General features: G+C 64.2%; 42 protein-coding genes and 1 riboswitch (2 of these 43 only partly in view). Of the genes, 16 read left to right on the forward strand and 26 right to left on the reverse strand.

Features of this window, described 5'->3' with window-relative positions:
* Together GO707_RS03085 and GO707_RS03090 are read right to left on the reverse strand one after the other, a co-directional pair.
* A protein-coding gene (locus GO707_RS03085; protein ID WP_114539582.1) for a glycoside hydrolase family 2 protein crosses the window boundary here: on the reverse strand, nt 1-1,906 show its 5' portion. 164 nt of this gene lie to the left of the window's left edge; the window shows 1,906 of its 2,070 coding nt (coding positions 1-1,906); it begins with the start codon at nt 1,904-1,906; the stop codon falls past the left edge of the window.
* A gap of 224 nt (nt 1,907-2,130) precedes the next feature.
* A complete protein-coding gene (locus GO707_RS03090) occupies nt 2,131-2,769 on the reverse strand; it encodes a TetR/AcrR family transcriptional regulator (protein WP_114539581.1) in 639 nt (212 codons plus the stop codon).
* 320 nt (nt 2,770-3,089) lie between these two features.
* Between GO707_RS03090 and GO707_RS03095 the strand changes: the two genes are divergently transcribed.
* Nucleotides 3,090-4,193, forward strand: coding sequence for an endonuclease/exonuclease/phosphatase family protein (locus GO707_RS03095; protein ID WP_114539580.1), 1,104 nt, complete (start codon nt 3,090-3,092; stop codon nt 4,191-4,193).
* A 48-nt stretch (nt 4,194-4,241) separates the two neighbouring features.
* Nucleotides 4,242-5,861 (forward strand): response regulator transcription factor, encoded by a 1,620-nt coding sequence (locus tag GO707_RS12690; protein ID WP_114539579.1) that lies wholly within the window; start codon nt 4,242-4,244, stop codon nt 5,859-5,861.
* Nucleotides 5,862-5,960: 99 nt separating this feature from the next.
* Here the strand turns inward: GO707_RS12690 and GO707_RS03105 are convergent, their stop codons facing one another.
* From GO707_RS03105 to GO707_RS03110, 3 genes are all read right to left on the reverse strand, one after another.
* A complete protein-coding gene (locus tag GO707_RS03105) occupies nt 5,961-7,508 on the reverse strand; it encodes an FAD-dependent oxidoreductase (RefSeq protein WP_232325540.1) in 1,548 nt (515 codons plus the stop codon).
* Nucleotides 7,480-7,677: a twin-arginine translocation signal domain-containing protein gene (locus tag GO707_RS12215; protein ID WP_232325542.1), complete on the reverse strand. Its 198-nt coding sequence runs from the start codon at nt 7,675-7,677 to the stop codon at nt 7,480-7,482. Before GO707_RS12215 ends, GO707_RS03105 begins: the two co-directional genes overlap by 29 nt.
* A 292-nt stretch (nt 7,678-7,969) precedes the next feature.
* Nucleotides 7,970-8,524: a DJ-1 family glyoxalase III gene (locus GO707_RS03110; RefSeq protein WP_173112133.1), complete on the reverse strand. Its 555-nt coding sequence runs from the start codon at nt 8,522-8,524 to the stop codon at nt 7,970-7,972.
* Nucleotides 8,525-8,736: 212 nt separating this feature from the next.
* On the opposite strand from GO707_RS03110, the gene GO707_RS03115 reads away from it, so the two are divergent.
* Both GO707_RS03115 and GO707_RS03120 read left to right on the forward strand, forming a co-directional pair.
* A complete protein-coding gene (locus GO707_RS03115; protein WP_114539576.1) occupies nt 8,737-8,973 on the forward strand; it encodes a hypothetical protein in 237 nt (78 codons plus the stop codon).
* 154 nt (nt 8,974-9,127) lie between these two features.
* Complete coding sequence (locus GO707_RS03120) at nt 9,128-10,429, forward strand: ATP-binding protein (RefSeq protein WP_157012021.1); 1,302 nt, start codon at nt 9,128-9,130, stop codon at nt 10,427-10,429.
* A 15-nt stretch (nt 10,430-10,444) separates the two neighbouring features.
* Here GO707_RS03120 and GO707_RS03125 read toward each other — a convergent pair whose 3' ends face one another.
* The 3 genes from GO707_RS03125 to GO707_RS03135 are packed head-to-tail and all read right to left on the reverse strand — an operon-like array spanning nt 10,445 to nt 14,842.
* Entirely contained in the window at nt 10,445-11,308 is an 864-nt protein-coding gene (locus GO707_RS03125; RefSeq protein ID WP_157012023.1) for a TorD/DmsD family molecular chaperone, read from the reverse strand.
* 60 nt (nt 11,309-11,368) lie between these two features.
* Complete coding sequence (locus GO707_RS03130; protein ID WP_022740505.1) at nt 11,369-11,944, reverse strand: 4Fe-4S dicluster domain-containing protein; 576 nt, start codon at nt 11,942-11,944, stop codon at nt 11,369-11,371.
* Nucleotides 11,945-11,947: 3 nt separating this feature from the next.
* Nucleotides 11,948-14,842, reverse strand: a complete 2,895-nt coding sequence (locus GO707_RS03135) for a molybdopterin-containing oxidoreductase family protein (RefSeq protein WP_157012025.1) — start codon at nt 14,840-14,842, stop codon at nt 11,948-11,950.
* 196 nt (nt 14,843-15,038) lie between these two features.
* Between GO707_RS03135 and GO707_RS03140 the strand changes: the two genes are divergently transcribed.
* Complete coding sequence (locus GO707_RS03140) at nt 15,039-15,950, forward strand: LysR family transcriptional regulator (RefSeq protein ID WP_114539572.1); 912 nt, start codon at nt 15,039-15,041, stop codon at nt 15,948-15,950.
* Nucleotides 15,951-16,114: 164 nt separating this feature from the next.
* Here the strand turns inward: GO707_RS03140 and GO707_RS03145 are convergent, their stop codons facing one another.
* Nucleotides 16,115-17,260, reverse strand: a complete 1,146-nt coding sequence (locus GO707_RS03145) for an aldo/keto reductase (protein ID WP_157012027.1) — start codon at nt 17,258-17,260, stop codon at nt 16,115-16,117.
* Between the two features lie 202 nt (nt 17,261-17,462).
* On the opposite strand from GO707_RS03145, the gene GO707_RS12220 reads away from it, so the two are divergent.
* Together GO707_RS12220 and GO707_RS03150 are read left to right on the forward strand one after the other, a co-directional pair.
* The gene (locus GO707_RS12220) at nt 17,463-17,753 is read left to right on the forward strand and encodes a hypothetical protein (protein WP_232325544.1); all 291 of its coding nucleotides are present in this window, start codon (nt 17,463-17,465) and stop codon (nt 17,751-17,753) included.
* Nucleotides 17,750-19,279: an adenine deaminase gene (locus GO707_RS03150; RefSeq protein ID WP_232325545.1), complete on the forward strand. Its 1,530-nt coding sequence runs from the start codon at nt 17,750-17,752 to the stop codon at nt 19,277-19,279. Before GO707_RS12220 ends, GO707_RS03150 begins: the two co-directional genes overlap by 4 nt.
* A 77-nt stretch (nt 19,280-19,356) precedes the next feature.
* On the opposite strand, the gene dtd is transcribed toward GO707_RS03150, so the two are convergent.
* Nucleotides 19,357-19,803, reverse strand: coding sequence for a D-aminoacyl-tRNA deacylase (gene dtd, locus GO707_RS03155; RefSeq protein WP_157012030.1), 447 nt, complete (start codon nt 19,801-19,803; stop codon nt 19,357-19,359).
* Nucleotides 19,804-19,989: 186 nt separating this feature from the next.
* Here dtd and GO707_RS03160 point away from each other — a divergent pair, with 186 nt between their 5' ends.
* Nucleotides 19,990-20,943 carry a gamma-glutamyl-gamma-aminobutyrate hydrolase family protein gene (locus GO707_RS03160; protein ID WP_198160994.1) on the forward strand — a complete coding sequence of 318 codons (954 nt, stop codon included), beginning with the start codon at nt 19,990-19,992 and terminating at the stop codon, nt 20,941-20,943.
* A 260-nt stretch (nt 20,944-21,203) separates the two neighbouring features.
* A complete protein-coding gene (locus GO707_RS03165; RefSeq protein WP_157012034.1) occupies nt 21,204-21,965 on the forward strand; it encodes a DNA/RNA nuclease SfsA in 762 nt (253 codons plus the stop codon).
* Nucleotides 21,966-22,089: 124 nt separating this feature from the next.
* On the opposite strand, the gene GO707_RS03170 is transcribed toward GO707_RS03165, so the two are convergent.
* Complete coding sequence (locus GO707_RS03170) at nt 22,090-23,454, reverse strand: Na+/H+ antiporter NhaC family protein (RefSeq protein ID WP_302011708.1); 1,365 nt, start codon at nt 23,452-23,454, stop codon at nt 22,090-22,092.
* Between the two features lie 229 nt (nt 23,455-23,683).
* On the opposite strand from GO707_RS03170, the gene GO707_RS03175 reads away from it, so the two are divergent.
* Nucleotides 23,684-26,371: a DEAD/DEAH box helicase gene (locus tag GO707_RS03175; protein ID WP_114539565.1), complete on the forward strand. Its 2,688-nt coding sequence runs from the start codon at nt 23,684-23,686 to the stop codon at nt 26,369-26,371.
* Between the two features lie 105 nt (nt 26,372-26,476).
* On the opposite strand, the gene GO707_RS03180 is transcribed toward GO707_RS03175, so the two are convergent.
* The 3 genes from GO707_RS03180 to GO707_RS03190 form a co-directional block, all read right to left on the reverse strand.
* Nucleotides 26,477-28,228, reverse strand: a complete 1,752-nt coding sequence (locus GO707_RS03180; protein ID WP_181869688.1) for an FAD-binding protein — start codon at nt 28,226-28,228, stop codon at nt 26,477-26,479.
* A gap of 171 nt (nt 28,229-28,399) precedes the next feature.
* Nucleotides 28,400-29,821 (reverse strand): helix-turn-helix transcriptional regulator, encoded by a 1,422-nt coding sequence (locus GO707_RS03185; protein ID WP_114539563.1) that lies wholly within the window; start codon nt 29,819-29,821, stop codon nt 28,400-28,402.
* 144 nt (nt 29,822-29,965) lie between these two features.
* Nucleotides 29,966-31,642 (reverse strand): FAD-dependent oxidoreductase, encoded by a 1,677-nt coding sequence (locus GO707_RS03190; protein ID WP_181869687.1) that lies wholly within the window; start codon nt 31,640-31,642, stop codon nt 29,966-29,968.
* Between the two features lie 141 nt (nt 31,643-31,783).
* Here GO707_RS03190 and GO707_RS03195 point away from each other — a divergent pair, with 141 nt between their 5' ends.
* On the forward strand, nt 31,784-33,394 hold the full coding sequence (locus GO707_RS03195; protein WP_114539561.1) for a helix-turn-helix transcriptional regulator: 1,611 nt from the start codon (nt 31,784-31,786) through the stop codon (nt 33,392-33,394).
* Between the two features lie 79 nt (nt 33,395-33,473).
* On the opposite strand, the gene GO707_RS03200 is transcribed toward GO707_RS03195, so the two are convergent.
* From GO707_RS03200 to GO707_RS12225, 4 genes are all read right to left on the reverse strand, one after another.
* Nucleotides 33,474-34,574 (reverse strand): AAA family ATPase, encoded by a 1,101-nt coding sequence (locus GO707_RS03200; protein WP_173112107.1) that lies wholly within the window; start codon nt 34,572-34,574, stop codon nt 33,474-33,476.
* 190 nt (nt 34,575-34,764) lie between these two features.
* Nucleotides 34,765-35,436 (reverse strand): SanA/YdcF family protein, encoded by a 672-nt coding sequence (locus GO707_RS03205; protein ID WP_114539559.1) that lies wholly within the window; start codon nt 35,434-35,436, stop codon nt 34,765-34,767.
* Nucleotides 35,437-35,837: 401 nt separating this feature from the next.
* Entirely contained in the window at nt 35,838-35,999 is a 162-nt protein-coding gene (locus tag GO707_RS12835) for a response regulator transcription factor (protein WP_418655104.1), read from the reverse strand.
* Nucleotides 35,923-37,170, reverse strand: coding sequence for a hypothetical protein (locus tag GO707_RS12225; protein WP_232325547.1), 1,248 nt, complete (start codon nt 37,168-37,170; stop codon nt 35,923-35,925). Before GO707_RS12225 ends, GO707_RS12835 begins: the two co-directional genes overlap by 77 nt.
* 297 nt (nt 37,171-37,467) lie before the next feature.
* On the opposite strand from GO707_RS12225, the gene GO707_RS03220 reads away from it, so the two are divergent.
* Entirely contained in the window at nt 37,468-39,030 is a 1,563-nt protein-coding gene (locus GO707_RS03220) for an FAD-dependent oxidoreductase (RefSeq protein ID WP_114539557.1), read from the forward strand.
* Nucleotides 39,031-39,145: 115 nt separating this feature from the next.
* Here the strand turns inward: GO707_RS03220 and GO707_RS03225 are convergent, their stop codons facing one another.
* Entirely contained in the window at nt 39,146-39,355 is a 210-nt protein-coding gene (locus GO707_RS03225) for a hypothetical protein (protein ID WP_114539556.1), read from the reverse strand.
* A gap of 312 nt (nt 39,356-39,667) precedes the next feature.
* A riboswitch (glycine riboswitch) is annotated at nt 39,668-39,777 on the forward strand.
* A 63-nt stretch (nt 39,778-39,840) separates the two neighbouring features.
* Between GO707_RS03225 and GO707_RS03230 the strand changes: the two genes are divergently transcribed.
* Entirely contained in the window at nt 39,841-41,316 is a 1,476-nt protein-coding gene (locus GO707_RS03230; RefSeq protein ID WP_227070702.1) for an alanine/glycine:cation symporter family protein, read from the forward strand.
* 287 nt (nt 41,317-41,603) lie between these two features.
* On the opposite strand, the gene GO707_RS03235 is transcribed toward GO707_RS03230, so the two are convergent.
* Nucleotides 41,604-42,584 (reverse strand): hypothetical protein, encoded by a 981-nt coding sequence (locus tag GO707_RS03235; protein WP_114539554.1) that lies wholly within the window; start codon nt 42,582-42,584, stop codon nt 41,604-41,606.
* Between the two features lie 452 nt (nt 42,585-43,036).
* The gene (locus GO707_RS03240) at nt 43,037-46,375 is read right to left on the reverse strand and encodes a DEAD/DEAH box helicase (RefSeq protein WP_114539552.1); all 3,339 of its coding nucleotides are present in this window, start codon (nt 46,373-46,375) and stop codon (nt 43,037-43,039) included.
* A gap of 382 nt (nt 46,376-46,757) precedes the next feature.
* On the opposite strand from GO707_RS03240, the gene GO707_RS03245 reads away from it, so the two are divergent.
* Nucleotides 46,758-47,234 carry a hypothetical protein gene (locus GO707_RS03245; RefSeq protein ID WP_114539551.1) on the forward strand — a complete coding sequence of 159 codons (477 nt, stop codon included), beginning with the start codon at nt 46,758-46,760 and terminating at the stop codon, nt 47,232-47,234.
* A gap of 105 nt (nt 47,235-47,339) precedes the next feature.
* Here GO707_RS03245 and GO707_RS03250 read toward each other — a convergent pair whose 3' ends face one another.
* Genes GO707_RS03250 through GO707_RS03260 form a run of 3 tightly spaced genes read right to left on the reverse strand, consistent with a single transcriptional unit; the run spans nt 47,340 to nt 51,722 of the window.
* A complete protein-coding gene (locus tag GO707_RS03250) occupies nt 47,340-49,124 on the reverse strand; it encodes an ABC transporter ATP-binding protein (protein WP_157012042.1) in 1,785 nt (594 codons plus the stop codon).
* A 2-nt stretch (nt 49,125-49,126) separates the two neighbouring features.
* Nucleotides 49,127-51,310, reverse strand: coding sequence for a HelD family protein (locus tag GO707_RS03255; RefSeq protein WP_114539549.1), 2,184 nt, complete (start codon nt 51,308-51,310; stop codon nt 49,127-49,129).
* A complete protein-coding gene (locus GO707_RS03260) occupies nt 51,303-51,722 on the reverse strand; it encodes a peptide deformylase (protein WP_114539548.1) in 420 nt (139 codons plus the stop codon). The genes GO707_RS03255 and GO707_RS03260 overlap by 8 nt, the downstream gene beginning before the upstream one ends.
* 241 nt (nt 51,723-51,963) lie before the next feature.
* Here GO707_RS03260 and GO707_RS03265 point away from each other — a divergent pair, with 241 nt between their 5' ends.
* A complete protein-coding gene (locus GO707_RS03265) occupies nt 51,964-52,956 on the forward strand; it encodes a hypothetical protein (RefSeq protein WP_114539547.1) in 993 nt (330 codons plus the stop codon).
* 5 nt (nt 52,957-52,961) lie between these two features.
* Here the strand turns inward: GO707_RS03265 and GO707_RS03270 are convergent, their stop codons facing one another.
* Nucleotides 52,962-53,771, reverse strand: a complete 810-nt coding sequence (locus GO707_RS03270; RefSeq protein ID WP_114539546.1) for an MBL fold metallo-hydrolase — start codon at nt 53,769-53,771, stop codon at nt 52,962-52,964.
* Between the two features lie 354 nt (nt 53,772-54,125).
* On the opposite strand from GO707_RS03270, the gene GO707_RS03275 reads away from it, so the two are divergent.
* A complete protein-coding gene (locus GO707_RS03275) occupies nt 54,126-55,388 on the forward strand; it encodes a RidA family protein (protein ID WP_114539545.1) in 1,263 nt (420 codons plus the stop codon).
* 67 nt (nt 55,389-55,455) lie between these two features.
* Here the strand turns inward: GO707_RS03275 and GO707_RS03280 are convergent, their stop codons facing one another.
* Nucleotides 55,456-57,671 carry the 3' portion of an ATP-binding response regulator gene (locus tag GO707_RS03280; protein WP_157012046.1) on the reverse strand. Its footprint extends 100 nt past the window's final position, so the window shows 2,216 of its 2,316 coding nt (coding positions 101-2,316); its start codon lies off the right edge, out of view; the stop codon is at nt 55,456-55,458.

Raw genomic sequence — 57,671 nt, forward strand, 5'->3', positions numbered from 1 at the left:
GGCGCACCTCCGCGCGCCATTCGGCCGGCGTGTCGGTGGCCCCGTAGCCGTAGGTGCCCGCGAAGGCGCTGTGACCCGCCACGGCGTGCACTACCCCGCCGAATTCCGAGATCGCAAAGGCGCGGCCGCCGGCCAGCCGCGCGTAACCCGCCAGGTCGCGCCGGTCGCGGTAGACCGCAAGCGGACGGAAATAGTTGTGCACGCTCTGGAAGTCGCCCGCGCCCTGGTCGTACCAGCCGCTCACGGCGTCGATGGGCCGCGTCGGATCCAGCAGATGGATCTCCTCGGCGCAGGCCAGCGTGTCGAATTGCCCCCAGCCCTCGTTGAACAGCACCCAGGTGACCACCGAGGGGTGCGCGCGCAAATGGGCCACCGTGCCGCGGCACTCCCGCATCCACTGGCGCTGATAGGCGACATCATCGGCGCCGAGCCTCCGCTGATGGGACGCCGAAGTATCGCTGTAATCGCCCCAGCTCCCGCGCCACAGCGTCGGCTTGTAGCTGGTTTCCCAACCGTCGTAGGTGCCCCCGCCCGACACCATGTCCTGCCACACCAGCATGCCAAGCCGATCGCAATGGTAGTACCAGCGGTCGGCCTCCACCTTCAGGTGCTTGCGCACCATGTTGAAACCGGCGTCCCTCATGGCCTGAATGTCGAAGGCAAGCGCAGCATCGGAGGGCGCCGTCATAAGGCCGTCGGACCAGTAGCCCTGGTCGAGCACCCCGCGCAAAAGCAGCGGCTCGCCGTTCAGGAAGAAGCGGAAGCGTCCCGCCCCATCTGGCGCCACCTTCACCGTGCGGAAGGCGGTGTAGCTGCGCACGACATCGGTGCCGAAGCGCACGGTGATGTCGTAAAGACACGGGTCGTCGGGGCTCCAGCGGCGCACCTCGCCGAGATCGAGCCGCAGGCGTACGCGGCGGGCCGGCCCCGCCTGTTCAGAAGACGCCTCGCCCACCGGCACCGAGCCCTCTTCGGCGAAAGCGGCGCCGGCGGCCACCTGGCGGCCCGTCGGGTCGCACACGTAGATGCGCACCAGACCCGCGTCCCCGCTCACATCGACATCCGCCGTCAGAGTGCCGGCATCGGCGTCGGGATGCAACGCCAGGGCCAGCACGCGACGAGCGGGAACGACCTCCATCCACACCGGCTGCCAAATGCCACTTTGGGCCGTGTACCAGATGCCGCCCGACTTGAGCCGCTGCTTGCCCCGCGGCTGGGTACCCGCATCGCTCGGATCGCGAACGCACAGGGCGACCACGAACTCCCGCGGCGGCGCCGGAGCCAGGTCGGCCGCCTCTTCGAGATCGTCCTTTCCCTCCCCACAGGCTCCGCCTTTCGCGTCTCCGATACCTTCAACCGCCACGTCCTCAATCGCTGCTTCCGCGCCCTGGAAACGCGCTTCCGTACTCCCCTCGCCGGCTGCCTTCTCTGCCCGCAGCGCCTCGGTGATGTCGAAGGAAAACGGCAGATACCCTCCCTCGTGAGTGCCCACGACCTGGCCGTTCACGCAGCAGGCGCAGGCGAAATCCACGGCCTCGAAATGCAGCAGGCAGCGCTCGCCCTCGCCCAGGGCGGGAACGGGCACGCGGCGCACGTACCACAGAAGCTCGTCGGGCTGAAGCTGGCGCCCCACCCCCGACAGCAGGGACTCGGGCGAGAAGGGCACGAGGATGCGCCCATCGAACGCATCGGGCGGCCGTACGGTACGATGAGCTCCCATGGGAACGAAAGCGTAGTCCCACCAACCGTTGAGGGATATAAAGCGGTCGCGGGCGAACTGCGGGCGCGGATGCTCGCTGCGCACGGAGTCGGGATCGAGCGCCTCGCCCCAGCGCGTGAGCAGCGGACGGGCAGCGCCCGGGTCGTGGTCGCGAGGCGCGCTCGCCAGCACTCGTTTGATGTCCATGGCCCCTCCTTCCCGCAATCGCGCACGGGCCCGCCGCTTGCGCGGGCGGGCCCGTTGACTTACGAGTAAGATGATAGCCGATAGGCGGCGCGGCGCGCAGATCGTAACCGATTCGCCATACCGCCGCGCAACGCCGGCGCGACGCAGAATCCGGCCGCGGAGAGCGCCAGAGCAGCTCGGCAAGATCGCCGACCTTCCAACCAGAAGCAGTGCGGAGCCCCGAATTAAGCGAGCTCGCGGGCCTCCTCGGCCTGCTGGATGTTGAGCATGCGGGTGACCACATCGATGAGCACCTCGTCCTCCACATCCGGGTGCGAGCGCAGATAGCTCACCAGTCCCACGATGAGCACGTAGAACGTCTCGTACAGATGGTCGGACTGCTCGCCGTACTTCGTCTGCTCCACCATGGGGTGCGTCACCATGAACTCGGCGCCCTGGGCGGCGAAGCGGTTGAGGAAATCCAGGTACAGCGCCGCATTCTCCTGGGTGGAAAGGGCCATGCGGAAGGTGTTCTTCTCGAACAGCACCATGCGCATGATCTTCACCATGGAGTGCAGCGACTCATCGGTGGCCAGCGCCGTCTGGCTCTCGTGCCAGTGCTGCATGGCCTCCAGAAAATCGGTGATGTACTGGTCGAGCACGGCGCTCGTCACTTCTTCCTTGTTCTGGAAGTAGTGGTAGAACAGCGAGCGCGTCACGCCCACGTGGTTGGTGATGTCCTGGATGGAGGTGCGGGCCAGGCCCTTCTCCTCGTACAGCTCGCGCGCGGCGACAACGATCTCCGCCGAGCGCTTGGCCGTGTCGTTGCTGCGGAGTACCTCGCGCGTCGCTACACCTCGAGTGCTCTTCTTGTTCGACTGCATGAGGGACCTCCTGTCTCTTAAGCGCACCCGGGCGACAAACCCGCAAGAATGGGTGCCATAGGGGAATGCTTGCTGCCTGTGCAATCCGATGGAGCGTACCTTATAGCTTCCTCTAGCTTGTCGCTGTCGCGTCAGGTCTCTGTTACCTCCCTGTCATTATCTGGATACAGAGTGTTCAGATTCAAATCCAATGGTGAGTTTTTAGTCATCTAATGCGACTGCCTAACGATAGGGTTAAGCTACGGTATTTCACAATGGCCCGTGTATCGCCGTGAAGTACAATGATCCAGATGGATTTCTCTCTCGTCGAAGGAGCCTTTGTGGCCAAACGCATAATTACGATTCTGCTCGCGTTGCTCGGCGCGCTTCTGGCTGCGGCCCTCGCCTACGTCGCCTACGTCATGATCACCTACGAGCGACTCCCCGACAATCTGGCGCTCGCCGTGGACGCTCCTTTGGCCGCCGACGAGGCTGCGCCGGTCGTTTCCGCTGATGAGGAGTTCACCGTGGTGACGGCCAACCTCGGCTTCGGCGCCTACAACCGCGACTTCGACTTCTTCATGGACGGCGGAGGCGGATCGGTGGCCGAAAGCCCCGAGGTGGTGCGCGAGGACATTCTCGGCTCGGCCGAGGCCCTGCGCGCACTCTCGCCGGATTTCGTCCTCTTCCAAGAAGTGGATATAGACGGCACCCGCAGCCACCACATCGACGAGTACGAGCTTCTGCGCACCCAGTTTCCGAGCGACTGGTCGGTGTTCTGCCAGAACTACGACTCGGCCTTCCTCGCCTGGCCCCTCTACGCACCTCACGGCGCCAACCGCGCGGGTCTGGCCACGTTCTCGCGCCTGCCCGTGAGCGACCCGGTGCGCAAGAGCCTCCCCATTTCAGACAGTTTTAGCAAGTTCCTCGACCTGGATCGCTGCTACTCCATCGTGCGGGTGCCGGCAGGCGACGCGGAGCTGGTGCTCTTCAACGTGCATCTGTCCGCCTACGGAGCCGATGCCTCTATCATGGCGGCCCAGCGCGAGAAGCTCTACGAGGACATGACGGCCGAGCGGGCGGCGGGCAACTACGTCATCGCCGGCGGCGACTACAACCACGACATGATCGGCGTCTCCGGCGAGGTGTACGGCAATGCAACCCAGGTTGTGGAAAGCTGGGCGAAGCCCTACGACTTCGCTGGCGTGCCAGAGGGCTTCACGGTGGCCGCCAAGGCGAAGCTCGATGAGACGGGCACCGCCGCCTTCCCCGACGCCGCCACCTGCCGCGACGCCGGGCGCCCCTACGACGGCACCAACGACCGCTGGGTCATGGACACGTTCATCTACTCCGACAACGTGGAATGCCTCGACTGCTCCACCGTGGATCTGGACTTCGCCTACTCCGACCACAACCCCGTCGCCATGACCTTCAAGCTGCGATAGCCTTCGCGTCATTCGCGTTACAATGAGGAGGATTGGAAAGGGAGGGCCGTGAAGGAACGCTTCGCGATATGGCTGGCGCCGCAGAACGGCGAGCGCCGAGAGGTCGCGCCGCTGCGGCAGTTGGGGTGGGCGTTTCTGCTCGCCTGGGTGTTCTGCGTGTTCTACACCAACGCCGCCGGCGTGCTGAGCGGGGATGCGATCCCGGATGCGGGCGAAGCTGCAGCTGGCGCGTCCTCCGGAGCCTCCTCGATGGGCGCCGCGCTCTTCTACGCCGTGCTCCCCTTGGCCGCATCCGTGGCGACGCTGGCGGCCATCGTGCTCGCCGAGCCGCGCATCGGCTCGCCCACAAGCCATCGCCCCCTCTTCGTCGTCGCCCCCGCCCTTACGGCCGCGAGCACTCCTTTCATGTTCGTCTCCGTCGCCGATCCGGGGCTTAACGCTGCGCTCTTCGGCATCGGCGCCGTGGCCACGGGCATCGGAAGCGCACTTCTGTGGGCGATGTGGGGCGAGTACTACGCCGTCATCCCCCGAGATCGAGCGGAATGGCTCGCGCCGGTTTCCGCGGTATCCGCCGCCGTCATCGTGCTTCTGGTATCCGCCATGGACGGTTGGGTGCCCGTTGCCGTCGCCGCGGCGCTGCCGCTTTTGTCCGGCCTCTGTTTCCATCTCGCGTGGACGCCAGAAGCCGCCCGCACCGAAGAGGCGCTCGCAACCGCCCATCGCTTCGCAACCGAGCAGCGCTCCCCCTTGGCGGGGCTCGGGCGCACGGGGTTCGGCATCCTCGTCGTGTTCTCCATCGTGAGCATCGCGGGCATGATGAGCGCCGAGCGGGTGGAGGGCATCCCCCTTCAAGCCATCCTGCTGTTCAGCGCGCTCATGATGGCCGTGGTGGCGGCCATGGCCATTTCGGGACCGCGCCGCATATCCCTGTTCTTCCTCTACCGCTGGATGTGCCCCACCCTGGTCATCGGATTTGCGGCCGTCATCCTGCTCGGGCAGGCCGGCGCCCTTGTTGCCGTGGCCGCATCGCTCGGAGGCCGTTTCACCTTCTGCCTGATCGCCCAGATCTACTTCGCCAACTACGCCGCCGCCGGCCGCGCGACCCCCGCCCAGGCCTCAAGCTTGGGATGGCTGTTCGTGCATGCGGGCGACCTTCTCGGCCTCGTTTTGTGGATCGTTCTCGAACCGCTGATGTTGGCGCAGCCGACGGGGCTCACCGCGGTGAGCGTGGGGTGCATCGTCGTTCTCGTGACGGTCACTATGGCCGTTATGGGCGAGACCTCCACATTCCTGCGCATCCCCGAGACCGCAAAGGATCAGCCCCACGCGCATGGGAAGGGCCTCGTGACCGAATCGCCGGATGCCCACGATGCCATGGACCAGCCCGGTGAGCCTCAGCCGGATGCACCGGCGCCCACTACCGCACCAACCGCCGACGCATCTGGCGAGGTGCACGGCGCGGCGCGCATCGACGAGCTCGCCCGCGTCGGCGGCCTCACGCCGCGCGAGACCGAGGTGCTCGCGTTGCTCGCCCAGGGCCGTTCCATCCCCTACATCCGCGACGAGCTCATCATCAGCCGCGAGACGGCGGCCACCCACGCCAAGCATATCTACGCAAAACTGGGCGTCCACTCCCGCCAAGAGCTCATCGACCTCGTGCGACAGTGATTTTGGCCAAAACGCAAAAATGGGCTCCCTCGAAGGGGAGCCCTGAAAAACGCCTGCTGAAGGGAGGGTTGGCAGGCTCGGGAAAAGCGAGCGGTCGCCCTATTCCACGCCCAAGGCGTGCTTGGCGGCGATGCGGGCGAAGGTGGCCGTGCGGCCGGCGTTGATGCCCGTGAAGTTGCTCGGGTAGTTGTGCGGATAGAAGCCGCCCTGGTCGTTGCCGCAGACGTACAGGCCCTCGATGGGCGTGCCGTCGTTCTTGAGCGGCTGGGAGTTCACGTCCGTGATGACGCCGTGAATGGTCACCAGAAGCTCGCCGCCGATGCGCGCCGCAAAGAAGGGCGCGGTCTCCACGTCGGAGAGGCGATAGGCCGGCTTGCCGAAGTCGGTGTCCTCGCCTGCGGCCACCAGGCCGTTGTAGCGCTCCACCGTGGCCAGGAACGTGGCCTTCTGGTCGGCGTCGAACTCCATCATGTCGGCGAGCGCCTCTAAGGTGTCGGCCTTCTTCAGCGTGCCGGCCTCCAGGCGCGGATTCAGCCAGAACTCGTCCAGGTGCTCCTTGGACATGGCCTCGCAGTCGTACACATCAGCGTTGAAGGCGGTGCCGGAGGGCGCCGGGTACAAGCGAGAGCAGCCGCAGGTGTCGAACTGGGCGATGTCGTCCCAGTAGTTGCCGTCCCAGACGATCCAGCTGTAGTGCTTCGGCTGGTTCGCGCCGGCGGCGTAGCTCATGGGATAGCACTGATCCTCGTTCATGAAGCGCTCGCCGTTCACGTTCACGTGCAGGAAGGGCTGGCTGCCGGGCAGGAAGATGTCGCCGCCCATGCGGTCCTCGTTGAACTCGAAGCCGTCGGGCAGAATGGCGCGGTTCCAGATCATGCAGGCGCCGCCGGCCTCAAGCTCGGCGCCGGCCCACAGCGCCATGCGGATGCCGTCGCCGGTCTCGGTCACCGAATCGCGCAGGGCGCACCAGGCCGAGTTGCCGGGAGCCAGATCGGCCAGCATCTCGTTGTTGGCGCCGTAGCCGCCGGTGCAGATGATGACGCCCTTGGCGGCGTTCACCTGGACAAAGCCCTCCTTGCCCTCGGCCACCACGCCGGTCACGCGGCCGGCCTCGTCGATGAGGAGCTGCTGTGCGGGCGTTTCGAAGCGGATCTCGCCGCCGAGATCGGTGGTGAACACATCGGCCATGACTTCGAGGTGCGTGTAGGAAGTGTAGTTCGGGCCGTCCGGATTGTACTCATCGAGGCAGGGGTTGTAGCACATGGCCGGATAGTAGGCATGCGGGTCGTCGGGGCAGTGCCACTCGAAGGGGAAGAGCATGCCCTTGGGGCCCAGCGTGTCGGCCATCCACTCGATCATCTCACCGGACTTCTCGGCCCAGGTCTTGTACATGAGCATGTTCGCGTCGCCGGCCTGGGTCTGGTTGGCGTGGTTCAAAAGCGTCGGCACGTCTTCCTGATGGTCGGGGGCCAGTTTGGAATTCAGAGCGCCGATGGCCTCGCGGGCGGCGGCGATGGCGCCGGCCTTCTCCAGCACGACCACCTTCGCGCCGTTCTGGGCGGCGGTGGTGGCGGCCACAAGGCCCCCGTTGCCCGCGCCCACAACCACGATGTCGGCGTCAACGGTTTCCACGAATTCCGTGGGCATCTCCGGCTTGTCGCGCCAGCTTGTCGCGGCCGCAGCACCGGTGTCGGCGGTCTTCGTGCCGCCCTCGGCCGCGGGGGGTCGGCGCGCAGCCCGCAAGGCCCATGGCGGCCAGGGCACCGGCCGCGGCGGCACCGGTCAGAAATCCACGACGGGAAAGATTGGTTTCCATTGCATCCTCCTAAAGACGGTTCGCGCCCGGCCCTCCCTTACGTGAACCGGTACGCATCCGGCCCTCCCATAAGCGAACCGAACGGGACGTATCTTAAACAGGATGCAGCAGGCCGCACATCGCCCGCATTCGGGTATTCACCCACTGACTACCTGGGAAAATGCGAAATATACCCGAGAATGGGTGAGAAGGTTTCGACTCGAAACGCACGACGGGCGAAGGGGTTGCGCTTCCTGCGCCGCCCCTTCGCCCGTTGCTACGCGACCCTCGTCGCGCAATGGCAATGCGATGGTTATTTCAGCAGCATCCCCGAAGCCACTTCATCGGCAACCTTGTCGCCTTCAAGCGAACGCAAAATTTGGATGCCGAAGGACAGCGCCGTGCCGGGGCCCGTGGCAGTGATAAGGTTTCCATCGACGAAGACGTCCTTGCCCGCCTGGTAGATGTCGGCCGGCCAGCCTTCCTCGCAGCCCGGGTAGCACACGGCCTTGCGCCCGGTGAGCAGCCCCGCGTTGGCGAGCACCATGGGCCCGGCGCAGATGGCGGCCACGTACTCGCCGGCTTCCATGCGGCGCGTGAGCTCGGCCACGACACGTTGGCTCTTGCCCAGGTTGTCAACGCCCACCGAGCCGCCGGGCACGATGGCAATATCGAACTGCGTCAGATCGAGGGTGGAAAGCGGCGCATCGGCCTGAAGCGTCACCGCTTGGGCCGCCCGCACGGTCAGATCGTCGGACACGGCAGCGAGCACCACGTCCACCCCGCCGCGCCGAAGCGCGTCCACCGGGGCCACCACCTCCACGGGCTCGCACCCGTTCGCCACAAACACCACTGCCGATTTCGCCATAATTTGTCCTTTCAAGAGAGCCTTCCAGCACCCCGCAATGAGCGCCTCTGTCCAGCGCCCCATTGTAGTTCAACCCGCAAGCCCTCGACAACATCGAGACCTACCTTACCGCAAAAGGGTATTCGCTATGCTAGCTTTGAAAGACGATCTCACCCTCTACCACGGCAGTTACGCTTCCATCGAATGCCTTACGTTCGAGGGGAGCGAGCCCTATGGGATTTGACGAAGAGGCCGTGACCGACGAGCAGCGCGAAGCGTGCGCCGTTGTGGTGATGCGAACCATGCTGGAAGACTGGTGCGACGACACCGGCGTTCCCTTCGATGATGCACTGGACGCCTTCGCCTCATCGCGCACCTATGAGCTGCTCTTCGACTTCTCCTCCCGCCAATGGGCAGAAGGCCCCGACAACCTTCGCTTCGTGTGGGAGCAGGAGCGGAGGAACGGCTAGCTGATCTGCTCGGCCTCGCCCGGGGCCTCTCTCGCCGAGACGGATGGAGCACCATGGCAATATCTCCCATTACGTCCTGATTTGTGTGGGTTTTGACACTTTTACGTCCTTGTTTTTGTATACTTGTAACGTGCACTGAGCAAGGAGGCTGCCAATGGAACGTTTTCTCATGCGTGATCTCGAAGCATGGCGCGAGAATCCTTGCAGGAAGCCCCTTATCATCAACGGGGCTCGCCAGGTGGGAAAGACGTGGCTCATCAAAGAATTCGGAAGGCGCCATTACAAGAGCGTCGCTTATGTGAATATGGACAACAACTCAGCCATGCGCGAGCTGTTCGACACCGGGTACGACATCGACGTTCTCATCGCCGGCCTCCAGCTGCAAACCGGCGTCACCATCGAGCCCGACTCGACCCTCATCGTGTTCGACAAAGTCCAGGAAAACCCCAAGGCGCTCACGGCCCTCAAGTACTTCGATGAGGATCCGCGTGGTTTCTCGGTCGTAGCCGCTGGCTCTTTGCTGGGAATCCTTCTCCAAAGCGGGACGGGCTTTCCCGTGGGGAAGGTGGAAGCACTCGACCTCTACCCCCTTTCCTTCGAAGAGTTCGCCTTAGCGGCCGAAGGAGAGCAGTTCCTGGCCTCATTGCAGAACCCGAACCCGGCGCTCATCCAGGCCTTCAAATCACGGGCGATCGCCCTTTTGAAAACCTACTATTTCGTCGGGGGGATGCCCGAGGCAGTCAGCGCGTTTCTCGACAGCAGGAGCTACGATGACGCACGGGCCGTTCAGAAGCGGATCCTCGCCGACTACGAGCGCGACTTCTCCAAGCACATCGCCCCCCGCGAGGCCGAACGGGTCTTCGCCGTGTGGGACTCCGTCGTCGCTCACCTATCCCAAGAGAACAAGAAGTTCATCTTCGGCCGCCTCGCGAAGGGCGCCCGGGCGAAGGAGTTCGAGAGCGCCCTCACGTGGCTGAGGCAAGCCGGCCTTATCTACCAGGTGCCGCGCGTATCCAAACCAGGCATCCCCCTCAAGGCCTATCGAGATCCGAGCGCTTTTAAGGTGTTCCTGCTAGACGTGGGCCTGCTCGGCGCTATGAGTGAACTGGACAGCAAGAGTATCATCGAAGGCAACACCCTTTTCGAGGAATTCAAAGGGGCGCTCACCGAGCAGTACGCGTGCCAAGAGCTTATAGCAAGCTGTGGGCTTGTCCCCTATTACTGGTCCGCCGAGAACTCCCGGGGAGAAGTGGACTTCCTCGTGCAGTCGGCCGGTGCCGTCTACGCCATCGAGGTGAAAGCCGAGGAGAACCTGCGCGCCAAGAGCCTGCGCAGCTTCAAGGAGAAGTACCCGGAAATTCAGGCCCGGCGCTTCTCGCTTTCCGACTACCGCGAGCAAGACTGGCTCACCAACGTCCCTCTCTACCTGATGGGGAACACGGGGCTTTGGCTGTAGCGACGAGGCTGCTCTTTAGACCGATATACTCACCAGCTCGTGGTCTTCGATGCCGAAGGGGCGCAGGCGGGCAAGGGCTGCCAGGGCGTCGGAGACCTCGGCGAAGGCGGCGGCTTCGGGGCTGCCCGGAAGAGCGCCGAGACCCCCGGGGATCGTCTCGCCGCAGGCATCGCGCGCCTCCTCGGCCCAGCAGGCGGCCTCGGAGAGCAGCACGGCATCGTTGCGAACGAAGGCGGCCAGGGCCTCGATCATCTGCGGATAGAGCACCGCCGTCTTCGAGCGGCGCGCGCAGCGGGCGAAATCGTCCACCCAGGTGAGCATATGGCCGCGCGCGAAGGCCTCCTCATCGCGCAGGGACGCGGCCAGATCGCCCACGTTCCCCGCGCGCAGCTCCGCCAGGGAGCGCTCGGCCTCATGGGCCATAAAGCCGCACATGGTGGCGATATGGTCATCGGGGATGCGCATGAGGCGCGTAAGTTGAAGCCCGCGCTCGCGAAAGATGGCACGCACGGCCAGAGTGTTCTCCTGGAAGACGGCGGCGTCCTTCGTGCGGTAGGGCGATTCCATCGGCTGGCAGGGCACTTCACCCGGACCGATGAACAGGCGCGTGTACTCGTCGCGGGCCTGCTCGGTCAGCACCGCGCCATCGACGCACTCGCCGAGGTTCTCCAAAAAGCGCCCGAGGCCCTTCATGGAGGGGTCGTCGCCGGCGTACTCCTCCACCACGTCACGCGTGGTCTCCGACAGCACGCATGCCACCATGGCCGCATCCGGCGTACCGCCGAACAGCTTGTGGAACAGCATGTACAGGTAGGCGCGCGACAGAAGCAGCGCCTCCAGGTCGATGGACTCGCGACGCATGTTGACGACATCGGTCATGATGGCTCCCTCCTCTAGCAAAAGGGGCGGCCGCACCGACCGCCCCAGCAGCATTCGCGTTTACAGAACGACCGGGTTGAAGTCCTCGAGCAGGGCCCCGCGGCTGGCGCCGATGAGGATGTTGGGGGTCGTCGTGGCGGCCGGCTCCGTGCAGGGCAGCTCGCTCACCGCATCGGGATGGGCGGCGCGCAAATCGTCCATTTCGCCAAACTCGATGGCGCGCATGGGGCACGCCTCCACGCACACCGGCTCGTGCCCCGCCTCGCGCAGCGCCCGGCAGGTGTCGCACTTCTGGACGATCTTGTCCTCCTCGATGAACTGCGGGGCACCGTAGGGGCACGAGTTCACGCAGGTCTGGCAGCCGATGCAGGCCTCGTCATCGTGCTGCACGGTGCCGTCGTCGTCCTTGTACATGGCGCCCGTGGGGCAATTCGCCACGCAGGCGGGGCTTTCGCAATGGTTGCAGGAGAGGTTCAGGTGGAACATCGCCACCTCCGGGTACGTCCCGCATTCGAAGGTGTCCACCCGGCGCAGGCGGGGGCCCGCCACCTGGATGTCGCGACGGTCCTTGCAGGCCACCTGGCAGGTCTTGCAGCCGATGCAGCTGGCCAGGTCAACGTAAAATCCCAAGCTCATGATTTAAGCCTCCTGTCCGTTGTCGGCACCGGGCACCACATAGGCGGCCGTGCCCTCGGCGTCTATACCCGCGGCCAGAAACGGCCCGCGCTCGAAGTCTTCCACCAACGGCTCGCCGTCGTACTTCTCAATCTCGATGAGCAGGCTGTTGTACCCGTCCACCTGGGGGAAGTAGTTCGACTGCAGGCCGTCGGAGAGCATCTGCTCGCTCCCGCCGCGGTCGATGATGTTCTCGGGGTCGGACTCGTCGAACACCGAGTGCACGCCGTGGGGAATGCCCACCACGCCGGGCATGTAGCCCTGCATGGGCTGGGCGATTCTCAGCATGCTGCCGAAGTCGTTGAAGCAGCGCACCGTGTCGCCGGCTTTGATGCCGCGGGCCTCGGCGTCTTCCACGCTCATGAACACTGGGTTGCGGAAGGCCTCCTGGGTCCAGGTCATGTTGTCGTAGCAGGTGTGGGCGCGGCGCATGTAGTGCGGCGTGTAGGCCTGCAGCGGGTAAGCGCCCTTCTCCTTGGCCTCCCAGTTGGCAAACGTCTCCTGGTAGCCGCGGCGCGGCACGAAGTAGTTCGCGTAGGGCTTGATGGGCGTATCGTTCAGACCGATGCGGTTCACGTTGTCGGCCTTGTACTGGCAGTAGATCTCCAGTTTGCCCGACACCGACGGGCGCGGCCAGGCCGGGTCGGCCACGACGACCGACTCGCCGTCCTCGCCGATTCCCAGCTTGTCGTCGCGGTAGCCCACGTAGTTGCGCGGATCGCCCTCCGAGCGCTCAACCACATAGCTTCCGTCGGCCATGAACTGGTCGAAGGCGACCTTGCCCTCCTGGGCCGGGTAGCTCGCGTGGTACTTCTCGTTGTCGGCCTCGGTCCAGGTGATGACCGGCTCCCACTTCGTCGCGTCCTCATTCAGCACGCGCATGCCGAGGAAGTAGCCAAGCCACTGGTCGTAGTTGCTCTTCGGGTAGGCGTCGTCGGGGTTATACCCCATGCGCTCGATGATCTCGCGGAAGACGCGCTTCTCCTCGCGGGCCTCGTACATCGGCTTCACCAGGGGCTTCCAAGCAAGCAGGGCGTCCTTGCGCTGCTTCTGGCCGTTGCCGTCGCCAAACGGGCTCGGCCAGGACAGCTCGCCCCAAGACTCGTCGTCGTTGCCCTCCCAGTGGGTGCACACCGGCAGGATGATGTCGGCGAACTGGGCCGTGAGCGAGAACTTGATCTCGAAGGACACGCAAGTGTCGGCCGCGCGCATGACCTTGATGGCCGTGGCGAGGTTGCCGCGCGTCTGCATGAAGTTCGAGTTTGTCTGCACAAGTATGCGCGGGTTCACCGGCATCTCGCGGGCCTCGTGGTAGACCGGCGTGTTGGCGCGCAGCTTCGTCGGGTCGCCCACCACGTCGCTGGAGCCAAGGTCGTAGGGGCCCTCCGAGGAGGACAGGTACTTGCCGTCGGCAAGCGAGCTCCACCAGGAATTGCCCTCGATGTTGCGGTTGGGGCCCGTGGCGGCGGGGCTGCCCACCAGGTTGTCCACATAGCCGTAGTCGCCGCCGACGTGCTGGATGAGCCGGTAGCCCGAGTCGCCCGCATCCCACGTGTAGATGGCCGCCGAACCATGGCCGCTCTTGCCGAAGTGCCCGCCCAAGGCCGACACCGTCATGAAGGCCTGGGAGAGGTTCTCGGCGCCCAGGTAGCGAGAGGCGGCGTAGCTGTGCAGGAACATGACGGCGTTGTTCTTGCCGGCCATCTCGGCGTACCAGGTAATGTCCTCAACCGGCGTGCCGCAGATCTCCGTCGCCCATTCCGGCGTCTTTGGCGTGTTGTCGTAGGCGCCCAGCAGATAGTCGCGGAAGTTCTCGTCGGTGGTGGCGTCGGCGGGCATGGTCTCCGGCGTGAAGCCCACGGTGCGCTCGTTCACGAAGTCCCAATCGATGATGTCGCCGCGCTCCTCGTCGAGCCGCACCATCTCGTAGGCCACAGCCAGCAGGAAGGCCGTGTCGGTGCCGGGGCGCACGCGGATCCAGCGGGCGTCCATGGCGGCGGCGGTGGCGTTGTAGTCGGGGCCGACGAACACGAAGTTGACCCCCGCTTTCTGGGCGTTCTTCAGCCAGTACATGGAGGAGTGCTGCGACCAGGCCGGATTACAGCCGTACAGCACGATGGTGTCGGCGTTGGGCAGATCGTACTTATCGGGCGCCATCATGAGGTCGGGGTGGTCGCCGTGGGAGTACATGCCCAGTGCTTCCGTTTGGAAGGCCCAGCAGCCGAAGGACTCGCACTCGGTGTTGTACACCGCGCCGCCAATGACCGGGAACATGGCGGAGCCGGGGGCCCAGCGCCAGCCGTTGCAGATGACGGCGTCCTGGCCGTACTGCGCGTAGACGCGCTTCAGCTCGTCGGTCACGTAGGTCAGCGCCTCGTCCCAGCTGATGCGCTCCCACTCGTCCTTGCCGCGCAGCTCGCCGTGGGCGGCCTCGCCGCCACCGGGCTGCCAGCTCTTGCGCTTCATGGGGTACTTGATGCGGTCGGCGTTGTACACCTGCTGGCGCAGCGAGCGCCCGCGCAGGCAGCCGCGCTGCTGGGGACAGTCGAAGCTGTCGGCATGGGAGTCGTCGGTCTTCTGGCGCACCACGACGCCGTCCACCACATACCCCATGTTCAGGCACATCTGGTTGCAGTTCTGGTGGCAGTGGATGGGCATCCACTCGCCGCGCCCCTCGATGATGGCGGCATCGCTGGCCACCTGATGGGTCGTCGCATTGGCACTGCCGCCGGTCTCGGCCATGTCGGTGGCCGTGCTCGGCGCGCAGCCGGCAAGCCCGGCCGCCGCCGTGGCGGCCGCAGCGGCGGCGGACGCCTTCAAGAAATCGCGACGCTTCATGCCCTTGTCCAACAGAGCCATGAACATCACCCTCCTCTTCTCGTGTCTTTTCTGACAACCCGAATCTTACGGAGGGCGCCCCTTCCATAGGTAATGCTTATATTGTAATCTTGTAAATGCTTGAAAGGCATGTTCGCGCTACACGTCCTTGCCGATCGAAGGAAACAGACCAGGCAGAGAAGAGCGTCGCGCGAACCGGGGAATCGAAGGGGGAACCATGGAACTGAGAACGCTCCGCTATTTCGTCACCGTCGTCCGCGAGGGATCCATCACGGCGGCGGCCAAGTCGCTGCATGTCACCCAGCCGACGCTCTCGCGCCAGCTGGCCGCTTTGGAAGACGAGCTGGGACACCTTCTGTACCAGCGCAACCGCAAGGGTATCGAGCTCACCGAGCAGGGCGTCATCCTGCGCCGCTACGCCGAATCCATCCTCGCTTTGGCCGATAAGGCCGAGGAGGAAATCGCCCTTCCCACCCACTCCATCGCCGGCAAGGTGCACATCGCCGCCGGCGAAACCCAGGCCATGGAGCTTATCGCCGAGGCCATGAAGCGCACGAGCGCCGCCTACCCCGGCATCACTTTCGAGCTGTACAGCGGCACCTCGGCCGACCTCATGGACAACTTCGTGCGCGGCTTCTACGATTTCCTTCTGGAATGCGAGTTGCGCAGCCATGTGGACATGCACACCTTGCGCCTACCCCACACCGACACGTGGGGTCTCCTTGTCCGCCGCGACAACCCCCTGGCAGCAAAGGCGGCCGTCATGCCCGAGGACCTGCTGGACCAGCCGCTCATCAGCTCGCGCCAAGGCGTGAAGGTGGGCGTGCTCGGCCAATGGCTGGGAGACTTGGCCGACGAGATGGACGTGCGCGCCACCTACAACCTGCCACTGAACGCCAAGTTCCTCGTGCGGCAGGGCATCGGTAGCGCGTTCACCTATCGCGGCCTGTTCGAGGCCAACGAGCTGAGCGACTTGGCTTTCGTACCGCTGTCCCCCACTTTGGAATCCACCCAGGGCCTCGTCTGGCGCAAGACCCTCCCCACCCGCCAAGCCCAAGCTTTTTTGGATACGTTGAAGGGCCTCTGCGCCGAGCGCGATTTCGAAAATCCGCCGGCAGATGCCAGTTGAGGGCAGAAATGGCGCGACGCACCTTCCCAACGCCGGCCATTTCAAGGTTGAACTGGCATTTTCAACCATTTCGGCCCTGAACTGGCACCTTCCATCGGCCATTTCTGCGTCGAAGTGGCATTAGCCCGCCCGAATGCTGAAGACTCCGAAGTTCGCCGGCTCGTTTAGCAGCCGAAGAGCTCCTCCGTCTTTTCCATGCGCTCGATGATCGGCACGTCGAAGGGGCAGCGGGGCTCGCAGTCGCCGCAAGCGATGCAGGCGCCGGCCGTGACGTCCATGGCCTTGTAGTGGGCCGCCACCGAGGCGGGCACCTCGCCCGCCATCTCGGCCAAGTCGGCGAACTTGTTGGAAAGCGCGATGTTGATGCCCACCGCACACGGCGCGCAGTGCCCGCAGTAGGTGCACTGGCCCAGGTAGGCGTGCTTGGGCGCGGCGGCGAGCACGCTCGCGTAGTCGCGCTCGGCGGCCGTGGCATCCCCGTAGGCGAGCGCTTCCTCCAGCTGCTCCACGGTTTCCACGCCCACCATGACACTTGCCACGGCCGGGCGAGTCAGCGCGTAGTGGATGCACTGCACGGGCGTGAGCGCCACGCCGAAGGGCGATGCGTCGGCGGAAAGCAGCCGGCCGCCCGCATAGCCCTTCATCACCGTGAGGGCCGTCTCCGTCTGCTCGGCCTTAGCGTACAGGCGGGCGCGCACCGGTTCGATGCCGTCGCCGGCCACGTTCTCGTAGTCGCCGAACAGGTCGTTGATGTCCTCGGAGGCCGGCAGCATGTCGAAGGCCGGGTTCAGCGAGAACATGACGACCTCAATCTCCGGCTCGTCGCAGGCGAGCAGCGCCACCTCCGGGTTGTGGGTGGAAAGGCCTACGTGCCCGATCTTGCCAGCGGCCAAAAGCTCGCGCACGTAGGCGATGAAGGGGCCGTTCATGATGGCACGGAACTCGTCGCAGGCGTCCACGTAGTGGATCATGCCCAGCTCCACGTGGTCGGTGTGCAGGCGCGCGAGCAAATCCTCGAAGGCCGGGCGCACCTGATCCAGCTCGCGGGTGCGCACGTACTGGCCGTCCTGCCAGGTACTGCCGATGTGCCCCTGGATGATCCACTGATCGCGCGTCGGCTCAAGCGCCTCGCCGAGGGCCGAGCGCACCGCCGGGTCGCTCATCCAGCAGTCCACGATGTTCACGCCGGCCGCCGCGCCCCGGGCGGCCATGGCGTTCACCTCGGCCTGCTCCATCTTGCCGATCCACTCGGCCCCGAACCCGATGACGCTCGCGCGAAGGCCCGTACGGCCCAGCTTCCGATATTCCATAGAGCACCTCTCTTCTTCGCAAACCTGTCGTTCCCCGCTGTTGCGTATTAAATCACTTAGAGTAAGCTCCAAGTAAATGGAACTCCGTGAAACCCTTCTGCATTCTCGGCCGTTGACGTCGCGTTGATGCGGCGCGGGCGTACACTGGCGGCGTCAGCGACCTGCGCTGCGACAGGTCCCCCAAGCGCTGAAGGAGGCGCCCATGCTGAACCATTTCTGCAAGAAACCGCTCTGGGAATGCACGCAAACCCTGGCCGCCGTGGCCCAGGGCCGTACCCCCGCCGACACCGTGATCACAGGCGCGCGGCTCGTGAACGTGTGCACGGCCGAAGTGCAAGACGGCATCGACGTGGCCATTGCCGAGGGACGCATCGCCTACGTGGGGCAAAGCGCCGCCCACTGCATCGGCGAGAGCACCCGGGTCATCGATGCCGCCGGGCAGGTGATCGCCCCGGTTTCCTGGACGGTCACATCCATGTGGAGTCATCGATGATCGGCGCCGGCGAATACGCCCGCGCCGTCGTGCCCCACGGCACCGTGGGCATCTACTGGGATCCCCACGAGGTGTGCAACGTGCTCGGCCTTCCCGGCGTGCAAGTGATGATGGAAGACGCCGCGCGCACACCGCTGAAGGCCATGGTGACCACGCCTTCCTGCGTGCCGGCCGTACCCGGCTTCGAGGACACCGGCGCGGCCGTCGGGCCCGTCGAGATAGCCGAGTCCATGACCTGGGACGGCGTAGTGGGCCTCGGCGAGATGATGAACTTCCCCGGCGTGCTGGCCGGCACCGATCACGCCCACGGAGAGCTAGCCGCGACCCTTTCCGCCGACAAGGTGGTCACGGGCCACTACTCCATCCCCGAGACCGATCAGGGGCTGAACGCGTACGTCGCCAGCGGCGTGCGTTGCTGCCACGAGTCGACCCGCGCCGAGGACGCGCTCGCAAAGATGCGCCTCGGGCAGTACGCCCAACTGCGCTACGGCTCGGCGTGGCTCGATCTGCCGAACCTGGCCGCCGCCATCACCGAGACCGGCATCGACACGCGCTTCGCGAACCTCATCTCCGACGACACGCACCCGCACACGCTCGTCGCCAACGGGCACCTCGACTACATCCTGCGCAAGGCCGTGAAATGCGGCATCGACGTAGTGACCGCCATCCAGATGATGACCATCAACACCGCCACCTGCTTCCGTATGGACAACGAGCTGGGCTCTATCACCCCGGGCAAGTGCGCCGACATCGTGTTTTTGGACAACCTGGAGGATCTGAACGTCACCCGCGTGCTCATCGACGGCGACATCGTCGCCGAGAACGACGCGTGCACGTTCGATCTCGCGCCCTTCGCCTACCCGGCCTGGGTGACCCATTCCATGCGCTTAGGGCGTGCCATCACCCCCGAAACGTTCCGCGTGGCGGCGCCGGCTGGCGCAGATGAGGGCGATGCGGTGACCGTGCGCGTCATCGAGGTGCTGCCGGGCTCGGTTCCCGACCGCGAGGCTCGCGCCGCGCTCACCGTAACGGACGGAGCCCTGGAAAGCGACCTTGGCCAGGACGTGCTGAAGACCTTCGTGTTCGAGCGCCATCACGAGACGGGCACTTTCGGCGTCGGCTTCACCAAGGGCTTCGGCATCAAGCGGGGCGCCATGGCCTCCACCGTGGCCCATGACGCCCACAACCTGCTCGTGGTGGGCACCAACGATGCGGACATGGCGCTGGCGGCCAACACGCTGGCCGAGGTGGGCGGCGGCATGGTCGTGGTGGCCGACGGCAAGGTGCTGGGGCTCGTAGAGCTGCCGATCGCCGGCCTCATGAACGACCTGGACGCCCTCGCCATGAGCGAGAAAGTGCATCATTTGGAAGAGACCTGGGCGCAGATCGGCTGCACCATGCCCTCCCCCTTCATGACCATGGCGCTCATCCCACTCGCCTGCCTGCCCGAGCTGCGCCTCACCAACCGAGGGCTCGTGGACTGTACCACCTTCCAGTTCGTCGATCTGGTGGTGGGCGAAGACTAGTCACTTTAAGCAGCACCACACGAAGATATCGTGGCGGGCGCCCTCATACCATGGGTGCCCGCCACAACGCAAGCGCTTTAGAGCGTATCCGTATCCAGCACCACCGTAAAGGGGCCGTGGTTCACGAGCGCCACGTCCATCATGGCGCCGAACTCGCCCGTCGCCACCGCGAAGCCGTCGATGCGGGCCAGCTCGGCGAAGCGCTCGTAAAGCCGCCGGGCCATGGCCGGATCGGCCGCGTCCGTGAACGAGGGGCGATTTCCTTTGCGGCAATTCGCATACAGGGTGAACTGGCTCACCACGAGCACTTCCCCGCCCACATCGGCCAGGCTCAGGTTCGTTTTTCCCTGCTCATCCTCAAATACGCGCATCTTTGCGATCTTGCGCCACAGTCGCACCGCCTCGGCCTCGGTGTCGCCATGCCCCACCCCCAGCAGAATGGCGTAGCCCTTTCCGATAGCGCCAACCGTCCGCCCTCCAACCGTAACCGCAGCCTCACTCACACATTGCACTACCGCTCGCATCGCCGCCCCTTTCCCCGAACGCAGCCGCTCGTGCCCGCACTCGCTCATCTGCGTCGCCATCGAAAAAATGCATGGACATTCTATCGCTTCAGCGCTCCTTTGCCGATGGTTGGCCGATGACTGTTGAAGCGCGTCGTGGGCGGTGGTATGTTCAAGAAGCAATCATACCGACGAAGGACAGATCCTGTGATCATTGGAATTACGACGACGCTGAACGAGGCCGACGGCTTCCAGCGTGTGAATGTGGAATACATCAACCGTGTGGCGGCCACGGGAGCCGTGCCTATCCTCCTCACCCCTATCGCCGGGGGAGCCGAGGCAAACCGAGAGCACGCCCGCCGCGTCATCGATTTGGTGGACGGCCTGCTCATCACCGGAGGAGGTGACGTGCATCCGCGCTACTACGTGCCCGACCCGGCCAAGAACCGCGATGCGCTGGGCCTGGACGATCTCGCAGCCATGGGCTGCGGCTCCTCCTCCCATTGTCGCTCCACGGGAGCAAAAGTTCCCTTCTGCGGCCATTACGTGCCCGACCGCACCTTCGAGGAGGCCATGGATGGCACCTCGACCACAGAAACTGTGGAGTCCCTGGACGGTCGCGACGTGCTGTCCGCCACGGGGCGGCCGCCCATCCCCTGCCTAGACGGCCTGCTCGCGGTCTGCGAGGATCGCGACGGCTTCGAGCTGGAACTCGCCCGTCTCGCCCACGAACGCAGCCTGCCCACCCTAGGGATCTGCCGCGGCATGCAGGTCATGAACGTGGCCCTCGGCGGCAGTCTTTACCGCGATCTGTACAACTGCGGCGTCACCGAGGCGCAGCATCGGCAGAACCCGCCCTATTACGGCATATCCCACCAGGTCACCATCGCTAAGGGCAGCTTGCTAGAATCGGTGGTGAGCCCGTCGGGGGATTTCGAGGTGAACTCCATGCATCACCAGGGCGTCGACCACGTGGCCCCCGGCCTGCTCGTCGCAGCTCGTTCCGAAGATCGGGTGGTGGAAGCCGTGGAAGATCCCGCGAAACCCTTCTTCCTGGGCGTTCAGTGGCATCCGGAGTACCTCGACCACCATCACGGCCTGTTCAACGCTTTGGCCGCCGCGGCGAATAGTTTCAGGGAAGAGGGAGATGCCGTGCGCTAGCGCTCGAGGGCTCAAAAGGCCGCACCTGCTCATTCGCCCCTCAACGACAGCCTAGAAGAGCACTTCGCCGCAAATTGGACAAAATAGCCTCCGAGTGAGTCCCAGCGCACCATTTTCTCCATACGAACTATCACGTTTCGTTATCAAAAAGCGATGTTGACAGCAAATTCGGTCCCTTTTGGCCCAAGATTATCATCCGAACCGCTCACTCGAAGGTATTTTTGTCCATTTTTTGACTTTCTGCTCACGAGGCACGAACTATGACCGTCCTAGATGCAAGTACCCAGCCCTTTCTCTTTCCCGAGCCGTTGCGCGAGGGGGTCATCCTCGCGCGGCCGAACCGGTTCATCATGGACGTCGACTTCGGCGACGGCGCGCCCGTGCGCTGCCACTGCCCGGCGGTATCGCGCATCGGCGGGCTTGACCTGGCGGGACGCCCGTGCCTCGTGTCCGACTCCCACAATGCCAAGCGCAAGATGCCGCTCACCGTGGAGGCCTACTCGCTGCAGCGGCCCGACGACCCCGACAAGCGCTGGATCGGCATCAACCAGAATGCCTCGAACCGCTATGTGGAGCATTTCCTGCGCGGGGGCGCTTTTGCGGCCATCACCGATCCCGTACACGACGTACGCCGCGAGGTGCCCTTGGGCGACTCGCGCCTCGATTTCCTGGTGAATGGCGACTTGTATCTGGAGGTGAAAACGCCGCTCGTGCAGATGCAGACGGAAATCCCTCCTTACGTGCCGCGCCTGCCCGAGACGCCCTTTTCTTCCACCGAGCGCGCCCTGCGGCATCTGCGCGAGCTGGCCGCCTCGCTGGCCAATCACGAGCGGGCCGCCGTCCTCTACTGCCTCTACTACGACAACTTCGGATTCCGCTTCTTCCACGGCACCACCTATGAGGAGGTGCTCGCCACCGTCGATACCTGTCGATCCGCTGGCGTGGAGCTGTGGCAGGCCGATTTCGAGGTGACCCCCGAGGGCATCGCCCTTGCGCGCTGCTACGAACTGGAAGAGTGGTAGCGCGGCGGCCGACGTTCCCGATCGAGCGCCGCGGCATCCGAGCGAACGTCGGCAACCAACCGGCGCGGGCGGTCGGATGCGCCTCCTCGGCCCACCGGGCGCGCGGTCGTATGGCCGGATGCGCCTACTCGGTTCTCCCGACAGCGCCCTCCGAGCGCGCCGCCGTATGATCGGGCACGTACCCGCGATCGTCCGGCACGAAGAAGATGAACACGAGCGAGCTTATCAGAAGGAAGAACGGATAGAACAGAAACGGCATGATCTGGAAAGCCGACACCTGAAAGCCCAGCTCCGTGCAGGCCGAGATGGCCACGAGCATCTGAGCGCCATAGGGGATGACTCCCTGGAACACGCAGGAGAACGTGTCCAGGATGGAGGCCGTCTTGCGCCTTGAGACGTTGTAGGTCTCGGCCATCTCGTGGGCGATGGGGTTCGCCATCACGATGGCCACGGTGTTGTTAGCGGTGGCGATGTCCATGGCGCCCACGAGCAGCCCCATGCCGAGCTGGCCGCCCTTCCGGCTGCGGAACAGGCGCTTGATGCCGTTCAACAGAGCCACAAAGCCGCCGTTCTCGCGAATGAGCGCGCAGATGGCGCTCACGAGCACCGCCACCATAGTCGTCTCGAACATGCCGGCGGCGCCGGTGCCCATGTTGCCGAGCAGATCGGTAGCAGCCACGGCGCCTTCGGCCACCACAATGATAGAGCCGGACAGAATGCCGAGCAAAAGCACGATGAACACGTTGATGCCCACAATGCCGCCCACAAGAACGATGAGGTACGGGATGAGCTCCAGCAGGTTGTAATCGTTTTGCACCGTACCGGAGATGTCGGTGCCCAGCGACAGCACCAGAATGATCACCAGCGTCACCAGCGCCGCCGGCAAAGCGATCTTGAAGTTCTCCCGGAACTTGTCTTTCATTTGGCAACCTTGTCCCTGGCAGGCGGCAATGGTGGTGTCGGAGATGAACGACAGGTTGTCGCCGAACATGGCACCGCCCATGACCGAGGCCACACACAGCGGCAGGCTGAACCCCGAGGCCGCCGCCACCGCCACGGCGATAGGCGTGATGAGCGTGATGGTGCCCACCGACGTGCCCATCGAAAGCGATACGAAGCAGCTCACCACGAACAGCACGGCCACGGAATACTCGGCGGGAATGACCGACAGCATGAGGTAGGCCACCGACTCGGCGGAATCGCGTCCCACCGTGCCCACGAACACGCCGGCCGCCATGAAGATAAGGATCATGGTGACGATGGTCTTGTCCCCGATGCCTCGGCCCATGACGACGAGCTTGTCGTCAAAGGAAAGGCTGCGATTCTGGAAGCACGCCACCAGAAGTGCCACCAAAAAGATCACCACAATGGGGATATTGTAGAACCCCATGGAGATGCCCATGCCGTACTCGAACAGGATGCCGAGCCCCAGATACAGCACGAGGAACACCCCGATGGGCAGAAGCGCCGCCACATTTCCCTTTTTCACGTTGAACCCTAACTCTCTTAAGCGCATCCCTGCGCGTTTGAGGCCGCGCCCGGCACGGCGGACTCGCAGAACTCCGATTCGCCCACGACCCGCCTTCCGCACCAACGGCTCCTTGTTTCAGTAAGCGCCTATACTACACCACGGGAACCGCTGCCGATGCGTCATCTTCGATACGCGGGTCTTACTTATAATAGATGGCGAACGATCGCGCCGTCAGAACGGACACCCCATGACCGATACCGCCAAGAACTCCGCCGCTGCCGAAGAGGGCGTCTACGAGACGCCCGAGGACATCGCCGCCGAAGCTGCGAAACCCGCCGAGCGCGCCGCCCGCACCGACGCAGATAGCCCCATCGCACCCGTGGACCCCTTCGAGCCCGGCTCGCTGGGGTGGCTCCTCCCCTGGGCGGAAACCGGCGAGGGCGACGTGCTCACGCCCGACGAGGCGCTGGAAGTGTTTTTGGAATGGGTGGACGCCCGCGGCATGGAGCTGTGGCCCCACCAAGAGGACGCCCTCATGGACTTAGCCGTCGGCGACTCGGTGATTCTGGGCACGCCCACCGGCTCCGGCAAGTCCATGGTGGCTCTGGGCCTGTGCTTCATGGCTGTCGCCACGGGGCGCGTCGCCTACTACACCGCCCCCATCAAGGCCCTCGTGTCCGAGAAGTTCTTCGATATGGTGGACATCCTCGGCCGCGAGAACGTGGGCATGATCACGGGAGACACCACCATCAACACCGAGGCCCCGGTCATCTGCTGCACGGCGGAGATCCTCGCGAACCAGGCCCTGCGCGAGGGCCCTGCGTCGAAGGTGGCCTGCGTGGTGATGGACGAGTTCCACTTCTACGCCGACCCCGACCGCGGCTGGGCCTGGCAGGTGCCGCTGCTCACGCTGCCGAACGCGCAGTTTTTGCTGATGAGCGCCACGTTGGGCGATGTGACCGACATCGCGAGCGCGCTAGAGGAGCGCACCGGGCGCCCCGTCGACCTGGTGACCGACGCGCCGCGCCCCGTGCCGTTGTCCTACGACTACACCTTCGAGACTTTGGAAGCCACCGTCGAGTTGGGCCTGCGCGCCGGCGAGGCGCCGATGTACATCGTGCACTTCTCCCAGGACGAGGCGCTGAAGAACGCACGGGCGCTGGCCAGCTACGGCGTGTCGGACAAGGCCCAGCGCGAGGCGATCAAACAGGCCATGAAGGGCACGAAGTTCACGACCCCCTTCGGCAAGATTCTGCAACGGCTGCTGGCCGCCGGCGTGGGCGTGCACCATGCGGGGATGCTGCCGCGCTACCGGCTGTTGGTGGAGCGCCTCGCCCAGCAGGGGCTCTTGCCGGTCATCTGCGGCACCGACACGCTCGGTGTCGGCATCAACGTGCCCATCCACACCGTGGTGCTCACGCAGCTCACCAAGTTCGACGGCACCAAGATGCGCCGCTTGCGTTCGCGCGAGTTCCACCAGATCGTGGGCCGGGCGGGGCGGGCCGGGTTCGACACCGAGGGCATGGTGGTGGCGCTCGCCCCCGAGCACGAGATCGAGAACCACAAGGCAATGCTCAAGGCCGGCGACGACCCGAAGAAGCAGCGCCGCGTGAAGAAGAAGCAGCCGCCGGAGGGCTTCGTCAGCTGGAACAAGCAGACTTTCGAGCACCTCATCGAGAAGCCTCCGGAGAAGCTCACGCCGCGCATGCGCATCACCCACTCCATGGTGCTGTCGGTGGTGAGCCGCGGGGGCGACGCCTGGGCGAACGTGCACGAGCTCATCGCCGACTCGGCCCAGACCCCCGAGGAGAAGATCAAGCTGAACGCGCGGGCCGACGAGATATTCGCCACGCTTTTGGAAGCGGGCGTGGTGGTGCGCGGCGAGGACGCCGAGGGCCGGCCTTCCTACGAGCTCACGGTGGAGCTGCCCGAGGACTTCGCCCTTGACCAGCCCCTTTCGCCGTTTCTGCTGGCGGCGCTGGATCTGCTGGATCCAGAGAGCCCCGACTACGCCCTGGATGTCATCTCGCTCGTAGAGGCCACCCTGGAGAACCCGGCGAAGGTGCTGCGAGCCCAGGAGCGCAAGGCCCGCGACGCCGCCATGGCCGAAATGAAAGCCGACGGCGTGGAATACGAGGAACGCCTGGAGCGCCTGGCCGAGATCACCTATCCCAAGCCCTTGGAGGAGCTGCTCGACCGCGCCTTCGAACTGTACTGCCAGGGCGTGCCGTGGGCGCGCGACTACGAGCTTTTGCCCAAGAGCGTGCTGCGCGACATGGTGGAGACGGCGAGCGACTTTAAGACCTACATCGGCCGCTACGGCATCGCGAAGTCGGAGGGGACGCTTTTGCGCTACCTGTCCGACGCCTTCCGCGTGCTCGTGCGCACGCTGCCGCCCGACGCGCTGGACGACCGCCTGCGCGACATCATCGCCTGGCTCGGCTTCATGGTGCGCACCACCGACTCGTCGCTGGTGGATGCGTGGGAGAGCGCCGGCGAGCTGCCCGAAGCGGGCGCACCTCCGCAAGCGGAGGGCGCCGTGGTGGCCGACCGTCACGGCATGGAGGTCATGGTGCGCAACGCATTGTTTGCCCGCGTGCGCCTGGCCGCGCTCGATCGCACCCGCGAGCTGGGCAACCTTGACGAGGAGTGGGGCTTCGGCGAGCGCGCTTGGAACGCGGCCTTGGACGACTACTTCGCCGAGCACAACGAGATCCGCCTCGACGGCGACGCGCGGTCCGCCGCCTACCTGATGATCGACGAGAGCCCGGAGGCTGAAGCGCATCTGTGGCACGTCCGCCAGATCTTCCTGGACGAGGAAGACGCCGGCGACTTCCGCATAGAAGCCGACGTTGATTTGGACGCCACCCAAGAGCAGGGCGAAGTCATCTTCCGCAACTACCGCGTGGGCTTTGTGGAAGACTTGGCGGAGTAGGAAGCTTCTCCGGATTCGGCCCGTCAAGCGACGGGAACAACGGAAGCCCCCGGAGGTCGGGGGCTTCCGAGAGGGAGGGTTTGGCTGCGCGGACGCTCGCGCCCCCTACTTCACCTCGCCGGCGATGTGCATGACGGCGTGGCGGGCATGGGTGATGGTACGGCCGTTGGCGTTGCCGATGAACAACTCGGGGTAGCTGCCCGCGTACATGCTGCCCGAGCAGTTGCCCACGGCGTACAGGCCTTCGATGGGCTTGCGCTCGGTGTTCAGCACGCGCATGTGCTCATCGATGCGCAGGCCGTCCAGCGTGCAGAGCACGTGGCCGCCGAAAAACGCGCCGAAGTACGGGGGCTTCGAGAGGGGCAGCAGATCCTTGGCAGGCTTGCCGAAGTCCTCATCGACCCCCTTGGCCGCCAGCTCGTTGTAGCGCTCCACCGTGGCCGTAAGCCCCGCAGGGTCAACGCGCAGCTTCTCCGCCAGCTCCTCGATGGTATCGGCCTGCTGCACGATGCCGGCCTCCATGGCCGCGCCGATCATCATATCGCAGGCCGGGAACGACAGCCCCTCGCCCGTAGGCACGCCGGCCGCATCCACCGTATCGGACATATTGATGCGCGAGCAGCCGATGGTGTGGAAGGCGACGATCTGGTTCTGATAGTCGCTGTCCCAGATGCTGGCGAGCTTGTACTCGGGCTGCAGCGCGGCCACGTGCAGCGGGTAGTCGTAGGGAGCCGTCTCGCAGCAGACCCGCGCGCCGTCGAGGTTCACCTTGAGGAAGGGCTGGTCGCCGATCCAGCAGGTCATGCCCTGGTAGGGATACCCCAGCTCGGCATCAGGCGCCACGGCGGCGCGAGCGAAGGTCATGAGCGTGGGAATCTCGTCTTTCATGCCGCCGGCCCAAATGCCGGCCTTGATGCCCTCGCCCTCGCATCCCGCCTGGGTCATGGACACGCCGCCGATGGCCGCGGCGTCCGGATTCAGCTCAGCCAGAAGATCGGGGTTAGCCTCATAGCCGCCCGTGGCCAGGATGACGCCCTTGCTAGCGTTAAAGAGCACGCATCCGTCGCCGATCTTCGCATAGGCGCCGGTCACCTTGCCGTTTTCGTCCTGGGCCAGCTGCACAAACGGCGTCTCATAGCGCAAATCAGCGCCCCATTCCTCGGCCTTCTTCAGCATGTAGTCGCCCACCTGGGGCAGAATGCCCTGGGCAGCCGCCGGGTCACCCGATTCGGCCACCGCCGCATCGGCCTTGGCCTGCTCTTCTTCGGTATAGGTGTAGTGGAAGCCGTGATCGGTGGGATACACCGGCCACACGCCGTGGGTACCCTCGTCCACGTCGTATTCGAAATAGGGCGTCGCGCCGAACTCGGCGATGGAGTCGCTGATCCAGTCGAATGTGACGCCGGATTCGGTGGCCCATACACGGGTGACGCGGGGATCGCACCAGCCGTTGGCGTAACGGGTGTGCTCGTTCAGCATCTGGAGCGGATCGACCTCAACCGTGTCGATGCGCGTGCCAATGACGCCGATGTCACTCTTGATGCTGCCGTGACCGGCACCCTTTTCGATGGCAATGACGTTCATGCCCTTCTCAGCTGCCGCGGCCGCGGCCGTGATACCGCCGGCCCCAAGGCCGCACACGAGCACTTCACAATCGACAGTATCGACCACGTCGAAAGTCGCCGGATCGGCGGGACTGCCGTACCAGGCCTCGCCCGTCGTCGCGAGCGTCTCATCAGCGGCGCCTGTCTCCTGCGGCGCCGACGGCGCGCAAGCCGAGAGCGCGCCGGCGAAGGCGGCCGCACCGGCAGCCACCACGCCACCCTTCAAAAAGCTGCGGCGATCCAAGTTTCCCATAGGTTCCCTCCTACGTTCGAGACGCGCGGCGCATGGGGCCGGGAATACGTCCCGCAACGGCCATCCGCATCGCGTCCTGGCGAAAAAGACAGAGGGAACGTACACCCGCATCCCGCGCTTTGTCTGTCGGCCAATGGTATTAAAGAAGAGAAACCCCTGGTAGATTTCGTGCTATTGCGAGCCCTCGGATGACGCGGTGCTCTGGGACACCAGCTCCACAAGCTCGGCATGGGTGCCCACTCCCGCCTTGCGATAGATGCGGTAGCGGTGAGTTTTTACCGTCTGGGGCGCGATGAACAGCCGACTCCCAACTTCCGTAGCGCTCATGCCCATGACGAGCAGCGGCAAAAGCTCGCCTTCCCGCGCCGAGAGGCCCCACTCCCGAGCCACGACGGCGCAGCGCTCATCGAGCGCCCGGGCGAAATCGACGGGCGCGGCGCCGGCGCCCTCCTCCCCTTCTGCAGTCGCCGCGGGTACGCGGTGGCCGCGAAACGCCCCGTAGCCGACAAGGTAGGCGAGAAAGAGTAGGGCGAGACACGGCATCACCTTCTGCACGACAAAGGTGGGCACAGCCGCTTGAACCACCATGAAGAACCCGAAAAGAGCAGCGAAGGCGACGAGATAGACGCAGGCCACCAGCCCTGGATGGCGCAGCGACCGGTCGACGGCCAGGGCGCTCGCCCACAAAAGCGCTAGCAGGAACAGCTCGCTTGCCACGGCGCATGCGAAATAAAGGGGCAGCAGAGCTCCTTCGCTGAAAATATACAGCAAGAGCGAGAGAAGAGCTGGCAGAGCCGCAGCATACACGACGACGTCGGCTCGGCGAATGCGCCGCCAAGCGAGCCAGAGGCAGAGCCATGCGAGGACGGCTGCAAAAGCTCCTACCGCGAAGAACGCCTCATGCCCACGGGTGCCCGGGAAATCGACGGCATTCCACGTAAGGCCGAGGCTCGCGGCGCAGAACAGGCCCTCCCACAGCGCCGGAGCCGCTGCCGTAAGCGCCCGGCCGGCGTCACCGTCGGAGGAATCGTCAGCTTCAGCCCGCCAGCCCTTACGGCAAAACGCCCCCAGCTGAACCGCACCGGTAACCGCCATGACACCGGCCACGGCCATGGTTCCGTAAAGATGCAGCGGGAACAGGCGGTAGGACAGCTCGGAAGCGACGGCAGCCACCGCCAGGCACAACCCAACCGATAGCAGCGTGGCGCCGAATCCGAGCGTGTTGGAGCGAGCGAATCCGAACGCCTGCACCACACAGGCACTCCCGCACAGCGCAGAGACCAGCGGAGGAACGAGCGGCGCACGAACAAGCAGCAGAGCAAGGGAGAGGCACGGCACCGCGAAACCAAAGGCGGACAGAGCCCGCTCAAAGTGATCGGCCTCACGCACAGCCGCAGCGACGCAAATAACGCCGAAGACAGCCATAGCGACGATAGTGACCAGCGCCGAGGGCAATGGCCCTAAGGCCAGCGCGTCACCGGACTGGTAGGACGTGAGCACCTCAGGCCGAAAGATAAACGTCGTCAAGAAGAGAAACGCCCCAAACTGGCAAAGCGAGGCCGCAACAATATCTTTGAGCTTGATTTCTTTCATGTTCCTCCCCTTCCCGCGCCGTCAGTGTACCACACACACAAGGGGCTCCGACTTGGTCGGAGCCCCTCAATGGGGAGGGTACAGTTCGGAATCAATTTAGGCGAAAACAGCGAGCCATAGTGCGCACGACCCGCCGTCGCGCCGCTACGCCCCCAGGGCGCGGTCGGCGGCGAACTGGCCGGCGCGGCGGCCACCGGTGCAGGCGCGGCCGTGGCTGGCACCCGAGATGGTGATGGGGTAATCGCCGAAGAAGAAGCTGCCCGAGCAGTTGCCGGCGGCCCACAGGCCCTCGATGGGATGGGCATCGGCGTCGATGACCTGCTGGTTCTCGTTGATCTTCAGGCCGCCCATGGTCACCAGCAGCGTGGTGCCGGCATGCACGCCGTAGAAGGGAGGCTCCGTCAGCGAACTTAAGCACTGCCTGCGCTTTCCGAAGTCCTCGTCGACCCCGGCGGCGCACAGCTCGTTGTAGCGCTCGATGGACGCCTTGGCCGTCTCCGCGTCGATGCCCTCCATCTTCGCCAGCAAGCCGTCGATAGTGTCGGCCGAAAGAATAGTGCCCTCTTCGATGAACTGCTGGATCTCCTCGGGGTTGTGCAGAGGCGAGCGGAAGTCTTTGCAGACCACCATGCCCATGGCCGGCCCGTCGATCTCCCACTTGCTGTCCCAGAACACCCACTTCATGTGTCGCGGCTGGGCGTTGTGGGCGCGGCAGACGAAAGCGTAGGGCATGTCCTCGTTGCAGAAGCGCTCGCCCAAGTCATTCAGGTACAGCCACGGCTGACGCGTCAGCGGGATGGAGGGCATGTGCTCCAGGCCTTCCACGCCCTCGTCGAAGTACATGGGGCAGTGGGGCGCCTCGTCGATGGCGCCGCCCACCCAGGCGCCCATGCGAATGCCGTCGCCGGTGTTGTGGGGCGGCGTCGAGATGTTGTGGACGTCCTCGGCGTGGCCGGGGATGAAGGCGTCCATCATCTCCTCGTCGTTGCCGTAGCCGCCGGTGGCCATAACGACCGCCTTCGCGTCGATGCGCGTCACGCCGGCTTTGTCTTCGCAGACGACGCCGGCCACCGCTCCGGCCTCGTCCTGCACGAGCTGCAGTGCCTCGGTGTTGAATCGCACATCGACGCCGAGCTCGCCCGCGTAGGCCGTGAACGCCTTGGCCCAGCCGATGGCGAAGGGGGGCTCGTAGCCAGCCTCGCCGCCTTCGGCGATCAGTTCGTCGGTGGGCACGATCTGAAAGGCATCGGTGGCGTAATGCTCGTACCAAGCGTCGGGAATGACTTGCATTTCCATAGGTATGGGCGCGATAGTGATGCCATGGTTCGTCAGCATGTCGGCCGCCCAATCCAGCGCCTCGGCGGAATGATCGACCCACGCCTTCACCACCCGGTAGTCGCCCCGATGATCACCCCAGCGCAGCACCTCCTGCAGCACATCCTGCTTGCGGTCGCGCAGATCGATGCCGGCCTCCAGCTGCAGCTTGCCGCCGATGGCGCCGTAGTCGATGCCGCGGAACTGGCCCGCGCCTGTCTTCTCCAGAAGCACCACCTTTGCGCCCTTTTCAGCCGCCGAGCACGCCGCCGAGAAGCCGGCTATGCCACCGCCGATGACGACGACGTCGGTTTCTTCGGTGGCATCCACTTCGGTGATGGGCTCGGGCGCGGTCTCCCACGTGTAGCCCTCAGGCTCGGCCGGGCCCGTCTCGGCCATGGTCTTGGGCGCGCAGCCCGCAAGCCCGGCCGCAGCCGCGGCAGCAGTGGCAGCGGCCCCCAATCCCAGGAATCCGCGACGGCTCAATTTCATGTTCTCGGTAGTCATGATGTCCCTCCTTTTCGGTTGGTCGATGGTCCCATCATGGCGCCTCACAGCCACGCCGTCTATCGGCATGAAACGAGTATTCCCACGTCAAAGCCATCGGTAAAAAGTGATGATTGACGAGAAAACCCCTGATGTGACACTATGGCACTGGAGGTGGTGGCCATGTTCGCCCGCTGGTGGGACAACTTTCAGGAAAGCTGCGACATACGCTTGGCCGTTGGCTGCGGATGCGCCGTGGCCTGGGTGCTGCTCGTCGCCATCTCGCCGGTGCTCTCCACCGCGTCCACCTTCATCGGAGCCGGCCTCAGTTGGCGCAGCGGCATCGTCGTCGGCGGTGTGCTCGCCTTTGGGCTGGCGGCCATTGCCTGCCGACGTCCGGGAAAACTCTGCGACGTCGAGAGGCGCAGCCCTTCCGTCCCGCCGCTCGCGATGTCCGCCGTGCTGTCGCCCATAGGCGCTATCTTGCACCAGAGCATCGCCGGAGGCATCTTCGCGGTAGTCGCGGGGCTCTGCGTGGGATGCGGCCTTGCGGGCCTCATTTTGGGATGGGCCGCGCCCTTCTCCGCCGTGCGCCTGCGCAAGCGGGTAGTGGCGACCGTAGCCGCCATGTTCGCCGGCGGGGCGCTCTACCTGATTGTCGTGCTGCTCCCCGCCCCGCTCTCCTTCGCCGTCGCGCTCGCGCTCGCACCCACCTCCCTGTTCCTCGCCATGACCATAGACCGCTTCCCCGCTCCAGGCGATGAGACCGATTCTTTCCCGACAATTGGCGGCACGACCGAAACGGGTGCAGAAAACGGCGGCGGCAAAGCCGAAGCCGATACGATCGCCGCGGCCGAAGCCGAAACCCGACCCTGCTCCAGCGCCGGTCATCCCGACCTCACACGGCTCTTCGGCCCCGAGCTCTCGCTGGCCATCGTTGTCTACGGCGCCCTGTTCGTCCTAGCTGGTCACGTGCTTCCCGAGGTCGAACTCGCATGGATGGCCTCGGTACTGCCGGGAATCGCCAACGTGGGCGCCCTCCTCGTCTCGGAAACCGTGCTCACCCTCTATCTGGTGAAGCGCATCCGCATCGAGAGCCCGCGCACCGCCTACCGCCCCGCCACCGCCCTCGTCGCCGTCGGCTTTTTACTTTTACCCTTCGTGGGCGATGCCGGGGCCATTCCTTGCATGGCCGTCGCCTTCGCGGGCTTCGGCTGCTTCCTCGTGTATCTCTGGATCGTCATGGGGAACATGGCCCAGCGCTGGAGCGCGGCACCCATTCCCACCTGCGCCTTCGGCTTCATGCTGCTGTTTTCCGGCATCGTGCTCGGCGAGCTGGCCGCCTGGACCCTCTACCGCGTCCCCCTCAGCTTCGGCTACCCGGCGGCCGTCAGCATCGTCTCGCTGTTCATGCTCGTCGTGCTTGCGTGGAGCATGGCCGACGGCTCCCGCTACGCCCACGAGACCGCCGCGATGGGCGGCGTGCCCTTCTCTGCCCCAGTTTCATCAAGCGCAGGGACGGATTCCGCTTCCGAAGGCAGAGGCGCCGATGCAGCAGCGCGGCTCTATGCGGCCGCCGAGACCTACGGCCTGTCGCCGCGCGAGGTGGAGGTGACGGCGCTCCTTCTGCGGGGGCGCTCCATCCCCTACATCTGCGACGAGCTGTTCATCGCCAAGAGCACCGCGCAGACCCACGTGCGCCACATCTACGCCAAGATGAACATCACCGGCGGCCGCCAAGAGCTCATCGACCGCATAGAGGGCTCCGACTAGTAACAGTACCGGCCATGCCGTCAGCCAAAAGTGTCAGTCGTACAGAGCAGCCTCTGTCCCAAAAGCCGGAGTATCGAGTTTAAATGTACTGGCCCTTCGTTAAATAGTCGCGAATCATGGGCATGTCGAAATCTACGAAGCCCCTTCGCCGCGCCCCGATGATTTCCTGCTCGATAAGACGCGCACGAATCTTTGTCGCATTGTTTTCGCTGATGCCCATGAGACCAGCTATGTCGGAAACACGGTGGGGTCCCTCGCCTTCCGCCATCGCAGTGAGGAACTCCAGCTCTCTTTCGCTCAAGCTGTTCACCGTCGGCTCAAGCACCATGCGATACATATCATCTCGGGCGAAAGCCACAGCCTGTTCCATGTCTTTGAGAGTAATGACCCCTCTCTCGGGATGCTGCCGCCAAGCATGGTAACCAAGAAGCTGTATGAGGAAGGCGTAACCCTCCGAAGCATCAGCAGCCACCTTGAGCGCATCAACGGCGATTCCTCTTCCAGCGCCCTCCACCGTCTCCTTAATGGCGTAAGAGGTATCGGTTGCGGATATCTGATCCATCGAGTGCTTGAACGCCCTGCGGAGAAACGAGGTCGCGTCCACATCGATGAGTGTTGAGACGTTGTGCGGGAGCCCGGCCAAAAGCAGTGCGACGTCCCGACGCTCGCGGACGAAATGCTGGAACGAATCAATGAGAACTGAAAGTTCATCGGATTGCGCCGACACTTCATCGACGGTTATGAGAAGGCCCGTGTCTTTCTCATTGAGTTCGCCGATGGCCTTCGTCATATCCGCACGCCATGTAGAAGGCGCCTCCTCCTTGGTTCGCGTGAACCCCACGCCATGGACATGTATTTCCGAGAGCCATGAGTATGTTTCAGGAGTAAGAAGGTGAGATGCCTTTTGGCGAAGCTGAACGATTATCTCCGAGAGCATTCCGTATCGGTCGGTTACATTGACGCTGACCCACCCCCGCATTTCGGCCCGCTCGGCAACGGCCGTGAGAAGCACCGTCTTGCCCGTTCCGCGAGCGCCCACGAAAATAGTTGCCCTGTTGGGGTCGCCCGGCGCGTTGTCCAGTCCCTCAAGGATGTCCGTGATGAGCGTATCGCGCCCTGCAAGTTCGGGAGGCACGCACCCGAAAGTTGGAGTGAACGGATTGTGTGCCAGCTTCACCATAGCTTGCTCCATTTCACGATCTTTCACTTTATTTCACAAGTTTTCACTTTGTTTCACAATATTTCACTTAGGCACTATATCGTATGGAGAGTAGCTTTCGCAACCACACGCGTTGGCCCATAGGACGAAAACTCGAAGGCTTCCACCATAACCGCGCACCTCCACGTCGCATGTTCGCGGCCCTGCCATCTCAGCCCTCGGTGACGCTGGCGCTGCCGGAAAGCGAGATGGGGTCGCCCAGAAACGTCGGGGGCGGCTGCACGATCGCTGTGAAGAAGTCCTTGTTTCGGGCCAGCACTTCGCGCAGCTCGCGGGCCTCCTGCCCGGCGTAGGGACGCAGATCGGCGGACACTCCGTAGGCGTCCAGCCCGAGACGTTCCGCCACGTAGAGCGCACGGTACAGATGGTATTTCTGGGAAACGATCACGATGCGCTTCGCCCCGAACACATCGCGCGCCCGGTACATGCTCTCGTAGGTGGAAAAGCCCGCATGGTCCATGAACACGTCGTCCGCCGGAAGTCCCGCCTGCACGGCCATCTCCCGCATGGCGTTCACCTCGTCGTAGTCGGCCCGGCCGTGGTCGCCGCTCATCAGCAGCTTCGGCGACGTGCCGTTCTCGTACAGCGCGACGCCCTGGGCGATGCGGTCCGCCAGCATGTCACTCGGACACCCGTCGGGATGCACCCCGCATCCGAGCACCAGCACGCAATCAACGTTGCCGAGGACGGCCGCCTCATCGGCCGTCACGATGCGCGGACCCGCCGTCGTCTGCACATGGGCGTCTATCGCGAAGACTGCCACCGCGCCGAGAATGGCGAGCACCAGAACTCCCAGCCCGATTCGCTTAAGCCACGTGTCCACGTCTCACCTTCCTTTGCCATCTGGGACGAATATACCGCGTCCGTACGACAAGAGGAATCGAGTTAAGGAAAACATAAGTGGCATTCAAAACCTTTTTAAAGCCGGCTGAGAAGATCTCCGCCCCCCAGAAGGCGCGCACCGCGAAAGAATCGCCTGCTCGGCCCGTCAGCATAGTGGACTGTTAGTGCACGAAATCGACGGTTATGAGCGCCCTGGACGCAAGAGAAATCAGCAGAACTAGCGGCATTCGATAAAACCGAGCGACTGCCACCCCCCTTGACGCTCATAAACGGCAATCTCGTGCAGAAATCGGCACCTTCGCCGACCGGAGGGCAAAAGAGGACAGCTCTTCGGACTATTTCGGAAATGCAAAATTGCCAGCCAGAACGCTTGCGCTAACGTCAGCGCTGCTCGTCGTAGAACTTGTCGACCAAACCTTGTTTGCTACTGACGCCAAGCTTTCGGTACAAGTTGGTGCGATAGGTTTTAATCGTGTTCGGGGAAAGACACAGCTCGTCGGCAATAGCATTCAGCGTATAGCCTTTGATCAGAAAGCCCAGCACCTCGACCTCCCTCTCTGCGAGATGATACGCCTGAGCAAACCCCTCGATGTCCGAAGAGCCCGACATCTCCGTCTTTCGCCCCTTGGGAGGAAGAACCATACGAATGACAATGAGCAACGAGCAGATAACCAAGAGCGAGGCCGCAACGAGGCCATTGGCCACACCCGTCGAACTGAGAAAATGGGCCAGCGGTAAGGGAGGAGTACATCACGACCACGTACAGCAGCGACAGGCGAAGAGAGCTGAAGCCCGCCAACGTCCCATTCTTGTTGCAGAACACGACGAGCAGAAGCATGAACAGCAGCCAGAAAATCGTCATGGAAGCTATTTGCGCAATGCGCGAATGCGACCAATCGAGCACGAGAATAACCCCAATCAGTGCGCTCACGAGCCCCACGATGAAGAAATAGGCAGCAACGTCATCGGCTACGACTTTCGCCTTAAGCGCAACGAGCACGAACAGCATAGCCCCTGCGACGACCGTGCTTATGCCCCATTCGGAAAGCTGGGGAAGCGTCACAGTAACCATCTGCATAGCAAGAGCGAGAAGGGCGACAAGAACCAGTGATGGTAACTTTGCCTCTGCGAATCCGCGCGTAACGACTTCTCTTCGTGCCCCAGCATCTGACCAATAACGCGAGAGCAAAACCAGGGACGCTACCGTGAGGCAGCCAAAAGCAAAGGGGACAAGCGGAGCATCCGCCATTCCCAATAAGTCAATGGCTCCATAGGCGCCCCCGGCAACCAGGAGCGCCCCGGCTCCCGCCTTAAGCAGCGAGAGGCCTGACCAACCGCCACAAAAGACAATCCAGCAAGCGAAGCCTATCCCATAGCGAATGCCGATAAGCAACGACGCGGCGCCCAGTTCCAGCCAATGGAAGTCGGCGATCCCTAAGCGCATCCCGCAAAGCACGGCATCGAGCACCGCCATCACTGCACAGACGATCCAGACACCCCGCAGACTATTAAGGCGCCACCCCAACAGGGAAAGTGAAAGCAGAGAGAGCACGAGGGCAACGTGCCAAGCCACGACAAACGCGATTCCAAGAGAAGAATACTGCTCCGCACCCGTCCAGTATGCCAAGCGCCCGATAAGGAAATTCCAAAGCAGCAGCGATCCCAAGGCCAAAGCAGAGAGCAGCAACGGGACGAGATCCTTCCCCGCCTCCATACATCTATCACCCGCCTTTTCTTAGATCGAGATGCGCCGTCACTCCGGCTGAAACTTACCCCCAACGCCTACTCACGGCACGGTCCATCATAGCCGAAAAACCCTCGACACTCCCCCGCAAAGATAAGCCCGGAAGCCCTAAACCCTTCGTTTCACCCCTTTTGTACCTATTGCAAACGGCACGTTCCACCGTTTTGAGCGTACCGAACTTCCCTTCCGACGCCCTACCATGCATCCCGCGTCGTCTGCGAACAAGACGGCACAAACAACATTACAGGCTCGTGAAAGGAGACCCGCATGAAGGAGAGGGATATGGTGCATCCGACTGATCGAGAGCTTTCCAGAAGGTCATTTCTTAAAGGGACGGTGCTTGCAGGAGCAGGCGTAGGAGCCATGGGCGCTCTTGCGGCCTGCGCCCCGTCTGGCGCGAAAGACGATCTCGCCAGCACGGGCGTTGCTGCCGATTCTGTGACATGGGACAAAGAGACCGACATCGTCGTGGTAGGTTTTGGAGGCGCCGGCTCGGCAGCCGCCATCGAGGCGCGCAAGGCCGGTGCCGAAGTCGTCATCCTTGAGGCATCCAGCGTTGGCGGCGGCTCTACCGCTCTCAACGGTGGTCTCATCTACTTGGGCGGAACCCCTTTGCAGAAGGAGCACGGCATCGAGGACAGCGCCGAGAACTTCCTCAACTACATGATGCAGATGGCCGGCCCCTCCGCCAACGTCGACGCCCTGAAGCTTATCGCCGAGCAATCCGAGGACATTTACAACTGGTGCCTCGAGCAAGGCATCGACTTCTCTGGAGAAGTCCTTGAGGCCCACCTCCCCGATGGCGAAGAGGGCATCTGCTTGGGCTATACGGGCAACGAGCTCTCTCGCGAAGCGCAGAAAGTGGCCACGCCGGCTCCTCGCGGTCATGTGGCCCAGCCCGAGGCGACCGGCATGGGATTCTTCCGTCCCCTGAAGGCGGCTGTTGAAGGCTCCGGCGCCGAAGTTCTGTACGAGGCCGTTGCCACCAGCCTGATCACCGATGAGAACGGTCGAGTCATCGGCGTTTGCGCCGACTACGACGGAGGATCCAAGAACGTCAAGGCGAACAAGGCGGTCATCCTGGCGGGAGGCGGCTTTACGTCCAACGAGGAAAAGGTGCGCGACCACCTTCCCTACAAGGCCAATCCCGGCTGGCCCGTCACCAACCCCAACGAAGACGGCAGCTGCATCCAGATGGCCCAGAAGATCGGCGCCGATCTCAAGGGCATGTCGGAAACCCAGATCGGCTTCTCCGTGTACACGATCAACGACCGTGCCTGCGAAGGCATCCTGGTCGATGAAAACGGGCTGCGCTTTACCGCCGAAGACGAGTACGGTGCCTTCATTGGCAAGCGCATCGTCCAGCGAGGCGAGCACGCCTACCTCATCGTTGGCAATAATCTGAAGTCCATCATGGACGAAGCCGAGCAGACGCCCGTCGCCGAGGGCGCGACGATTCAAGAGCTCGCAGCCGCGATCAGCGTTGACGCCGATTCTCTCGCCCACACCGTCGCCACGTACAACGACATGGCCGAGGGCGGCATCGACTTCCAGTTCGGAAAGGAACCGAAGCACGTCGTCGCTCTGAACGAAGCACCCTTCTACGCCTACGATGCAAGCGCCGAGAACACGTACTATATGACCCAAGGTGGCTTGCGCGTCGATCTTGACCTTCACGTGATCGACTCCGAGGGAGCCGTTATCCCGGGCCTTTACGCTGCGGGCCTTTGCAGCAACTTGATTTTCGGCCAGTACTTCGGCAGCGGCTCCTCGATGCTTTGGTGCTTTTTCTCGGGCCGTGCCGCAGGTACGAACGCCGCAGCCGAGTAGGCTCCCGTATCATTTCCCGGCGCCTCAAACGCGCCTTTCCCCAACGCCGCCGCAGCCTCCCCTCCCCGCTGCGGCGGCTTCTCTTCGTCTCGCGCGATCCCCTATTTTGACAGCCTTATTCCGCCAGTCGCTTGAAGCGCACGGTTTGCTGTTTCATGGATATCTTGCCCACTTCCCAGCCATGGGGCAGGAGCTCTTTCTTATAGTTGAGGAACGAATGATCCAAAGGAACGCCGGCGATGGCGCCGATCTCGTCGAAGGTGAGTACCAGCTCGTCGCCTTCTTGCTCTTCCACGTATTCCCACAGTTTGTCGTACTTGCTCATGGCGATCTCTTTCCTTGGCTTTTGTCGCTTTCGTCGCCCCAGTCTAGCACGGGTGCCGCGGCCGAATCCCATTCGTAGTCATCCCGCAACCACTGCACGGACACCGCCTTTCGCGGGCTCCACGGAGCATTGCGGGGGCAACGCGCAACGTTGAGCGAAATAGTTGTTGATCGACGCCGCGTCAGGGCGTATAGTGACCGAGTCAATATTTCTGTGAGGCCTTCGGGATGCACGAAGCGCTCGCGCGATGAGGCAAAGCGGCCTGCCCGCAGCGCCGAGGCAACGCAAGCGCAGCATAAGCAAACCGGGGGCGGAGAAAACTCTGGAGAACTCTTAAGTGAGTGCCGAAGGTGCAAGGCGTGCGCGCGGACGACCTCCGCAGGCAAGCTGAATCTCTCAGGCAAACGGACAGAGCGATGACGCGACTTCTTCGGCCGCCCACGCATGAGTTCCCCCGAGTCTTCTCGCGAGAAGAAGGGAATGCCGTGGAAGAGGCGCTACTTGGTATCGTTACCACCATCAACAACTACCTGTCCAACTACATCCTGATCATCCTGCTGCTCGGCATGGGCATCTGGTTCACCGTGCGCACCAAGGCGATCCAGTTCCGCTGCTTCGGCGAAGGCTGGCGCCGCGTGTTCGGCGACTTCTCCCTGCGCGGCGGCAACCAGGGCGGCGGCATGACGTCGTTCCAGGCGCTCTCCACCGCCATCGCGGCCCAGGTGGGTACCGGCAACATCGTGGGCGCTTGCGGCGCCATCATCGTGGGCGGCCCGGGCGCCATCTTCTGGATGTGGATCATCGCCCTGCTCGGCATGGCCACCAACTACGCCGAGGCCGTCATGGCCCAGAAAACCCGCGTGGTCGACGAGGACGGCACCGTCCACGGCGGCCCGGTGTACTACATCACCACGGCTTTCAAGGGCAACGGGGGCAAGTTCCTCGCCGGGTTCTTCGCCGTGGCCATCATTTTGGCCCTCGGCTTCATGGGCTGCATGGTGCAGTCGAACTCCATCGCCGAGACCATGAACACCGCCTTCGGTATCCCCACCTGGGTCATGGGCCTCATCGTGGTCATCCTGGCCGGCATCGTGTTCATCGGCGGCGTGTCGCGTTTGGCCGCCGTCACCGAGAAGATCGTGCCCATCATGGCCGTCCTTTACGTGCTGGGCTCGCTCGTGATCCTTATCATGAACGCGGCCAACATCCCGGCCACCTTCGCCCTCATCTTCCAGTGCGCCTTCAACCCCGACGCCACCGTGGGCGGCGCCACCTTCGGCATCATCGCCGCCATCAGCCAGGGCGCCAAGCGCGGCCTGTTTTCCAACGAGGCCGGCATGGGCTCCACCCCGCACGCCCACGCGTTGGCCGAGGTGAAGGATCCGCACGAGCAGGGCGTCGTGGCCATGATCGGCGTGTTCGTGGACACCATCGTCGTCGTCACCATGACCGCCCTCGTGGTGCTGTCGGTGCTCTACGTGGGCGACGGCGTGCTGGCCACCGGCGACTACGCCACGCTCACCGCCGAGACCATCACCAAGACCAACATCGCCCAGCTGGCCTTCGGGCAGTTCTTCGGCGAGAACCTGGGCGCCTGGTTCGTGGCCATCTGCCTTTTGTTCTTCGCCTTCTCCACCATCCTTTCGTGGAACCTGTTCGCGAAGCTGAACGTGGAATGGCTCTTCGGCAAGAAAGGCGTCATGCCCTTCACCATCATCGCGCTGGCCTTCATCTTCATGGGCTCGCTGCTCTCCAACGACCTGGTATGGGAGCTCGCCGACATGTTCAACCAGCTGATGGTCATCCCCAACGCCATCGCGCTGTTCGCACTGTCCGGCGCGGTGCTCGCCATCGCCAACGCCAAGCACGACAAGCGCGCGCTGGATGCGGCCGAGGAGCGCCTAGAAGACCAGGAGCGCGCCGCCATCAACGCCATGGTGGAGGAAGACAAGCGGAAGTAGCGCCATCTGCTCTGCGCTCCGAGGAATTCGCTTTCTTCTAGCAATGAACCGACGAGCGCACTCTCAACACACAGGCAAGACCACCATTGGGGCGGGGCATTCCCGCCCCTTTCTTGTGCAGTAGGGCACGATCCCCCAGAGACAGAAATAAAGGGAGGTGGTTCCCCGGCTCGTTCTTGACCCACTTCCATTTCATCTAAGCAACCTGATACTTGCTGAAGCAGCGTATCGATAGCGAACGCAACCCCTTCTGCATGGACACCGAGCCCTTCGCGCGAGGGGCGTACCTAGGACACCCTGCCGACGCCCAGTTCTTCCATCGCGGGCCCGAGTTCTCGTTTGCAGCGGCTCACCGCCACCTTCACCATGGCATCGCGGAAGACGAGGCCGACGATGATCGGCACCCACCAAAGCGCCGTCTCGAGCGTCGGCAGGAAGAACAGGCAGGCGGACAGAGCGATGCAAACCGCAAGCCCTACCCTTCCCCGCAGGAGTCCCGCATCGAGGATCCCCTTCGCAGCGAGAAGAACCTCGCGCAGGCGGCCGTCCTCGGTTGCATCCACACTGTAGACGGAGCGTTCCGCGAGGGCGCCCAGATTGTAGGCCAGGTAGCTCGGTGCCTCCGCGATGCGGCTTCCCCTCATGAACAGGAAGACGGCCACGGCGAACAGGAGCACGACGGCGCCGTCCGTTATGTTGTAAAGGGGCGACGCCTGACTGTCGAACAGCGCCGTTGTCCCAGGCGTGTCGGCGGGGCCGAGCGAGCGCGTCGCTGCATGCAAGACGATTCCCCCAAGCGCGAGTACCGCGGCGGCCAGCACGAGGCGCCTCCCGCTGCGCCTTCCCCATGCGAGCGCTTCCGCATCAGTCGACCCGCGCAGGTAAGGATGGGCCGCTCGAAAGGCGGATCGCTGATCGTTCGCTCCCCTATGCACGGCGACGCCTGCGGCTAACACGATGACGAACAGCAGCATCGAGACCACATGCTCTTCGGCGTAGTTCGTGTCTATTAAATCTTTCGACACGATGCGCACGGCATCGTCCAGCAGGACGCCGAGCGCGCGCCCGTTGCCGCCGAGATCGAACGATACGAGATCCCCGAAGTGCAGGATCGCGAATGCGGCAATGATGAGCGCCGTGCCCAGAGGCACCAGCAGGGCCTGCGAGCTCCGATAGGCCTCGAACGAGCAGCTCTTTTCGACGGAGGCTGCCGTATGTCGCGCAACGGCGGACAGATGGCTGCCCGGTGTCAAGTCGCGTTTCTCCACACCGCCCCCCTTCGTTGGCATTGACCAAGTTACCCGTTCATCTTATAGCGCCATGACAACAGCGAAACCGGCAGGCGGTTCTTGGGAGCGGTTCGTAAACTATGAAGACGTGCTGAAAGTGGAGAAGTCGACGAGGGGCATGGTTTCCCAAGGATGAGCCGCCTACCTGAAGAGTGTCTCAGAGAAGCAACGGAACGGACGCGGCGAGAGGGTGGAACGCGAGGCGTACGGGTCGGCCTTCCTCTAGGCCGAGGCACTTTCGCACCTTCGCCCGCGATGCCTTCGAGATCCTATCGCCATTGAGGCTGAACAGCATCTCGCGCCCTCCTTCGTGGAGGCCATGCGCATCGTGTTGCTGTGCAGCTCGTCAGGCAAGGTACCCGCTTCGTACTTCGCAACCGTCTGTTCCCCGAAGCCCAAAAAGAGACTGAACTCGGCAGAGGACGAACCCATTAACTCTCATCTCCTAGAAGTTCGGCGAGGCGCTCGCGGGTGAGTCCGGCGAGCGCCTCGCCGTTTGTGGCGGCGATCACGGAATCGGCCAGGTCGCGCTTGGCCTCCTGAAGGGCCACAATGCGCTCCTCGATGGTGCCCCTGGCCACCACTTTGTACACGTCCACCTCGCGGTTCTGCCCGATGCGGTGGGCGCGGTCGGTCGCCTGGTCGGTGGCGGCGGCGTTCCACCACGGGTCGGCGTGCACCACCACCGAGGCGCCCGTAAGGTTCAGGCCCGTGCCGCCGGCCTTCAGCGATACGAGGAAGACCGGCGTCTCGTCGTCGTTGAACTGGCTCACGAGACGCACGCGCTCGCGCTTGGGCGTGGCGCCCGTTATAGCGAAATGGGCGATGCCGCGGCGGTCCAACTCGGCGGCAACCACGTCAAGATAGCTCGTGAACTGCGAGAACACGAGCACCTTTCGCCCAGCCTCCATGGCCTCGTCCACCAATTCCATAATGGCACCAAGCTTCTCGGCGCCGCCCTTGTAGTTCTCGAACACGAGCGAGGGATCCAGCGCGATCTGGCGTAGGCGCGTCAGCTCAGCCAGCACCTCGACAGCACTCTTCTCGGCATCGGGAATATGCCCGCGACGATTGGCCCGCGAGGCGTTCTGACGCTTCTGGACGTTCAAATCCTCGCGCAAGCGTTGCTCGGCGCCGTCGTAGAGCCGCCGCTGCTCGCGGGAAAGGGGCACATAGCGGATACCCTCGAACTTGGCGGGCAAATCGGTGAGCACGTCGGCTTTGCGGCGACGCAGCACAAACGGCTCGATGAGCGCGCGCAGCCGCGCGGCCGCCTCTTCGTCCTCGCCGATAATGCCCAGCTCGTAGCGCTCGCGGAACCGCTCGTAGCTGCCGAGGAACCCGGGCATGAGGAAGTCGAAGATGCTCCAGAGCTCCGAGAGGCGGTTCTCCACCGGCGTACCCGTGAGCGCGAACCGCAAACGGGAGCGCAGGCGCTTCACGGCGCGGGTGGTCTTGGTGGCGTGGTTCTTGATGTATTGCGCCTCGTCGAGCACCACCAGGCCCCATTCGATGCGGGCGAGCGAGGCGGCGTCGATGCGCACCCGGTCGTAGGAGGCCACGACCACGCAGGGCGCACCGTTCGCACGGGCCAGCAGCGCCTCGCGGTGCGCGCGAGACCCCTCCAGAGCGATCACCAGCACATCGGGCGCGAACCGGGCGAACTCGTCAGCCCAGTTGAACACGAGCGAGGCGGGGCAGACCACGAGCACCGGGCCGTCCAGCTGCCCCGAATCGCGCAAGCTCTTCACCAGGGCGATCATCTGCAGCGTCTTACCGAGACCCATCTCATCGGCCAGAATGCCGCCGAAGCCGAGGGATGCCAGGCGAGCCAGCCAGCGGAAGCCCTCCACCTGATAGGGCCGCAGCGTGTCCGCGAGGGATGCGGGCACCTCCGCAGCCGCAGGCGACCCGTCCAGGCAGCGCAGGTAGTCTTCGAAAGCGCGGTCGCGCACGGCGTCGCCGTATTCCCGATCCAGATAGAACGCCTGGTAGGTCGGCAGCTCGGCGCTACCGTCCAGCAACGCGTCGGCCGACACGCCCAAGTCGCGCATCATATCGCCGAGCACCGCCACATCCCCTTCTCCCAGAGCGGCGATGCGCCCGTCGCTCAGGCGATGGAAGCGCTTGCGGCGCCGATAGGCGGAAAGCATTGCCCGCAGCTCATCGGCGGAAAGATCGCTCTCGCGCACATCCATCTGAATGAGGTTCGCGCGCAGGGAAAGACCCAGCGACACCCGCGGCGGCCGTTCCACGATGAGGCGGTCGAACGCCGGAGTGGTGAACACCTCGCCGACGGCCCGAAATTGCGCCAGGCCGCCATAGAGCAGCTCGCCGGCCAGCTCGGTCTGGCGCAGGGGCAGCGTGCACGAGCCATCGAAGAACTGCGCGGCCACGGCCACGCCCGCATCCTCCAGGTCCTGATCGCGGAAGGCCTGGCTCGAGGCCGGCCGCAACTCCGGCTCCTCAGCAGAATCGGCAGGGCTTTCCAACACCACTTCCCGCTCGCCGTAAAAGGCCTTCGCCGTGAGGCGGATGAGCGCAGCCTCCTTCTTACCCGTCACGTCGAAGTAGAAGGCGAGCGTACCAGCCACCGGGCGCAGCGCCTCCCACGCCTCGGGCAGATCCACCGCAAGCGTCTCCTCCAGCACGGGCAGCGCGCGCCGGCAGAATGCCTCGGCATCGCGCTCAGCCACAAAGGCCGCCCGACCCGCGTCGAGTTCCGCATCCCGCAGAAACGAGAAAGCGCGCGCATCGGCACCTGTCGTCCGCGCAGCTATGCCGTCGGCCAGCACGAAGGCCACTTCGAGCCCGCGCACCACCAGCACCTCCTTGGAAAGACGCAGGTCGTAACCGCCTTCGGAGGGAAGGAACTCAAGAGATGCAGTGGGGATGTCCTCCGCGATGGTCCACGGCGTCGGAGCCGGAGCGGCAGCGCCGCCATCGCTTCGCTCAAGGATGAACGAGGCGCGCTCCCCCATGGCATCGAGCATATCGGCCAGCTCCGCCTCTCGCAGGCGCACCTCGCGCTTCCCGGCGGCGGCTCGGAACGTGGAGCCGCCGAACAAGCGCTCATCGGGAAACACCTCGGCCAGCGTGCGGGCCACGGCGCGGGAAGGCCCGTCGAAGGCCTCGAGCCGATGGGCAAAGGCGAGCTTCTTCCCGTAGGAGAAGTACTCCCCACGCTGCACGCGATGGGCTAAGGCCTCAAGGTCGCGCACCACGTAAGTGCCCTGCGGGCCTTCCGCATCGAGCCGCAGCGACCAGAGACGCCCGTCGAAGGCAAGGTGCGGCGTCAAATGAACACTGCCGGGCGCCACGCCCAAGACGGGCAATCCCGCTCCGCGCGATGCTGCGCCTGCAGGCGCCGTCGCGCCTTGGGCGAGGCAGCGGGCCAGCGCCTCACTCGTCGTGCGCTGGCTGCGAGACGCCGCGCGATTCGCCCCAACGTCGCGAAAGCTGCGGGGCTGGGTGAAGTAGGTCGTTACCAGGGCCACGCAGTGCTTGCACAGCCCGTCGAAGCGGGCAATGGCGGGGCAGGTGCATTCGTAATCGACGATGCGCGACTCGAAGTCGCCGAACATCACCGACGTCTCAAAGTAATCGGCAATGCCCGACGCTGAGGCGACCTGGGCCGAGATGATCGTCGTATCGTCATCGCGCCGTACGGTGCGATCCGCAACCGCCTTTGCGCTGGCCGCCAGCCCTACGCCCCGCGACACCGCCCGCGGATCGGCGTAATCGGCCAACTTGATACCGCCCAGACCCACCGCGCCTCCTTTCAATTGCCGAATGCGAACACTTGAGGTTACCACAACTTGTCTGTTCGCAGTGCGGGGTAAGCGCAAGGCCTTGCGGCCCCTGCGCGTCTTTGAGAACCTTCGATTCTTGCAAGTTTTCCACGGTTTTCGACACTCGCTTCCCTAAGAGAGTCCGAAATAGCCCCCAGCATCCTCCCTTTTGCGGCTTCTTCCAAGAAGAATTCATGCAATTCATTATTTTCCAGAGGAAGACTCCCTAAGGCATGTCGGAAACCTCGAAAAACTTGCCGGATTCTCTGCTTGCAACTTACTCGGGTAGCAGCTCTGAGTATGATGGACGCGACACGAAGAACGCGAAACCGCATCCGCCGCCCCATCCCGAGGAGGACTCATGGGCCTTTTCGCCTCACCCTGTACCAGTACCGGCACTACCACGCATTCGCATCGCCAGCGCAGGCGCTTCGCCGCACTCGCCCTCGCCGCCCTCCTAACCACGAGCGCCCTCGCCCTGGTCGGCTGCGCATCGAGCCACCCCATCACGAAATCCGGTGAGCAGTGCGCCTCCTGCCATAGCGACGGCCGCGCCGCCGTGGAGGGCACGGGCTCCGCCAGCGCCACGGAAACGGGCCTCACCTTCGCCGTGGAAAGCGGCGCCGACGAAGTCTACCTCTGCACCGCCGCTGTGGCTGAGGACGGCACCGTCGTTCCCTCCCGCGACCGCACGCTGTCCGCCGACGAGCTGGGCGCCGTCACCGTGAACCGTCCGGGCCTCTACGCCCTGTGCACCGGCGATGTCGCCTCCCCCTCGGCCACCGTTCTCGTAAGCGCCACCGAATCCGGCCCCACTGACACCGTCGTGAAGCTGTAGACCAGTCCTGCGCAAATTCGCGTCGCACCCTGCGCCTTTCCCTATTCACCGCAAATTCTGCGGCGAATAGCTTGCCAATCGCCGCACGAACGCGAAAACCAGCCCCTACTCCCCCGCGAAGGCGCCGGTTTGGCGGTTCCAGAGGCGGGCGTAGTCGCCGCCCTTGGCCACGAGCTCGGCGTGGGGGCCGTCCTCCACGATGCGCCCCTGGGACAGCACGACGATGCGGTCGAGACTCGCCACCGTGGACAGGCGGTGGGCCACCATGATGGCGGTGCGGCCTTCCATGAGCCGGCCCAAAGCCTCCTGCACGGCGGCCTCGCTCTCCGAGTCCAAAGCGCTCGTGGCCTCGTCCAGCACGAGGATGGGGCAATCGGCGAGCATCGCCCGGGCGATGGCGATACGCTGGCGCTGACCGCCCGACAGCTTGATGCCGCGCTCACCGGTGATGGTGTCGAACCCCTGGGGCAAATCCTCGATGAACTCGAGCGCGTTGGCCGCCCGGGCCGCCTCGCGAATCTCCTCTATCGTGGCGTCGGGCCGCCCATAGGCGATGTTCTCGGCAATGGAGCGGTGGAACAGCAGCGCCTCCTGGGGCACATAGGCGATCTGCCGGCGCAACGACTGCTGGGTCACGTCGGCCACGTTCTGGCCGTCCACCAGAATCTCACCCTTCTGGATGTCGGCCAAGCGCAGCAGCAGCTTCGTGAGCGTGGTCTTCCCCGCCCCGCTCATGCCCACGAGCCCCACGCGCTGCCCGGCGGGAATCTGCAGGTTGAAATCGCGGAACACCTGGGTCTTCACATCGCCGTCGGTGTACCAGAAGTTGATGTCCTTGAAGTTGATGTCGCCCAGTTCCACATCGAGCGGTTGCGCGCCGGGCTTGTCGGCCACCAGGCGCGGCTCATCGAGCACCGCCGTCATGCCGCTCGCGTCGCCGAAGGCCTGGTTGATACGCTGCAGGCCCGTGTTGATGAAGTTGAACTGGTTCGTTACCGTGTTCGTGTAGGTGAACATAAGGATGACCGTGCCCGGCGTGATGCCGAACCAGGCGTTGCCACCGGAGATGAACACCGTCACCACGGACATGATGACCACGGTGATGGCCGCCGTGGTGATGCCACGGGCGAGCGAGGCCCGCATGCGCTTCGAATCGCGCGCCACCACCTCGCGATTCGCCGTGTCGAACAGCCCCCGCTCGTAGTCCTCGCGCCCGTAGGTCTTCACGGCCAGGATGTTCGTGACCGCATCCGATAGTTCGCCGGACAGCTGGTTCTGGGCGCTGGCGGCCTTCTCGTTCAGATGCAGGATGCGCTTGTACATGAGGTAGCTGATGACCGCGTACACCGTGAGCATCGCCATGAGCACCGCCGCATAGGCCGGCACCACCGGGAACAGGATGAGGCACGTGAAGGTGATAGAGCAGAGAATCGGCAAAAACGGGAAGTTCATCACCTGAAGCAGCTGGGTGTAGCCGGCCATGAATTTCGAGGTCTGGCTGACGAGCGTGCCACCGAAGCGGTTGGAATGGAACGACAGCGACTGGTTGCACAAACAATCGAAGGCCATGGTGGCCAAATCGTAGTTCACGGCGATCTGCAGCTTCCACAACGTGTAGTCCTGAAGCTTGCTGCAGGTCTGTCCCGCCAGATTGATGCCGATGAGCGCCGCGATGTAGGGGCCGAACACGTCGAACACGGCCTCGGGAGCCACCGGGTCGGCGCTGATGCGATCGACGATGAGGCTCATCACGTAGGGGTTGCCGTAGGTGAGAAAGCCGCAGAACCCGATCGTCGAGGCGACGAGCGCCACGAACAGTCCCAGATGATTGCGGGTTGCCAGCCAGTAGTAGTGCAAGCTGCGCATCGTAAGCGATTGCTTCTTCGACATAGCTATCCTAAAAGTTCCATCAGGTCGCCGTTGGATAGTAGGGTGAGGTGGCGGGTGGCGCGGCTGATGGTGGTGTAGAGGCGGCGGCGGGCGATGTCGCTGTTCGGGAAGGTGCGGGCCGAGGCGTCGGGGATGATGACGCGGTCGAACTCGAGCCCCTTCGCCAGCTTCAGCGGCACCACGACGATCCCCGTTTCCGGCAGGCTGTCGCCCTCGCCGAGCACGGTGACGCCGTCCAGCGTCTTTGCGAGGCGTTTGGCGTCGTTCTTCCAGGGGACGATCACCGCCGTTAAGCCGCCGGCGTCGCACGCGACGCGCACTGCTTCCACCAACGCGGCCTTCCACTCGTCGGCGTTCTCGCACACCACGATCTCCGGAGCCGGCGCCTCGCGCTGCACCGAGGCCACCTCCATGGCCTCGCCTTCGGGCAGAAGGCGCGCGAACAGGTCGGTGATGGCCGGGGTGGACCGGTAGCTCGTCATGAGGCGGCACTGCGACACCTCGCCGCGCATCTCCTCGAACACCGCCCGCATCTCGTCCCACGTGGCCGTGCCCTCGAAGATAGCCTGGTTCGGATCGCCCAGAAGCAGGAAGTGCGCCCGACGGAAGTAGCGGGCGAGCACCGCCAACTGGCCTTGGGAGTAGTCCTGGGCCTCGTCGATCATGACGTAGCGCGCCTCGGGGTTGCCAAGACCGGTCAGCGCCATCTTCAGGTAGACCCACTCCACCGAAGTCAGCCCCTCGCGGCCGAGCAGGCGCACGGCCACCCGATCGATGTCAAGCCACTCCATGGCGTCCATGGCGCGCAGGGCATCGGCGTGCTTCTCTTCCAAATACACGAGGGCCAGCGTGCGGGCCTCCTCGTCGCTCTGGGGGTCGAAGACCTCTCCGAACAGGCGCAGCTGCTCGTCCACGGGAAGCGAGGCGATCTCATCATGCGTATCCTCCAGCGCCGCCAGCGACTTCAGCCGCGCCGTCAAGCGAGCGGACAGCTCCTCGGCCATGAGCGTCGCGCGGTGCGGGCCGGCCGGCAGGTTCGCGAACTTCGCCGACACCTTCTCCACCGCATCCCCGCCGAGCAGGCGCACGCCGGCGCTCGTGATGTCGCGGAAGTCGCTGCGTGCGAACTCGAAGGAGGCCACCGCCGCATCAATGGCCCGCAAGCGCTCAAGCGATACGTCGCTCTCGCCCACGCCGCGCCCGGCGGGAAGAAGCGGCGCCAGGAACTCCTCCCAGGTGAGGATCTCCGGATTGCGCTCGCCGAGGTCGGGCAGCACGCGGTCGATGTAGCGGCCGAAGACCGGATTCGGCGAGATGAGGAAGACCTGAGTCGGGTCCAGGGCGCCGCGATGCTGGTAGAACAGATACGCGATGCGCTGCATGAGCACCGAGGTCTTGCCCGAGCCGGCGATGCCCGCCACTTGAAGCACCGGCACGTCCTCGTGGCGCACGACGGCGTTCTGCTCGCGCTGGATAGTGGCGGTGATGGCCTGCATATGGGCCGAGCGCCCGCGGGAAAGCGACGCGAGCAGCAGCTTGTCCTCGATGGCCACGTCCGAATCGAAGTAGGTGATGAGGCGGTCCTCTTCTATTTCGAACTGACGGCGCAGCTGCAAGTCCACGTGGATGGTGCGCCCATCGGCCACATAGGAGGTGGGGCCCATGGTCTGGTTGTAGTACACCTCGGCCACAGGGCTGCGCCAATCCACGACCAGGCGCCGGTAGTTCTCGTCCGAAATGCCCGCCGAGCCGATGTAGAGCTCCTTGGCCGGATGGCCCTCCTTGAACTGCAGGGCGATCTTCGCGAAGTAGGGCTCGCGCAGAAGCACTTCCACGGCTCGCAGGCGCTCGGCCTGCACGGAGTTGGCCATGTCGTGGGCCTCGATGATGTTGTTCATGGCCACGATGTCGGCATGGGTCTCCAGGATGTCATCCCAGGTGGCGAAGTTCACGGCCAGCTCCTCGGCCATGGACTTCTTGTCCTCGGCGGCATCACGCGCCACGGCCTCCATGGCGGCAATCGCGTCGCGGCCGATCTTCTCCAGCTTGTCGTAGGTCTCGCTCAGGTGCGCCTGTTCGGCGGCGAAGACGGGATCTGTGGCCTCCTGCCCGGTCGCGGCCGAGGGGCGACCAAGGTCGCCCCCTACGGAAGGAGCGCCGGCGCTCTGTTGCCCTTCCCTAGACAAGGATGCCCTCGCAGTGGTCGATCATGTGCTGCACGGCCTGGGCGGCGTTGCCCTCGAGCTTCTTCTTGCGCTCCACAAGCTCGCCGTCGACCAGCACCTCGTAGCTCACGCGCACCCAGTCGTAGCGCGTGACGGCCGTCGGCTCCTCGCGCGAGAGGCATGCCTCCACAGCAGTGTAGGGTTTCAGCTTCTGGGTGACGCGCGGGTTGTACATGACCTGCGGGCGGCCGGCCTCGTTCAGATAGGCGACAATGCGCTTTGTCTCGCCGATCTGGTTGGCGGCCAGGCACACGGCCTCGTCGCTGGCAAGCAGCGTCTCCACCAAATCGTCGGCAATGGCGGCGTCGGCGGCCGTGGCGGCATCGCAGGGCTTCGACAGGATTTCCTCGTCGGTGATAATCTCTCTGATCACAGGGGCTCCTTTGCGTTTGCGACGGCGCAGGCCTTGCGCCCGCATCGCCGCGCTCGTGAAAAATGCGACTAAAGAGTATACACCACCGACGGCGCTTCAAGGCAACCATCGGCCAGACGAAGCAATCTGAAACAAACTCATGACGTAGCGCCCACGAGCCGGCGCGCGAAGCGCGGGCATAAGGTATGCTGAAGCCGAGCCATCGTCGCTCGCCGAACCGCCAACGCTTAAGGAGGTCGCCATGGCCGCGAAAAGCCATCGGGCGCTGAAAATCACCAGCATCGTCATCGGCGCCATCGTCGCCGTCGCGCTTATCGCGGTGGTCGCCCTGAACATTTATATGCGCGTCGCCTTCGCCCCCTTCTTCGACCGCGCGGAATCCCCCTTCGACATCCCGGGCATCAACACCGGTTTCGTCCCCCAGGACCTCGACCACGTGGAAGCCGACGACTCGTGGCTGTTCAGCGGGTATATGGCCGACCACTCGCCCTCGCCGATTTACCGCCGCGCCGCCGACGGCACCATCGCGAAGTTCTACGTCGCCCTGCCCGACGGCTCGGCCTACGACGGCCACGGCTCGGCCATCACCACCAACGAGCAGTACGCCTATCTGGCCTGCGAGGAGGGCTACCTCGTCATCCCCATGGATAGCCTGCTGTTCGCCGAAGACGGCGCCTGCGTGCAAGCCGCCGAGAAAGTGGGCGTCGATTTCTCCCCCGCCTTCATGAACATCGAGCAGGGTCAGCTCTTGCTCGGGAACTTCTACTACCCGAACGACTACGAGACACCGGAGAACCACCACATCACCACGCCGGACGGCACCGAGAACCCCGCCGTCATGTACGCCTTCGCCGCCGATCCCACCCGTCCAGGCCGCTTCGCCACGGTGCCCGACAACGTGTTCTCCATCCCCGGCATGGTCCAGGGCACCTGCACGACCGACGACGGGCGCATCGTGCTGTCGGTCTCCTACGGCATCGCGCCCTCGCACCTGCTCGCTTACAACGTGAACCTCGCCGCACCGGACGGCACCTTCACGACGAACGCCGGCGACGAGGTGGAGCTGTTCTGTCTGGATTCTCGCAACCTGACAGACGACCTCGTCGGACCGCCCATGCAGGAGGGCATCGAATCCCATGACGGGCGCATCTACACCACCGACGAGTCGGCCTCCAACAAGTATATCTTCGGCAAGCTCTGCGGCGCCGGCCGCGTGTACGCCGTGCAGCTGTAGAAACGCTACCCGATGGTCACGAGGCGGTTTTGGAAGGCGACGGAGACGGTCGTGGAAAGGCCGTGCTCGGCGATGACGGCCTCGAAGGTCTCGCGCGGGAGCCGGTAGGTGTTGTTCTCCTGGGAGACGTGCATGGCCGCCACCGCGCGCAGGTTCTCGTGGGCCAGGTTGTCCAGAGCCTCGCGGGCCTGATCGTTGGAGAGGTGTCCGCGCGCCGACGCGATGCGCTGCTTGATGACGTAAGGGTAGGGGCCCACCTCCAGCATGCGGGCGTCGTGGTTGCTCTCCAGCGCCAGAAGGCGCACGCCGGAAAGCGCCTCCCAGGCCTTATCGGTCACGATGCCGGTATCGGTCATGTAGCCGAGGGAGTCGCGGTCTCCCCCTGCCTCGTCGAAGCGAAACCCGTAGGAGTCGGCCGCATCGTGGGACGTGCGGAAGGGGCGCACGGCCAGGCCGGCCGCCTCCAGCACATCGCCCCCGCCGAAGGGCTCGAACGCGGCGCCCACGCTGGCCACAGCATCGCGCAGCGGCGCCGAGGCCGCGAACACCGCCTCGCTGGCATGCACCGCAGGACGCGCCCCCGCCTTCGCCAGCCCCCGTAGAACCACGCCAAGTCCCTTGGTATGATCGCCGTGATCGTGGGTGATCACCACCGCGCGCAGCCGGCCCAAATCGAACCCAGCCTCCTCAGCCCGGGCGAAGAAGTCGCGCTTACAAATGCCGCAGTCGATAAGCACCCCCTCGCCCGTCGCCGCGTTCTCCACAATAGCAGCGTTCCCACCGCTGCCGCTGGCCAGTATGTGCAGTCGAAGCATTAAGGATTTCTTTCATTTGAATTGCCATTGAAATGGAAAGTAATTCTAAACATCCTCCCTTTTCAATTCAAGGATTCGGCCCCAGGGAGCCTCTTATCCCAAACACCGTCCTTCAATGCTTCGTCGCACCTCCATCGCCAAAAACCCACAACTGGCATATTTTTGTTCACATGCTCAAATTTTACATACATGACCAGAGCTTTCGAAAAAGTTCTATTTGTCAAGATCATCGCAATTTCCCATCGACACCGTAGCAATAAGCTTTTTCTGTTGACAACGACTCTTTTCGTCATGTTTAATGCACTTGCACAATTTGTGCATCGCTGCTGATTCTTACCTTTGAAAGGGGTACCAATGAGCGATCCGAACGTGGTAGTGGCCCGCAACACCGACAAGGCGCCCGTGAGCGACCTGTATTCCCAGACGGTGGCGTTCTCCCACTACAACAACCTCTCCGCCCAGCTGCCCATCGACCCGGCGACGGGCGCCATCGTGGCGGGAGGGGCCGCCGAGCAGGCCGAGCAGTGCTTCAAGAACATCCAGGCCGTCGTAGAGAGCATCGGCCACGACATGAACGACATCATCCGTGTGTCCATCTTCCTGGCCGACATCATGGATCTGAACGCGGTGGAGAAGGTGCAGGCCTCCTTCTTCCCCACCTATCAGCCCGCCCGCACCGTGGTGGCCGTCGACGCCCTGCCCCAGGGCGCGCTCGTGTTCATCGAGGCGCTCGTCGATAACGGCGAGGGCACCCAGTCGGTGCCGCAGGCCGGCGACTTGGTGAAGCTCACCAACAACACCCACGCTGCCCCCTACGACGCCGGCTCCACCCAGACCGTGGCGTTCTCCCACTACAACAACATCACCATGCAGCTGCCGCTCGATCCCGGCACGGGCCGCCCCATCCTGGGCGACGTGGCCGCCCAGACCGCGCAGTGCTTGCGCAACGTGAAGGCCATCCTCACTTCCGTGGACGTGCCCTTCGACGACATCGTGAAGGTGACCATCTTCGTGAAGAACCTGGCCGACGCAAGCGTGGTTGACGAGGTGTACAAGACCTTCTTCCCCGATTCCGGCATCGCCCGCGCTGTGAACTACCTGCCGGCCCGTACCGTGGTGCCGGTGAAGGATCTGCCTTACCACTGCGACGTAGCCGTCGAGGCCGTGGTCTCCCATGGCGACGGCACGCCGCCCCAGGCCATCGAGGACCGTCACGGCCTCATCATCGAGGCGTGCAACACCGACGCCGCCCCGAAGTGCCCGCTTGCCACCCAGTCCGTGGCCTTCTCGCACTACAACAACATCTCCGCCCAGCTGCCGCTCGATCTGTCCGGCAAGCTCATCGACGGCACCGTCGCCGAGCAGACCGCCCAGTGCCTCGCCTACGTGAAGGCCATCATCGAGTCGGTGGATCACGCGGTGGAGGACATCGTGAAGGTGAACGTGTATCTGGCCGACATCGCCGACCTCGCCGCCATGAATGAGGCCTACGTCGCCTTCTTCGGCGACCACAAACCGGCCCGCAAAGTCGTGGGATGCGGCGAGCTGCCCTTCGGCGCCCGCGTCATGATCGACGCCATCGCCGGCAACTGGGAGGGCACCCCGCCGGTGGCCTAAGCCCCCGGCGAGCTCGCAAAAAGATCGCACGCAAAAACGGCCCGGGGAATTCTCCGGGCCGTTTTTGCTATTTCTCCGGGATGTGCTCGGCCAGAAGCGCCATCAGCTCGTGGATGTTCAGCGGCTTGGTGGTCAGCGCTGTCATGCCGGCGTCGCGGGCGCGGCGCTGGCCCTCCTCGAAGGCGTCGGCCGTCTCGGCGATGATGGGCAGCGTGGCCGCGTCCGGTCGATCCAGGGCGCGAATCTCGCGGGTGGCCTCGTCGCCGTCCATGCGGGGCATGCGCATGTCCATGAGCACGGCGTCGTAGTAGAACGGCTCCACCGAGGCCACCTTGCGCACGGCCGCATCGCCGTCGCGGGCCTCTTCGGGCTTAAAGCCGTAATCTTTAAGGATCTCCACCAGAATCTCGCGGGACAGATCGTCGTCGTCCACCACGAGCACCTTGCACCCGGTAAAGTCGCGCTGGCACCGCTCGGCCGCCTCGGCCTTCTCGCGGGCCTCGGCCAGATCGTCGGCGTCGGCCACGCGCAAAGGCAGCGTGATCGCGAACGTCGAGCCGCGGCCCACGACGCTTTCCACCGCTATCTCGCCGCCCATAAGGTCGACGAGACTCTTGGTGATGGTCATGCCCAGGCCCGTGCCCTCGGTCTTGTTGGCATAGCCGAGGCCATCGCGCTCGAAGGGCAAAAAGATTCGATCGAGGAATTCCGGCGTCATGCCGCAGCCGGTGTCGCTTACCGTCATCCGGTAGGAGCCGAAACCGCGGGGCGCGTCGGGAAGCTCGGTGAGCGTCACGGTGACGAGTCCCCCAGCGGGCGTGAACTTCACCGCATTGCCCACGGTGTTCACGAGGATCTGGTTCAGGCGCAAGGGATCAGTGACCACCTGCGGATGGGCCAGGCTGTCCACGTCGATGGTCAGATCGATGCCGACGGCCTCCGCCTTCTCGTCGAACATGTCCTGCACCTCGATCACGGCATCCGGCAGGCTGACGATGTCCTCGTTGAAGGACATCTTGCCGCTCTCGATGCGGCTCACATCCAGAATGTCGTTCACCAGGCTCAGCAAGTGGTCGCTGGACAACATGATCTTGCGCAGGCAGTCGCGCACGCGATCAGTGTCGTTCAGGTGATCCAGCGCGATAGACGCGAAGCCCGAGATGGAATTCATGGGCGTGCGGAAATCGTGGGACATGTTGGTGAGGAAGGTCGATTTCGCCTGGCTCGCATGCTCGGCCAGATCGAGCGCATTCTGCAGCGCCACCTTCTGGCGCAGCTGCTCGCGCATCTCGCCGGTGACGTTGCGGGCGGCCAAGATGACCTTCGAGTCGCGCTGGGGCAGACGGATGATGCGCAGCTCCACGTACTGCTCCTCGTCGCCGAACAGCCGCCGATAGCCCACGGAGAAATCAGTCTCCCCCGCCTCCAGCCGACGCCACAAGGCCTCGCCGCCGATTTCCGCGCGCACCCGGGCACGGTCCTCGACTACCACGAAGGTGTCGACGTAGCGCTCCATGGCGGCGGGATAATCGCCCTCCGCGACACTGGCCAGGGCGAATTCCGCCGTCGTGTCCTCGCCGCGCCGGTATACCTCAAGCTCCTGCGTCTCCAAATCGACCAAGTACAGCGCGAAGTTCTCCGCTCCCAAGCTGTCGATGACATCGATGTACTGCTCGCTGCGCTCCTCCGCCAACTTCGTGCGTGTGAAATCCTCCAGAAAGCCGAAGGCGAATCGCTCGGAGCGGTCGGTATGATCGAGGCTCATGCGCAGCCACCGGCCGTTGGGAAGGCGCCCCTCCTGATAGAAGGCCTCGCGTCGCTCGAGGAAGGCCTCCATCTTCTGGCGCACCTCTTCGCTCAAGGTACTGCCGAAGGTGAGGCCGACGAACTCGGTCAGGCTGATATAGTTGCTGTCCACGCCGCTTTGCTCGCGGGCCTGCTCCGTCAAAAGCATCTGGCGGTAGCGCATGTCGTAGAAGAACAGGCCGGCGGCGGCCTTCTCCATGGAACGCTGAGCGGGCAGGATCCAGTCCGTCACATCGTGGATGGTGAACCCGCACAGCCCCTCGGAAATGGGGAACACCTCGGCGCGGAAGAACTGCTGGAGCATCTCGGAGGGTGCCTCGAACTCCGAAGCGCGGCCCTTGTACGCCGCCTCGTAGAAGTGGTCGAGCCAGATGGGATCGCCGCCCCATAGGGCGTAGGCCTCCTCGCCGAGCAGGTCCTCCGCCACATGCCCGGTCAGAGAGGCCGCCGCGGCGTTGATATAGCGATAGGCGAAAT

The sequence above is a fragment of the Adlercreutzia rubneri genome (assembly GCF_009755265.1).
GTDB lineage: Bacteria > Actinomycetota > Coriobacteriia > Coriobacteriales > Eggerthellaceae > Adlercreutzia > Adlercreutzia rubneri.

What these genes read in the sequence shown, in the direction of transcription:
- GO707_RS03120 (WP_157012021.1), top strand. Translation starts at nt 9,128, where the DNA reads ATGGAACGTTTTCTCATGCGTGATCTCGAAGCATGGCGCGAGAATCCT.
- GO707_RS03105 (WP_232325540.1), bottom strand. Translation starts at nt 7,508, where the DNA reads ATGCCCACGGAATTCGTGGAAACCGTTGACGCCGACATCGTGGTTGTG.
- GO707_RS03145 (WP_157012027.1), bottom strand. Translation starts at nt 17,260, where the DNA reads ATGGAATATCGGAAGCTGGGCCGTACGGGCCTTCGCGCGAGCGTCATC.
- GO707_RS03250 (WP_157012042.1), bottom strand. Translation starts at nt 49,124, where the DNA reads ATGTCGAAGAAGCAATCGCTTACGATGCGCAGCTTGCACTACTACTGG.
- GO707_RS03175 (WP_114539565.1), top strand. Translation starts at nt 23,684, where the DNA reads ATGACCGATACCGCCAAGAACTCCGCCGCTGCCGAAGAGGGCGTCTAC.
- GO707_RS03185 (WP_114539563.1), bottom strand. Translation starts at nt 29,821, where the DNA reads ATGAAAGAAATCAAGCTCAAAGATATTGTTGCGGCCTCGCTTTGCCAG.
- GO707_RS03110 (WP_173112133.1), bottom strand. Translation starts at nt 8,524, where the DNA reads ATGGCGAAATCGGCAGTGGTGTTTGTGGCGAACGGGTGCGAGCCCGTG.
- GO707_RS03130 (WP_022740505.1), bottom strand. Translation starts at nt 11,944, where the DNA reads ATGAGCTTGGGATTTTACGTTGACCTGGCCAGCTGCATCGGCTGCAAG.
- GO707_RS03265 (WP_114539547.1), top strand. Translation starts at nt 51,964, where the DNA reads ATGGCCGCGAAAAGCCATCGGGCGCTGAAAATCACCAGCATCGTCATC.
- GO707_RS03140 (WP_114539572.1), top strand. Translation starts at nt 15,039, where the DNA reads ATGGAACTGAGAACGCTCCGCTATTTCGTCACCGTCGTCCGCGAGGGA.
- GO707_RS03200 (WP_173112107.1), bottom strand. Translation starts at nt 34,574, where the DNA reads ATGGTGAAGCTGGCACACAATCCGTTCACTCCAACTTTCGGGTGCGTG.
- GO707_RS03150 (WP_232325545.1), top strand. Translation starts at nt 17,750, where the DNA reads ATGATCGGCGCCGGCGAATACGCCCGCGCCGTCGTGCCCCACGGCACC.
- GO707_RS03090 (WP_114539581.1), bottom strand. Translation starts at nt 2,769, where the DNA reads ATGCAGTCGAACAAGAAGAGCACTCGAGGTGTAGCGACGCGCGAGGTA.
- dtd (WP_157012030.1), bottom strand. Translation starts at nt 19,803, where the DNA reads ATGCGAGCGGTAGTGCAATGTGTGAGTGAGGCTGCGGTTACGGTTGGA.
- GO707_RS03135 (WP_157012025.1), bottom strand. Translation starts at nt 14,842, where the DNA reads ATGGCTCTGTTGGACAAGGGCATGAAGCGTCGCGATTTCTTGAAGGCG.
- GO707_RS03270 (WP_114539546.1), bottom strand. Translation starts at nt 53,771, where the DNA reads ATGCTTCGACTGCACATACTGGCCAGCGGCAGCGGTGGGAACGCTGCT.
- GO707_RS12225 (WP_232325547.1), bottom strand. Translation starts at nt 37,170, where the DNA reads ATGGAGGCGGGGAAGGATCTCGTCCCGTTGCTGCTCTCTGCTTTGGCC.
- GO707_RS03245 (WP_114539551.1), top strand. Translation starts at nt 46,758, where the DNA reads ATGGGCCTTTTCGCCTCACCCTGTACCAGTACCGGCACTACCACGCAT.
- GO707_RS12215 (WP_232325542.1), bottom strand. Translation starts at nt 7,677, where the DNA reads ATGGAAACCAATCTTTCCCGTCGTGGATTTCTGACCGGTGCCGCCGCG.
- GO707_RS03115 (WP_114539576.1), top strand. Translation starts at nt 8,737, where the DNA reads ATGGGATTTGACGAAGAGGCCGTGACCGACGAGCAGCGCGAAGCGTGC.
- GO707_RS12220 (WP_232325544.1), top strand. Translation starts at nt 17,463, where the DNA reads ATGCTGAACCATTTCTGCAAGAAACCGCTCTGGGAATGCACGCAAACC.
- GO707_RS03225 (WP_114539556.1), bottom strand. Translation starts at nt 39,355, where the DNA reads ATGAGCAAGTACGACAAACTGTGGGAATACGTGGAAGAGCAAGAAGGC.
- GO707_RS03180 (WP_181869688.1), bottom strand. Translation starts at nt 28,228, where the DNA reads ATGGGAAACTTGGATCGCCGCAGCTTTTTGAAGGGTGGCGTGGTGGCT.
- GO707_RS03195 (WP_114539561.1), top strand. Translation starts at nt 31,784, where the DNA reads ATGGCACTGGAGGTGGTGGCCATGTTCGCCCGCTGGTGGGACAACTTT.
- GO707_RS03220 (WP_114539557.1), top strand. Translation starts at nt 37,468, where the DNA reads ATGAAGGAGAGGGATATGGTGCATCCGACTGATCGAGAGCTTTCCAGA.
- GO707_RS03125 (WP_157012023.1), bottom strand. Translation starts at nt 11,308, where the DNA reads ATGACCGATGTCGTCAACATGCGTCGCGAGTCCATCGACCTGGAGGCG.
- GO707_RS03275 (WP_114539545.1), top strand. Translation starts at nt 54,126, where the DNA reads ATGAGCGATCCGAACGTGGTAGTGGCCCGCAACACCGACAAGGCGCCC.
- GO707_RS03165 (WP_157012034.1), top strand. Translation starts at nt 21,204, where the DNA reads ATGACCGTCCTAGATGCAAGTACCCAGCCCTTTCTCTTTCCCGAGCCG.
- GO707_RS03190 (WP_181869687.1), bottom strand. Translation starts at nt 31,642, where the DNA reads ATGACTACCGAGAACATGAAATTGAGCCGTCGCGGATTCCTGGGATTG.